This is a genomic window from Bradyrhizobium sp. USDA 4506 (assembly GCF_054058795.1).
In genome coordinates this window covers 7,877,188-7,931,826 of the sequence record NZ_JBSSBM010000002.1, presented here as the reverse complement: position 1 = coordinate 7,931,826, position 54,639 = coordinate 7,877,188, and the positions used below count along the sequence as shown (strand labels likewise).

59 protein-coding genes and 1 riboswitch (1 of these 60 only partly in view) are annotated in these 54,639 nt (G+C 64.9%); of the genes, 17 read left to right on the top strand and 42 right to left on the bottom strand.

Translation table 11 applies throughout. The features are described 5' to 3' along the window. Positions 1–155 precede the first annotated feature (155 nt). A complete protein-coding gene (locus ACVIHF_RS39475) occupies positions 156–533 on the bottom strand; it encodes a CsbD family protein (RefSeq protein ID WP_050387227.1) in 378 nt (125 codons plus the stop codon). A 59-nt stretch (positions 534–592) separates the two neighbouring features. Further along, complete coding sequence (locus ACVIHF_RS39470) at positions 593–1,327, bottom strand: SDR family NAD(P)-dependent oxidoreductase (protein WP_456793619.1); 735 nt, start codon at positions 1,325–1,327, stop codon at positions 593–595. 181 nt (positions 1,328–1,508) lie between these two features. Here ACVIHF_RS39470 and ACVIHF_RS39465 point away from each other — a divergent pair, with 181 nt between their 5' ends. Together ACVIHF_RS39465 and ACVIHF_RS39460 are read left to right on the top strand one after the other, a co-directional pair. Further along, positions 1,509–2,288, top strand: a complete 780-nt coding sequence (locus ACVIHF_RS39465; RefSeq protein ID WP_456777831.1) for an SDR family NAD(P)-dependent oxidoreductase — start codon at positions 1,509–1,511, stop codon at positions 2,286–2,288. A 101-nt stretch (positions 2,289–2,389) separates the two neighbouring features. Beyond that, complete coding sequence (locus ACVIHF_RS39460) at positions 2,390–3,277, top strand: TauD/TfdA dioxygenase family protein (protein WP_229191029.1); 888 nt, start codon at positions 2,390–2,392, stop codon at positions 3,275–3,277. Positions 3,278–3,503: 226 nt separating this feature from the next. Here ACVIHF_RS39460 and ACVIHF_RS39455 read toward each other — a convergent pair whose 3' ends face one another. Next, positions 3,504–4,163: a YqgE/AlgH family protein gene (locus tag ACVIHF_RS39455; protein WP_076824945.1), complete on the bottom strand. Its 660-nt coding sequence runs from the start codon at positions 4,161–4,163 to the stop codon at positions 3,504–3,506. 136 nt (positions 4,164–4,299) lie between these two features. Between ACVIHF_RS39455 and ACVIHF_RS39450 the strand changes: the two genes are divergently transcribed. Next, positions 4,300–5,139 carry a protein-disulfide reductase DsbD domain-containing protein gene (locus tag ACVIHF_RS39450; protein ID WP_456793618.1) on the top strand — a complete coding sequence of 280 codons (840 nt, stop codon included), beginning with the start codon at positions 4,300–4,302 and terminating at the stop codon, positions 5,137–5,139. 181 nt (positions 5,140–5,320) lie between these two features. Further along, positions 5,321–6,712: an oligosaccharide flippase family protein gene (locus ACVIHF_RS39445; RefSeq protein WP_456793617.1), complete on the top strand. Its 1,392-nt coding sequence runs from the start codon at positions 5,321–5,323 to the stop codon at positions 6,710–6,712. 83 nt (positions 6,713–6,795) lie between these two features. Here the strand turns inward: ACVIHF_RS39445 and ACVIHF_RS39440 are convergent, their stop codons facing one another. From ACVIHF_RS39440 to cysG, 14 genes are all read right to left on the bottom strand, one after another. Continuing rightward, positions 6,796–7,977 carry an MFS transporter gene (locus ACVIHF_RS39440; protein WP_456793616.1) on the bottom strand — a complete coding sequence of 394 codons (1,182 nt, stop codon included), beginning with the start codon at positions 7,975–7,977 and terminating at the stop codon, positions 6,796–6,798. A gap of 24 nt (positions 7,978–8,001) precedes the next feature. Further along, positions 8,002–9,393 carry an FAD-binding oxidoreductase gene (locus ACVIHF_RS39435; protein WP_456793615.1) on the bottom strand — a complete coding sequence of 464 codons (1,392 nt, stop codon included), beginning with the start codon at positions 9,391–9,393 and terminating at the stop codon, positions 8,002–8,004. Between the two features lie 202 nt (positions 9,394–9,595). Continuing rightward, positions 9,596–10,384, bottom strand: coding sequence for a 3-hydroxybutyrate dehydrogenase (locus tag ACVIHF_RS39430; protein ID WP_137476689.1), 789 nt, complete (start codon positions 10,382–10,384; stop codon positions 9,596–9,598). A gap of 12 nt (positions 10,385–10,396) precedes the next feature. After that, positions 10,397–11,566, bottom strand: coding sequence for a DUF3734 domain-containing protein (locus ACVIHF_RS39425; RefSeq protein WP_456793614.1), 1,170 nt, complete (start codon positions 11,564–11,566; stop codon positions 10,397–10,399). Positions 11,567–11,731: 165 nt separating this feature from the next. Further along, positions 11,732–12,229, bottom strand: coding sequence for a CAP domain-containing protein (locus tag ACVIHF_RS39420; protein ID WP_456793613.1), 498 nt, complete (start codon positions 12,227–12,229; stop codon positions 11,732–11,734). A gap of 199 nt (positions 12,230–12,428) precedes the next feature. Beyond that, positions 12,429–13,478, bottom strand: coding sequence for a sulfate/molybdate ABC transporter ATP-binding protein (locus ACVIHF_RS39415; RefSeq protein WP_456793612.1), 1,050 nt, complete (start codon positions 13,476–13,478; stop codon positions 12,429–12,431). Continuing rightward, a complete protein-coding gene (cysW, locus tag ACVIHF_RS39410) occupies positions 13,468–14,430 on the bottom strand; it encodes a sulfate ABC transporter permease subunit CysW (RefSeq protein ID WP_456793611.1) in 963 nt (320 codons plus the stop codon). Before cysW ends, ACVIHF_RS39415 begins: the two co-directional genes overlap by 11 nt. Before the next feature lie 9 nt (positions 14,431–14,439). Continuing rightward, complete coding sequence (gene cysT, locus ACVIHF_RS39405; RefSeq protein ID WP_028334726.1) at positions 14,440–15,246, bottom strand: sulfate ABC transporter permease subunit CysT; 807 nt, start codon at positions 15,244–15,246, stop codon at positions 14,440–14,442. A gap of 50 nt (positions 15,247–15,296) precedes the next feature. Next, a complete protein-coding gene (locus tag ACVIHF_RS39400; RefSeq protein ID WP_225161301.1) occupies positions 15,297–16,286 on the bottom strand; it encodes a sulfate ABC transporter substrate-binding protein in 990 nt (329 codons plus the stop codon). Between the two features lie 231 nt (positions 16,287–16,517). Continuing rightward, a complete protein-coding gene (locus ACVIHF_RS39395) occupies positions 16,518–17,246 on the bottom strand; it encodes a phosphoadenylyl-sulfate reductase (protein WP_092086533.1) in 729 nt (242 codons plus the stop codon). Further along, on the bottom strand, positions 17,243–17,758 hold the full coding sequence (locus ACVIHF_RS39390) for a DUF934 domain-containing protein (RefSeq protein ID WP_028334723.1): 516 nt from the start codon (positions 17,756–17,758) through the stop codon (positions 17,243–17,245). Before ACVIHF_RS39390 ends, ACVIHF_RS39395 begins: the two co-directional genes overlap by 4 nt. Continuing rightward, positions 17,745–19,400: a nitrite/sulfite reductase gene (locus ACVIHF_RS39385; RefSeq protein WP_456793610.1), complete on the bottom strand. Its 1,656-nt coding sequence runs from the start codon at positions 19,398–19,400 to the stop codon at positions 17,745–17,747. The genes ACVIHF_RS39390 and ACVIHF_RS39385 overlap by 14 nt, the downstream gene beginning before the upstream one ends. 12 nt (positions 19,401–19,412) lie before the next feature. Further along, positions 19,413–19,730, bottom strand: a complete 318-nt coding sequence (locus tag ACVIHF_RS39380; protein WP_028334721.1) for a DUF2849 domain-containing protein — start codon at positions 19,728–19,730, stop codon at positions 19,413–19,415. Further along, on the bottom strand, positions 19,727–21,178 hold the full coding sequence (gene cysG / locus ACVIHF_RS39375; RefSeq protein WP_456793609.1) for a siroheme synthase CysG: 1,452 nt from the start codon (positions 21,176–21,178) through the stop codon (positions 19,727–19,729). The genes ACVIHF_RS39380 and cysG overlap by 4 nt, the downstream gene beginning before the upstream one ends. Before the next feature lie 247 nt (positions 21,179–21,425). On the opposite strand from cysG, the gene cysD reads away from it, so the two are divergent. Then, positions 21,426–22,220: a sulfate adenylyltransferase subunit CysD gene (cysD, locus tag ACVIHF_RS39370; protein WP_038386140.1), complete on the top strand. Its 795-nt coding sequence runs from the start codon at positions 21,426–21,428 to the stop codon at positions 22,218–22,220. A gap of 41 nt (positions 22,221–22,261) precedes the next feature. Then, a complete protein-coding gene (gene cysC / locus ACVIHF_RS39365; protein ID WP_438077332.1) occupies positions 22,262–24,181 on the top strand; it encodes an adenylyl-sulfate kinase in 1,920 nt (639 codons plus the stop codon). 130 nt (positions 24,182–24,311) lie between these two features. On the opposite strand, the gene ACVIHF_RS39360 is transcribed toward cysC, so the two are convergent. Beyond that, positions 24,312–25,310 (bottom strand): AraC family transcriptional regulator, encoded by a 999-nt coding sequence (locus ACVIHF_RS39360; RefSeq protein WP_253604667.1) that lies wholly within the window; start codon positions 25,308–25,310, stop codon positions 24,312–24,314. A gap of 79 nt (positions 25,311–25,389) precedes the next feature. Here ACVIHF_RS39360 and ACVIHF_RS39355 point away from each other — a divergent pair, with 79 nt between their 5' ends. Both ACVIHF_RS39355 and ACVIHF_RS39350 read left to right on the top strand, forming a co-directional pair. Then, positions 25,390–26,637 (top strand): MFS transporter, encoded by a 1,248-nt coding sequence (locus ACVIHF_RS39355; protein WP_200844478.1) that lies wholly within the window; start codon positions 25,390–25,392, stop codon positions 26,635–26,637. Between the two features lie 205 nt (positions 26,638–26,842). After that, positions 26,843–29,005, top strand: coding sequence for a malate synthase G (locus ACVIHF_RS39350; protein ID WP_456793608.1), 2,163 nt, complete (start codon positions 26,843–26,845; stop codon positions 29,003–29,005). A gap of 397 nt (positions 29,006–29,402) precedes the next feature. Here the strand turns inward: ACVIHF_RS39350 and ACVIHF_RS39345 are convergent, their stop codons facing one another. From ACVIHF_RS39345 to ACVIHF_RS39335, 3 genes are all read right to left on the bottom strand, one after another. Beyond that, positions 29,403–29,558, bottom strand: coding sequence for a Thivi_2564 family membrane protein (locus ACVIHF_RS39345; RefSeq protein WP_016842974.1), 156 nt, complete (start codon positions 29,556–29,558; stop codon positions 29,403–29,405). A 110-nt stretch (positions 29,559–29,668) separates the two neighbouring features. Continuing rightward, positions 29,669–30,298 carry a DUF2865 domain-containing protein gene (locus tag ACVIHF_RS39340; protein WP_310883134.1) on the bottom strand — a complete coding sequence of 210 codons (630 nt, stop codon included), beginning with the start codon at positions 30,296–30,298 and terminating at the stop codon, positions 29,669–29,671. A gap of 27 nt (positions 30,299–30,325) precedes the next feature. Continuing rightward, a complete protein-coding gene (locus ACVIHF_RS39335) occupies positions 30,326–31,138 on the bottom strand; it encodes a L,D-transpeptidase (protein WP_310883135.1) in 813 nt (270 codons plus the stop codon). Between the two features lie 228 nt (positions 31,139–31,366). Here ACVIHF_RS39335 and ACVIHF_RS39330 point away from each other — a divergent pair, with 228 nt between their 5' ends. The 3 genes from ACVIHF_RS39330 (at position 31,367) to ACVIHF_RS39320 (ending at position 33,580) form a co-directional block, all read left to right on the top strand. Continuing rightward, a complete protein-coding gene (locus ACVIHF_RS39330) occupies positions 31,367–32,479 on the top strand; it encodes an AI-2E family transporter (protein WP_310883136.1) in 1,113 nt (370 codons plus the stop codon). Between the two features lie 107 nt (positions 32,480–32,586). Beyond that, entirely contained in the window at positions 32,587–32,958 is a 372-nt protein-coding gene (locus tag ACVIHF_RS39325) for a DUF883 family protein (protein ID WP_310883137.1), read from the top strand. 178 nt (positions 32,959–33,136) lie between these two features. Next, complete coding sequence (locus ACVIHF_RS39320) at positions 33,137–33,580, top strand: hypothetical protein (RefSeq protein WP_310883138.1); 444 nt, start codon at positions 33,137–33,139, stop codon at positions 33,578–33,580. 141 nt (positions 33,581–33,721) lie between these two features. Here the strand turns inward: ACVIHF_RS39320 and ACVIHF_RS39315 are convergent, their stop codons facing one another. From ACVIHF_RS39315 to ACVIHF_RS39290, 6 genes are all read right to left on the bottom strand, one after another. Continuing rightward, complete coding sequence (locus tag ACVIHF_RS39315) at positions 33,722–34,114, bottom strand: hypothetical protein (RefSeq protein WP_092086566.1); 393 nt, start codon at positions 34,112–34,114, stop codon at positions 33,722–33,724. A gap of 352 nt (positions 34,115–34,466) precedes the next feature. After that, positions 34,467–34,640: a hypothetical protein gene (locus ACVIHF_RS39310; RefSeq protein WP_310883139.1), complete on the bottom strand. Its 174-nt coding sequence runs from the start codon at positions 34,638–34,640 to the stop codon at positions 34,467–34,469. Positions 34,641–34,776: 136 nt separating this feature from the next. Further along, complete coding sequence (locus tag ACVIHF_RS39305; RefSeq protein ID WP_310883140.1) at positions 34,777–34,959, bottom strand: hypothetical protein; 183 nt, start codon at positions 34,957–34,959, stop codon at positions 34,777–34,779. An 83-nt stretch (positions 34,960–35,042) separates the two neighbouring features. Then, entirely contained in the window at positions 35,043–35,969 is a 927-nt protein-coding gene (locus ACVIHF_RS39300) for a DMT family transporter (protein ID WP_310883141.1), read from the bottom strand. Between the two features lie 43 nt (positions 35,970–36,012). Then, positions 36,013–36,693 (bottom strand): transglutaminase-like domain-containing protein, encoded by a 681-nt coding sequence (locus ACVIHF_RS39295; protein WP_310883142.1) that lies wholly within the window; start codon positions 36,691–36,693, stop codon positions 36,013–36,015. Between the two features lie 72 nt (positions 36,694–36,765). After that, positions 36,766–36,987, bottom strand: a complete 222-nt coding sequence (locus ACVIHF_RS39290) for a hypothetical protein (protein WP_092086575.1) — start codon at positions 36,985–36,987, stop codon at positions 36,766–36,768. A gap of 203 nt (positions 36,988–37,190) precedes the next feature. Here ACVIHF_RS39290 and ACVIHF_RS39285 point away from each other — a divergent pair, with 203 nt between their 5' ends. After that, entirely contained in the window at positions 37,191–37,445 is a 255-nt protein-coding gene (locus ACVIHF_RS39285; protein WP_310883143.1) for a hypothetical protein, read from the top strand. A gap of 187 nt (positions 37,446–37,632) precedes the next feature. On the opposite strand, the gene crcB is transcribed toward ACVIHF_RS39285, so the two are convergent. From crcB to ACVIHF_RS39265, 4 genes are all read right to left on the bottom strand, one after another. Beyond that, the gene (crcB, locus tag ACVIHF_RS39280; protein ID WP_310882002.1) at positions 37,633–38,019 is read right to left on the bottom strand and encodes a fluoride efflux transporter CrcB; all 387 of its coding nucleotides are present in this window, start codon (positions 38,017–38,019) and stop codon (positions 37,633–37,635) included. Then, complete coding sequence (locus tag ACVIHF_RS39275; protein ID WP_225161321.1) at positions 38,016–38,189, bottom strand: hypothetical protein; 174 nt, start codon at positions 38,187–38,189, stop codon at positions 38,016–38,018. The genes crcB and ACVIHF_RS39275 overlap by 4 nt, the downstream gene beginning before the upstream one ends. Before the next feature lie 68 nt (positions 38,190–38,257). Beyond that, positions 38,258–38,318: riboswitch (Fluoride riboswitch) on the bottom strand. A 62-nt stretch (positions 38,319–38,380) separates the two neighbouring features. Further along, positions 38,381–38,503, bottom strand: a complete 123-nt coding sequence (locus ACVIHF_RS39270; protein WP_256521238.1) for a hypothetical protein — start codon at positions 38,501–38,503, stop codon at positions 38,381–38,383. Between the two features lie 37 nt (positions 38,504–38,540). Next, the gene (locus tag ACVIHF_RS39265; protein WP_194295308.1) at positions 38,541–38,717 is read right to left on the bottom strand and encodes a hypothetical protein; all 177 of its coding nucleotides are present in this window, start codon (positions 38,715–38,717) and stop codon (positions 38,541–38,543) included. Between the two features lie 193 nt (positions 38,718–38,910). On the opposite strand from ACVIHF_RS39265, the gene ACVIHF_RS39260 reads away from it, so the two are divergent. Beyond that, on the top strand, positions 38,911–39,153 hold the full coding sequence (locus tag ACVIHF_RS39260) for a hypothetical protein (RefSeq protein WP_310882003.1): 243 nt from the start codon (positions 38,911–38,913) through the stop codon (positions 39,151–39,153). A 28-nt stretch (positions 39,154–39,181) separates the two neighbouring features. On the opposite strand, the gene ACVIHF_RS39255 is transcribed toward ACVIHF_RS39260, so the two are convergent. From ACVIHF_RS39255 to ACVIHF_RS39245, 3 genes are all read right to left on the bottom strand, one after another. Beyond that, positions 39,182–39,319: a hypothetical protein gene (locus tag ACVIHF_RS39255; protein ID WP_310882004.1), complete on the bottom strand. Its 138-nt coding sequence runs from the start codon at positions 39,317–39,319 to the stop codon at positions 39,182–39,184. Positions 39,320–39,376: 57 nt separating this feature from the next. After that, entirely contained in the window at positions 39,377–40,258 is an 882-nt protein-coding gene (locus ACVIHF_RS39250) for a DMT family transporter (protein WP_310882005.1), read from the bottom strand. 102 nt (positions 40,259–40,360) lie between these two features. Then, positions 40,361–41,083, bottom strand: coding sequence for a TetR/AcrR family transcriptional regulator (locus tag ACVIHF_RS39245; protein WP_253609809.1), 723 nt, complete (start codon positions 41,081–41,083; stop codon positions 40,361–40,363). A gap of 115 nt (positions 41,084–41,198) precedes the next feature. Here ACVIHF_RS39245 and ACVIHF_RS39240 point away from each other — a divergent pair, with 115 nt between their 5' ends. Beyond that, a complete protein-coding gene (locus ACVIHF_RS39240) occupies positions 41,199–42,410 on the top strand; it encodes a cytochrome P450 (protein ID WP_456793607.1) in 1,212 nt (403 codons plus the stop codon). Positions 42,411–42,491: 81 nt separating this feature from the next. Here the strand turns inward: ACVIHF_RS39240 and ACVIHF_RS39235 are convergent, their stop codons facing one another. Further along, positions 42,492–43,304, bottom strand: coding sequence for a response regulator (locus ACVIHF_RS39235; protein ID WP_016847263.1), 813 nt, complete (start codon positions 43,302–43,304; stop codon positions 42,492–42,494). Between the two features lie 270 nt (positions 43,305–43,574). Between ACVIHF_RS39235 and ACVIHF_RS39230 the strand changes: the two genes are divergently transcribed. Beyond that, positions 43,575–43,778, top strand: coding sequence for a NepR family anti-sigma factor (locus tag ACVIHF_RS39230; RefSeq protein ID WP_018269610.1), 204 nt, complete (start codon positions 43,575–43,577; stop codon positions 43,776–43,778). Continuing rightward, positions 43,778–44,326, top strand: coding sequence for a sigma-70 family RNA polymerase sigma factor (locus ACVIHF_RS39225; protein WP_016847265.1), 549 nt, complete (start codon positions 43,778–43,780; stop codon positions 44,324–44,326). Before ACVIHF_RS39230 ends, ACVIHF_RS39225 begins: the two co-directional genes overlap by 1 nt. Before the next feature lie 88 nt (positions 44,327–44,414). Here the strand turns inward: ACVIHF_RS39225 and ACVIHF_RS39220 are convergent, their stop codons facing one another. Continuing rightward, complete coding sequence (locus ACVIHF_RS39220; protein ID WP_141342493.1) at positions 44,415–47,321, bottom strand: EAL domain-containing protein; 2,907 nt, start codon at positions 47,319–47,321, stop codon at positions 44,415–44,417. A 216-nt stretch (positions 47,322–47,537) separates the two neighbouring features. On the opposite strand from ACVIHF_RS39220, the gene ACVIHF_RS39215 reads away from it, so the two are divergent. After that, positions 47,538–47,903 carry a methylamine utilization protein gene (locus ACVIHF_RS39215; RefSeq protein WP_076824951.1) on the top strand — a complete coding sequence of 122 codons (366 nt, stop codon included), beginning with the start codon at positions 47,538–47,540 and terminating at the stop codon, positions 47,901–47,903. A 20-nt stretch (positions 47,904–47,923) separates the two neighbouring features. Here ACVIHF_RS39215 and ACVIHF_RS39210 read toward each other — a convergent pair whose 3' ends face one another. The 6 genes from ACVIHF_RS39210 to ACVIHF_RS39185 form a co-directional block, all read right to left on the bottom strand. Beyond that, a complete protein-coding gene (locus ACVIHF_RS39210) occupies positions 47,924–48,907 on the bottom strand; it encodes a hypothetical protein (protein WP_310882066.1) in 984 nt (327 codons plus the stop codon). A 503-nt stretch (positions 48,908–49,410) separates the two neighbouring features. Further along, on the bottom strand, positions 49,411–50,439 hold the full coding sequence (locus ACVIHF_RS39205; protein ID WP_456793606.1) for a cytochrome-c peroxidase: 1,029 nt from the start codon (positions 50,437–50,439) through the stop codon (positions 49,411–49,413). Between the two features lie 179 nt (positions 50,440–50,618). Further along, positions 50,619–52,280: a CHASE domain-containing protein gene (locus ACVIHF_RS39200; RefSeq protein ID WP_225161328.1), complete on the bottom strand. Its 1,662-nt coding sequence runs from the start codon at positions 52,278–52,280 to the stop codon at positions 50,619–50,621. 441 nt (positions 52,281–52,721) lie between these two features. Continuing rightward, the gene (gene ureG / locus ACVIHF_RS39195; RefSeq protein ID WP_028334695.1) at positions 52,722–53,360 is read right to left on the bottom strand and encodes an urease accessory protein UreG; all 639 of its coding nucleotides are present in this window, start codon (positions 53,358–53,360) and stop codon (positions 52,722–52,724) included. A gap of 200 nt (positions 53,361–53,560) precedes the next feature. Next, positions 53,561–54,298, bottom strand: coding sequence for an urease accessory protein UreF (locus ACVIHF_RS39190; protein ID WP_456794167.1), 738 nt, complete (start codon positions 54,296–54,298; stop codon positions 53,561–53,563). Next, positions 54,279–54,639: the 3' portion of an urease accessory protein UreE gene (locus ACVIHF_RS39185; protein WP_456793605.1), read on the bottom strand. It continues 257 nt past the right edge of the window; only the last 361 of its 618 coding nucleotides appear in the window; its start codon lies beyond the right edge, outside the window; it ends in the stop codon at positions 54,279–54,281. Before ACVIHF_RS39185 ends, ACVIHF_RS39190 begins: the two co-directional genes overlap by 20 nt.

The following is a 54,639-nucleotide window of genomic DNA, read 5'->3' as shown; positions in this document are numbered from 1 at the left end:
AGCCAACGGGTCGCGCGAACGCGCGCCCGATGACAGGCTCCGCGAAGCAATCCATCGATCCGCACGCGCGGACGGCTGGATTGCTTCGTCGCTTCAGCGCAAAATTGCTTTGCAATTTTGTCGCGAGCTCCTCGCAATGACGGTGGGCGAGATGGTCAACCGTAATAGCGCCAGCGCGACGGCGGCGGGCGGCGCGGCTGGCGCGTCATCAAGAGCGCGAGCGCAAAGCCGATGCCGCCGGCGATCAGCAGCGATCCAAGCGGGTTCTCCTGCACCGCATGCGCCATCGCCTTCTGTCCGCTGCGAACGGTCTCGCCGCGATGCTCATAGGCATCCTTGGCGTAGTTGACCGCGGTGTCGGCGGCGTCGCGCGCGGCGTCCTTGGCCTGGCCGTAAAGATCCTGCACCGAGCCCGCGGCTTCGCGCGCGCGGCCCGAGGCCTGGGTCTGCGCATCGCCGGTCGCGTCGCCGACAGCACCTTCGGCCTTGCCCGCGAACTCCTTCGCCGTTCCGAAAATCCGATCCTTGTCCATCGTCACGCTCCCTGATCTGTCCGGGAGCTAACCGGGAAACGGCGCGCAGGTTCCTGCGGTTACAGGATCAGGCCGCCGTCGACGACAATGGTCTGGCCGACGATGTAGGAGGCGAGCGGCGAGGCCAGGAACAGCGCGGCTCCGGCCATGTCGGCGGGCGTGCCGAGACGCTTCAGCGGAATGCGCTCGAGCGCGCCTTCGAGACGCTTCGGATTGGCCGTCGTCGCCTTGGTCATCTTGGTGTCGACGAGGCCAGGCGCGATGCCGTTGACGCGGATGCCGTTCTCCGCCCAGGCCTCGCCGAGCGTGCGCGTCAGTCCGACGGCGCCGGTCTTCGAGGCGTTGTAGGCCGGATTGCCCATGGTGGAATGATAGGCCGCGGTCGAGCTCACGATGATCAGCGAGCCTTTGCTCGCGCTCAGCATCGGCTGGAATTTGGTCGCGCAGGCCATCAGGCTCATCAGGTTGACCTCGAGCACCTTGCGAAAACCCTCCATCTCGAATTCCCCGCGGCGGTAAATCACCGCGCCCTGCGCCAGCACCAGCACATCGAGCCGATCGAACGACGGCCTGAAGGCCTCGATCGCCTGCGGGTTGCTGACATCGAGCTGCGCGTAGGCGAGGCCCTCGAGATGCGAGCCCTCTTCGGTGGAATAGTCGCTCGCCTGCGCACGGGTGCCGCAGATCGAGACGCGCGCGCCCCTGGCGCGGAACGCCTGCGCGATGCCGTTGCCGATGCCGCTGGAGCCGCCGACCACCAATATCTGCTTGCCGCCGAAATCGAGCTCGTTCATCGCGCGTTCCTCTCTCGTGCTGTTGTCTTGATTGAGCATGATCCTTTTCGGAAAGCCAACCAGGAAACTTGCGTTAACGCGCTGCGCGCATGCCGATATGGAATCAGTGGTTTGACGTATCTTGCGATCGGTGCCAGCGTTGCCGTCTCTCACAACGCAGAAAATCAACGGGGGGTCCGTCATGTCCGAATACAAGCAGCTCAGCCGTTCGGTGAAGGGCCTCACCGTTCTGGTCACCGGCGCCGCCAGCGGCATGGGCCGCGCCACCGCGCGGGTGTTTGCCGATGAAGGTGCCAACGTCGCGGTCACCGACCTCACCGAAGAAGGCACGCAGACGGTGGCGAAGGAGATTTCAGCAAGCGGCGGCTCGGCGAAGGCCTGGACGCTCGACGTCGGCGATCGCGACGCCATCACCAAAGTCGTCAACGACGTCGCCACGCATTTCGGCGGGCTCGACATCATCGTCAACAATGCCGGCATCTCGGTGCGGGTGCCGATCGACGATCCCGCGTACGAGGACGCTTGGGCCAAGGGCATCGCGGTGATGCTGACGGCGCATCCGCGCATCATCCGCGCGGCACTGCCATACCTGCGCAAGTCGCACTCGCCGCGCATCGTCAACATCGCCTCGACCGAGGCGCTCGGCGCGACCGCGCTGCACAGCCCCTACTCCGCGGCCAAGGGCGGCGTCACCAGCCTGACCCGCTCGCTCGCGGTGGAGCTGGGACGCGAAGGCATCACCGTGAACTGCATCTGCCCGGGCCCGATCCGCACCGCCATCACCGACCGCATCTCCGAGGAGCACAAGACGCTCTACGCCAAGCGCCGCACCGCGCTCGCCCGTTACGGCGATCCGGAAGAGGTCGCGCACATGACGCTGAGCCTGTGCCTGCCCGCCGCATCGTTCCTGACCGGCGCGGTGATTCCGGTCGACGGCGGGTTGATGGCGCGGAATGCCTGACCCGCGCACGGCCCGCGAGCGTTGACAGCGCGCGCGCGGCGAGTAGCCTTCCCGTCAAACGAAGCGGGAAAACCGCCCGCGACAGACGGGGAGATACGCCAATGACGGTCCTGATCCGGCAGCTTCACAAGCATTTCGTCGGCGAGGTTTCCGGCGTCGATCTGCGCAAGCCGCTGACGAAGCAGGAAGCGATCGACATCGAGGCCGGCATGGACAAATACGCCGTGCTCGTGTTCCACGGCCAGGACATCTCCGACGAGCAGCAGATGGCGTTCGCGCTGAATTTCGGCGAGCGCGAAGATGCGCGCGGCGGCACGGTGACGAAGAAGCAGGACTACCGCCTCGCCTCCGGGCTGAACGACGTCAGCAATCTCGGCAAGGACGGCAAGCCGCTGCCGAAGGACCACCGCACCCATCTGTTCAACCTCGGCAACTGCCTGTGGCATTCCGACAGCTCGTTCCGGCCGATCCCGGCGAAATTCTCGCTGCTGTCGGCGCGCGTGGTGAACCCGAAGGGCGGCAACACCGAATTCGCCGACATGCGCGCCGCCTATGACGCGCTCGACGACGAGACCAAGGCCGAGATCGAGGACATGATCTGCGAGCACTCGCTGATGTATTCGCGCGGCTCGCTCGGCTTCCTCGACTACACCGACGAGGAGAAGCAGATGTTCAAGCCGGTGCTGCAGCGCCTGGTGCGCACGCATCCGGTGCACGGCCGCAAGTCGCTGTATCTGTCCTCTCACGCCGGCGCCATCAGGGGCATGAGCATGCCGGAGGCGCGGCTGCTGCTGCGCGATCTGACCGAGCACGCGACGCAGCCCGAATTCGTCTATGTGCACAAATGGACAGTGCATGACCTCGTGATGTGGGACAACCGCCAGACCGTGCACCGCGTCCGCCGCTACGACCAGTCGCAGCCCCGCGACATGCGCCGCGCCACGGTGGCCGGCACCCAGCCGACGGTCGCGCAGGAAGCGGCGGAGTAGCGGTCGCGAAGGCTGTCGTAGCCAAACCACCGCTGTCGTAGTCGAACCCACAGCTGTCGTCCTGGGCAAGCGAAGCGCGACCCGGGACCATAACCACAGGGCGCTGTTGTTGCACGACGCTGTGGCCCGAGCGCGGTGCCGCAATTGCATACGGTGGTTATGGGTCTCTGCTTTCGCAGGGACGACACCGTGAATGTGGACAAATCGTCGACGACGTCAGCGCGGCCTACGCGTGGCCCGCGTCGTTCGACAGCATGCCGGCCTCGATGCCGATCTTGCGCAAGGCGCGCGCGTATTTCTCGTCGACGTCGGTACCGAAGATCAATTCCGGATCGGCGTCGCAATGCAGCCAGCCATTGTGCTGGATCTCGTTCTCGAGTTGGCCCGGCGCCCAGCCGGCATAGCCGAGCGCGAGGATCGCGTGCTTCGGCCCGGCGCCCTTTGCGATCGCTTTCAGGATATCGACGGTCGCGGTGAGCGAGATGCCGTCGTCGATGTTCAGCGTCGCATCCTGAATGTAGAAGTCGCTGGAATGCAGGACGAAGCCGCGGCCGGTGTCGACCGGCCCGCCCTTCATCACCTTCATCATCTCGGCATTCTCGGGCAGCTGGATCTGGTCCGACTTCTCGATGATGTCGAGCTGCACCAGCAGCCCGGGGAAATCGATGCTGCCGGCGGGACGGTTGACGATGATGCCCATCGCGCCCTCGGAGGAATGCGCACACATGTAGATCACGGAGCGTTCGAAGCGCGGGTCGTTCATGACAGGCATCGCGATCAGCATCTGGCCGTCGAGATAGCCGCCTTCGGCGGCATGGGCACCGACGGCCGGGCTTCTGCCGGCGGCGGTTTTGCGAGTCTTGCCTGTTTTGCCTTCAGGGCGCATCCGCAAAGGCCTTTCCTGCTGATTTGGCATCCTGATATCGGGTGGCGGTTCTGTCAATCAACCATCGACCGCCGTGCGGCGATGCATCACAAGCAATTCAATGGTTTGCACCGAAAGTTGCGGGTAAAGACGTCTCATGATCGTCATAGTTCCCTTGCGTGCCGCATTTGGCGTTGCCGCCCTGTTTTCCGTCGCATCTATGGCAACGGAGGTCCGCGCCGACGACGCCTCGCCGTGGCAACAGGACACGCATTCGGCGGTGCGGCTGCTCGCCGGATCGCGCAGCGGCGCGGTGCTGCTTGGCGGCATTGCGTTCCAATTGCAGGACGGCTGGAAGACCTATTGGCGGACGCCCGGCGATTCCGGTGTGCCGCCGCGGTTCGATTTCTCCAGGTCGGACAACGTTGAGGCGGTCACCGTGATGTGGCCCGCCCCGCGGCAATTCGACGACGGCGCCGGCGGCACCTCGCTCGGCTACAAGCACCAGGTGGTGCTGCCGCTGCGCATCGTGGCGAAGAATCCCGACAAGCCGCTGGTGCTGCGCGCCGACATCAACTACGCGGTGTGCGAGAAGCTGTGCGTGCCGGTGGAGGCGAAGGCCGAGCTGGCGTTCGCGAGCGTCGCCTCGACCGAGGACGCCGCGCTTTCGGAAGCGCTCAACGCGGTGCCGAAGCCCGCCAATATCGGCGACCCCATCCCGTTCTCGATCCGCGACGTCAAGCGCGACGGCAAGAACAACGTGCTGGTCGATGTCAGCGCGCCCGAGAGCCGCGACCTCAGCCTGTTCGTCGAGGGGCCGACGCCCGACTGGGCGCTGCCGGTGCCCAAGCTCGTTGCGCAGGCGCCGCCGGGCGTGAAGCGCTTCACCTTCGAGCTCGACGGCCTGCCGCCCGGCGCCAAGGCCGACGGCGCCGCGCTGAAGCTGACGCTGGTCGGCGGCGACAAAAGCTACGAATTCAATATCAATTTGAATTGAGCCGTAGGGTCATTCCGGGGCGATGCAGCGCATCGAACCCGGAATCTCGAGCCCCCGGGTTCAGTGCTTCGCACTGCCCCGGGACGACCCCGAAGGGGTGCGTCACCGAACCCAATCTTAACGTTTCGTTGATAGATCGGAGGCCATTGCCGCCACGCGGCGCTTTAGGAATTTTTCCGCCTTGGCTGTGATGGAGACACAATCCGCAACCTCTGCGCCGTCGGGCCGGGCCGCACGCCTGCGTGGGCTCGCCGCGCGCGCGCTCGGCGGCACCAACGAGGCGTCGGTCACCAAGCGCCTCGCCGGCATGATCTTCGTCATCCGCGTCATCAGCGCCGGCATCGCCTATCTCGCGCAGATCCTGCTGGCGCGCTGGATGAGCGGCTCGGACTACGGCATCTATGTCTATGTCTGGACCTGGGTGCTGCTGCTCGGCAGCACCATGGATTTCGGCATCGCGCCCTCCGCGCAGAAGATCATTCCGGAATACCGCGCACGCGGCGACCTCGCGGCGCTGCGCGGCTTCCTCTCCGGCGGCCGCTGGGTGGTGCTGGCGACGTCCAGCATGGTCGCGCTGCTGCTCGCCGGCGTGATCCACCTCGCCTCCCCCTGGATCGATCCCAACGCGGTGCTGCCGCTCTATATCGGCTGCCTGACGTTGCCGCCCTTCGTCGTCGCCAACACCCAGGACGGCATCTCCCGCGCGCATGACTGGATGCAGCTCGGCCTGATGCCGCAGTTCATCGTGCGGCAGGGGCTGATCATCGCACTGACCGCCGGCGCGCTGGCGCTCGGCCTCAATCTCGGCGCCACCGCGGCGATGATCGCGAGCGCGGCCGCGGTGTACATCGCGGCGATCGGCCAGATGGTCGTGCTCAATCGCCGCCTCACCGCCCATCTCGGGGTGGGCGAGAAGACCTACGACGTCAAGGGCTGGTTCGCGATCTCGCTGCCGATCATGCTGGTCGAGAGCTTCTATCTGCTGCTCGGCTACACCGACGTGCTGATGCTGCAGCAGTTCCGCTCGTCGGAGGAGGTCGGCATCTATTTCGCCGTGGTGAAGACGCTGGCGCTGGTGTCGTTCGTGCACTACGCGATGGCGGCGACGACGGCGCACCGCTTCGCCGAATACAACGCGCTCGGCGACAAGGACCGGCTGTCGGCCTATGTCGCACACGCCATCAGCTGGACGTTCTGGCCCTCGCTGCTCGCGACCATCGCCCTGCTGGCGTTCGGCAAGCCGCTGCTGTGGCTGTTCGGCCCGAAATTCGTCGACGGCTACAGCATCATGTTCGTTGCCGCGATCGGGCTCGTGGTGCGCTCGGCGATCGGGCCGGTCGAGCGCCTGTTGAACATGCTCGGCCACCAGAGCATCTGCGCGACCGCCTATGCGGTGTCATTCCTGATGAATGTCGGGCTCTGCATCGCCCTCGTCCCGCGTTACGGCGGCATGGGCGCCGCCGCCTCGACCTCGCTGTCGCTGACCTTCGAGACGATCCTCTTGTTCTATGTCGTGCGCTCGCGCCTCGGGCTGCACGTGCTGGCGTTCGGGAAGCGACGGACGGCGCCGTAGCATTCCGCCAGCGCGGCATCATGCGATGGCATGACCGCCGCCGGACTGGAAAACCTGCCTGGCCGCGTTCAGCCTTGCGCCTGTCAGGCGCGCCTGATGTCCGCCCGCTCCCAATGGTGGCCGGCAACCATACGGCGGAAGAACCACAGAACGGCCGGGCAAGCCAGGAGCATGGCGGCGCCGAAGTCGAGCGCCGCGCTCGCGGAGCCGACCGCGGTGGAGAGCTTTCCTCCGATCGCAGGTCCAGCCAGCATGCCGGCGTAAAAGACGGTGTAGAATATTCCCATTCCGATCGGCCGCGTCTTCTGCTCGAGCACGCGCGCAGGCAGGCTCATGATCGGACCGGCAGGCAGGCCGCAGAGGATTCCAAGAGCAATGACGACGGGAAGCACCGTGCCGCTGCGCGACAGAAGCAGTGTCAGGAGCGCGAAGGCGATGCAGCCCGTGACCAGGATGACCTCGCCGCGCCTGGTCCGATCGGCGAGGAAGCCGCCCAACGGCACCGAAAGGGCGGCGAGCCAGAGCACGATACTGATGGTTGATCCGGCTGCGGCACCGGACCAGCCCTGCTCGACAAGCATCGATGGACCGAAACTGAAGATCATCGCAAAGCCGATGTTGTAGAGACACCAGATCAGCCCGGCGGCAATCACGGCGCAGATCGTGTCGGCGGTCAGGTTGCTAGGCTCGCCTTCAACCGCGACGGCCGCATCCGGCGCGCGATAAACCAGAGCGATGAGGCCGAGACCGATCAGGATCACCCCGGCGACGGCAAGATTGACGGCATGGAGCCCGAGCGTGGCTCCGATTGCCGGCAACAGCATGAGAGCGACTGCGATGCCGGCCGGCCATGAGTTGATGAAAATGGCCATCGCGGTGGCGATTTCCCGGCCGGCAAACCAGTCCGCGACCATCTTGGTCATCAGAACGTTCAGGAGCACGCCGCCGATGCCGGCAGTCAGCCGGCCCGCGATCTGCACGCTCCACGACGTCGACGTGGTCATCAGCAGTTCGCCTGCCAGCATCATCAGGAGACCGGCAAGGACCACCACCTTGTCGCCATAGCGGCGGCCGATCGCGCCGCCAGGCAAGGCAAGCAAGGCGCCCGGCGCAAAGTAGAGCCCGATCAGAACGCCGATATCGGCCAGGCTCGCGCCCAGACCCTGGCTGAGCTGTGGCGCGATGGCCGCGACGCTCTGAAACTGAAAGGCGATGGTGGCACGAGCGACGAACAGAGCGGCAAGAATGGTCCAGCGGCTTCGCATTTGGATTTTCTCCGATGCCGTGAACTATGCCGTCGGCCTGATATTCTGGTTCAGGCGGAAGAAATTCGTCGGATCGTATTTGTTTTTGAGCGCGACGAGGCGTGCGTAATTTTCGCCGTAGGCGTCGCGCACGCGGTCTTCGCCCTCATCCCCCAGGTTGTTGGCATAGACGCCGCCGGTCGAATAGGGCCTGACGGCACTCCACAGCTCGCGCGCCCAACGCATGTTCGCTTCGTCACCGGCCGGATCGTCCCAGATCGCGACCGGAAAGCAGTCGAACGCCGCATCACGGTTTGCGTAAGGCGAGCTCGATACCGGAACCCGTGCAATTGCGCCGCCGACATGCTGGAGAACCAGCAAGGACGAGGTGTTGGGGGCTCTCGCATAGGCGTCGAGCAGCGCGTCGATCGCGCCGGCACCGATCTCGCGCAGGAATTGCGCCTTCCAGTAATAGCGACGTCCCCGCGGAAACAGGGCATCGCCGCCTGACTGAATCTCGAGATAGGGAACGGTTGCGAGGCGCGTCTCGACGGGCGAGCCGAACTTGACGATCGGCGAAAGGGCGCGCTCACCGTCATGATGCGAGCCGACATAACAACCGGAGATGTTGAAGAACCGGTCGCCCGACGGCAGCGTCACAAGGGCCGCATCGACGTTGACCTCATCGGCAGCGTTGCGGGCGAATTCATCGTAGAACTGCATGGCCTCGCGCGCCTGATCGTAAGGATAGAGCGTTGACGCGACGGGCAACGACGTGCCGATCGCGTGCAACTGGTATTCGAACGCAGTCACGATGCCGAAATTGCCGCCGCCGCCTCTCAAGCCCCAGAGCAGGTCGGGGTGTTCGGTCGCGCTGGCCCTTAGAACCTGTCCCTCGGCTGTCACCACCTCGGCGGCAATCAGGTTGTCGCAGGTCAACCCGTATTTTCGCCCGAGCTTGCCGAAGCCGCCGCCAAGCGTGAGCCCGGCGATGCCGGTGTCGCTATTGACCCCCATGGTGGTCGCCAGGCCGTGCGCCTGCGTGGCACGATCGAATTCGCCGAGATCGAGGCCGGCCTCCGCGCGCGCGGTGCACCTGACCGGATCGACATCGATGCGCTTCATCCGCGACAGGTCGATGACCATGCCGCCGTCACAGACCGAGAGGCCGGCGACATTGTGGCCTCCGCTGCGAACGGCCACCGGGAACGTGCGGGACCTCGCGAACGTCACCGCCTCGACCACATCCTGGGTATCCGCGCAGTAGGCGATCATGGCCGGCCGCCTGTCGACGGCGCCGTTCCAGACCTTGCGCGCCTCGTCATAACCGGCGCTCCCGGCGAGGACCACCTTGCCCTTGAGCCGTAGCTGGGGGCTGGGCCGAAGCTCGGAATGCGGTTCGCCCATCACCTCGTTATATGCCTGCCGCTGCTCCATCCGATTTACTCCTCGCCAGGAATGCCCATGCCATCATCCCACGGCGCGCCAAATCGTCCTGAATCCGATCGGAAAAAGTTGCAAAATTTCGCCAAAAGGGATGGCTCCAGGCGATGGCGACGCTTGCAACCTCAAAACAAAAGCCGGCCCTGATCCAATCAGGGCCGGTTTGTTTCTTAGGCCGCCAAGTCCCGCCGGAAAATTACTCCGCGGTCCAGCCGCCGTCGATCGAGTAGTTGGAGCCGGTGATCTGCGCGGCATCGTCGCTGCACAGGAACAGCGCAAGCGCCGCGACCTGGTCGGAGGTCACGAACTCCTTGGTGGGCTGCGCGGCGAGCAGCACGTCCTTGATGACCTGCTCCTTGGTCATGTTGCGCGCCTTCATGGTCTCCGGGATCTGGTGCTCGACCAGCGGGGTCCAGACGTAGCCCGGGCTGATGCAGTTGCAGGTGATCTTGTGCTGCGCGAGCTCCAGCGCCACCGTTTTGGTGAGGCCGGCAATGCCGTGCTTGGCCGAGACATAGGCCGACTTGAACGGCGAAGCGACCAGCGAGTGCGCCGAGGCGGTGTTGATGATGCGGCCCCAGCCGCGCTTCTTCATGCCGGGCACCGCGGCGCGGATGCCGTAGAACGCGGACGACAGATTGATCGCGATGATCGCTTCCCACTTCTCCGGCGGGAATTCCTCGATCGGCGCAACGAACTGAATGCCGGCATTGTTGACCAGGATATCGACCGAACCAAAGGTCTTCTCGCCGAGCGCAATCATGTCAGCGATCTCGGCCGGCTTGGTCATGTCGGCCGGCGAATGCACGGCCTTGACCTTGAAGTCGGTCTCGATGCCGGAACGCTCCTTCTCGATATCGGCCGGAACGCCCATGCCGTTGAGAACGATATTGGCGCCGGCACCGGCGAAGGCGCGCGCGATCGCCAATCCGATGCCGCTGGTCGAGCCGGTCACAACGGCGGTCTTGCCTGTCAACGTACCCATTATCGGTCGCTCCTATTTGCTTGCGGGGGGTGTGGGTTCATCCCCCGTGAGGTCGTAAGTCACCATGGTCTCCCCGGACTGCGGCCGTTCTAGCCATTCTTTGTGACGCATCGACAAATGCACGTCGCGGACGCCCGCGCCCCAGTGCTCGACCATCGCAACATGGGAGAAGTCGTAGTCCTTCGAGGAGCTCTCGTAGTTCTTGCTCTTGTAGATCAGGTGAACCACCGTGACGGTGTTCTCCTTGGACGCCTTGCGCAGCAGCTCGACCGACGGATCGTTCTTCAGGTAATCGGGCAGCTTGCCGATCAGGTCGCGTACCGCCATGCGGGCGTTGTGGATCTGCCGGTTCTTGTCGGTGTTCATCCGCGTCCGGCTGGAATAGCGGATGTCCTTCTCGCGCTCGGCGGCCTCCAGCAACGTCTCCGGCAACGGCCCGCGCGCGCTGAACAGGTCGACCTGGAAAATCAGCAGATCGCGGTTGATCTCCTCGTCGAGCACGAAGTCGAGCGGGGTGTTGGAGGCGATGCCGCCGTCCCAGTAGTGCTCGCCCTCGATCACCACGGACGGAAAGCCCGGCGGCAGCGCGCCCGAGGCCATGATGTGCTCGGGGCCTATCTTCTTGCCGAGCTTCCTGAACTCGTAATTGTCGAAATAGCGGAAATTGCCCGAGGTGACGCTGACCGCGCCGACCGACAGGCGCGTCTTCAGATCGTTGATGCGATCGAAATCAACCAGGCGCTCCAGCGTCTTCTTCAGGGGCCCGGTGTCGTAATAGCTCAGCGATTGCGAGCTGCCGGGCGGCCACAGCGGCGCCGGCGGAATCCGCGGCGTGAAGAAGCCGGGCACGCCGAAGGTCGCGATGATGGCGGCACTGGTCTCGTTGAACAGCGAGCGGGCGCGCTCATGGTTGGAGACCGGATTCCACGGCACCGGCGCCGACACCATCTCCCAGAATTCCTTCAGCCGCGGCACGCGCTCGGCCGGCTCGTTGCCGGCGATGATCGCGGCGTTGATGGCGCCGATCGAGATGCCGGCGATCCATTCCGGCTCGAAGCCTGCGTGGCAGAGCGCCTGAAAGGCGCCGGCCTGATAAGAGCCGAGCGCGCCGCCGCCCTGAAGAACCAGCACGCGCTGCGCTTGCGCCGGCGTCGAGGCAGGCGCGGAATCCGAAGTGTCCATTCGTAACCGTTGGGGCTGCAAACAACGAGAACGGCGCACCGTGGCGGCTGTTCGCCGCCGCGTCAATCAACGAGATGAAGGGCTCTCTGTTTGAGCATGATCTTCCCGGAAAACCGCCTCACACTTTTCCGGATCATGCTCTGGATCACGCGGAATTTATCGAGATCAGGTTGCCGCCAAAATGAGCGTCCAGAACACCTTGTACTTGGTGTTGGGAGCATAGACCGCCGCGATGCCCATTTTTGTGACACCGCTCTTCAGCATATTGGCCTTGTGCGGCGGTGAATCACGCCAGCCCGAAAAGGCTTCCGCCAGCGTGTGATAGCCGGCCGAGATGTTCTCGACCGCCACCGTCGCAGGATAGCCCCCGGCCTGCAGCCGCTTGCCGAGCGGGGCCTTCACGTCATGGTCCATCTTGTTGCGCGCGGCCATCGCCTGCGACTGCTGCTCGGCGAGCTTGGTCAGGTCCGGATCCACCGCGACGGTGCCAAGGCCATTGTTCTGGCGATACTGCGAAAACATGATCGCGGCCGCCTGGCTATCCAGGACAGCGCCGGGTTGGGCCATGTTGAGATACATGGTCGGTTCTTCCGGGATTTTGGTGTCCGTGCCGCAGCCGGCAAGCAGCAGAAGCCCGAACAGGGCGACCGTCGTCCGTTTCACTGTAAGAAAACCCCCAAAGATTGGCCCGCCGTTGTTGCATACCAACCGTGGCTGAATGGTGAACAGGGGCTAACTTTTGGCTGCGAAATGCCGTCATTCCGTGGCGCGAAGCGAGCCCGGAATCTCGAGATTCCGGCCTCGGTCCTACGGACCGCCCCGGAATGACGGTGGATGTGGTCAGGAACCGTCGCCCGGATGCCTACTCCTGGGCGGCAAAGATCCGGTAGCGGCGGGGCTGCAGCGAGACGATTTCGCCGGCCTGGAGCTCGCGGTCGCGGGGGGCGTCGATCTCGATCACGGTCTTGCCCTCGCTCCCCGACAGGGCCACCTCGGCGCGCTGGATCGGACCGAACGAGCGGACATGCCGGATGGCGCCGTCCAGGGCGCCGGTTCCAGCCGGGCCGACCGCCATGTCGTGGCGGCGGACGAACAGCTTGGCCGCGCCGGACGCCGCGCCCAAGGCCGGAATGTTCAGGGAACGACCGTCCAGCCGCACCGCATCGCCGGCGACGTCGACCGGCAGCACGATGGATTCGCCGATGAAGCCGTGCACGAAGGCGGTCGCCGGATTGTCATAGACCTCGTCGGGCGAGCCGATCTGCTCGATCTTGCCCTTGTCCATCACCACGACGCGGTTGGCGACCTCGAGCGCTTCTTCCTGGTCATGGGTGACGAAGATCGAGGTGACGTGGATTTCGTTGTGCAGCGAGCGCAGCCATTGCCTGAGCTCCTTGCGCACCTTGGCATCGAGCGCGCCGAACGGCTCGTCGAGCAACAGGATCCGCGGCTCGATCGCGAGCGCGCGCGCCAGCGCGATGCGCTGGCGCTGGCCGCCGGACAATTGGCTGGGATAGCGGTTGGCCAGCCAATCGAGCTGTACCAGGTCGAGCAGGTTCTTGACGCGGGCGCGGATCGTCGCTTCGTCCTTGCGGATCGCGCGCGGCTGCACGCGCAGGCCGAAGGCGACGTTCTCGAACACCGTCATGTGGCGGAACAGCGCGTAGTGCTGGAACACGAAACCGACCTGGCGCTCGCTGGCGCCGCGCGAGAGCGCGTTCTCGCCGTCGATCGCGACCTCGCCCGAGTCGGGCCAGTCCAGGCCTGCGATGATGCGCAGCAGCGTCGTCTTGCCGGAACCGGACGGACCGAGCAGGGCCAGCAACTCGCCATCGGCGACCTTGAGGTCGACATTGTCGAGCGCGGCAAAGCTGCCGAACGTCTTTACGATATTCTTGACTTCAATCGCCATCGGGCACCTCTGCCTCGTCGAGCCGCCGCTCGAGAACGGTTTTCGCCACCAGGGTGATCAGCGCCAGCATCGCGAGCAGCGATGCGATCGCGAACGAGGCGACGAACTGGTATTCGTTGTAGAGAATTTCGACCAGCAGCGGCATCGTGTTGGTCTCGCCACGGATGTGGCCGGAGACGACCGACACCGCGCCGAACTCGCCCATCGCGCGCGCGTTGCAGAGCAGGACGCCGTACAGCAGGCCCCATTTGATGTTGGGCAGCGTGACGCGGAAGAAGGTCTGCAGGCCGGAGGCGCCGAGCGAGATCGCCGCCTCCTCTTCCTGGGTGCCCTGCTCCTGCATCAGCGGGATCAGCGCGCGCGCCACGAAGGGGAAGGTGACGAAGATCGTCGCCAGCGCGATGCCGGGTACCGCGAACAGGATGTGGACATTGTGCGCCTGCAGCCACGGCCCGAAATAGCCCTGCGCGCCGAACAGCAGCACGAAGACCAGGCCCGAAATCACCGGCGAGACCGAGAACGGCAGGTCGATCAGCGTGATAAGGAAGGTCTTGCCGGTGAACTCGAACTTCGAGATCGCCCAGGCCGCGATCACCCCGAACACGAGGTTGAGCGTGACCGAGATCGCGGCGATCAAGAGCGTCAGCTTGATGGCGGCGAGTGCCTCAGGCTCCGCCAGCGCCGCGAGATACGCGCCGACACCTTTCGAGAACGCCGACGCAAACACCACGACCAGCGGCAGCACGACGAAGACGCTGAGGAAGGTGATCGCGAGTGCGATGATGATGAAGCGGATCGGCCCGGGCTCGGTGCGCAGATTGCGCTGCGCCGTCCCCGGCTCCGCGCGCGCGATCTCGAGTCGCGGCGCCGGCGCCGCGACGCTGACATCGGTCGCGGGTGCGTAGGTCCGCAGTTGCGTGGTCGAGGTCACCAATCCCGTCTGCATCGACATCGCAAGACCTCAATGCACGGGGATGCGGGCTTGCGCCCAGCGCTGCAGCCGGTTGATCAGGAAGATGATCAGGAACGAGGCCACCAGCATCACGACCGCGATCGCGGTGGCATCGGCGTAGCGGAATTCGGACAGCCGGATCACGATCAACAGCGGCGCGATCTCGGAGACATTGGGCAGATTGCCGGCGATGAAGATCACCGAGCCGTATTCACCGATGGCGCGGGCGAAGGCGAGCGCGAAGCCGGTGAGCAGCGCCGGAATCAAGCTCGGCAGGATGACGCGAAACACCGTGTGCCAGCGATTGGCGCCCAGGCTCGCCGCCGCCTCCTCGATCTCGGGATCGAGATCGATCAGCACCGGCTGCACCGTGCGCACCACGAACGGAATGCCGATGAAGATCATCGCGATGAAGATCCCGATCGGCGTGAACGCGACCTTGATGCCGAGCTCGGCGAGCGGCGCGCCGAGCCAGCCCTTCTGCGCGAACAGCTGCGTCAGCGCGACGCCCGCGACCGCCGTCGGCAAGGCAAACGGAATATCGACGATGGCGTCGAACAGCCGCCGGCCCGGAAAGCGGTAGCGCACCAGCGCCCAGACGATGACGGTGCCCATCACCAGATTGACGCAGGCGGCCGCAAACGAAAGCCCAAACGAAATCTTCAGGGCATTCAGGGTGCGCCGGCTGGTGATGATGCCCCAGAACTGGTCGAGGCTGAGCTCGAACGTCTTGAGGAACAGCGCGGCCAGCGGAATCAGGATGATAACGGAGAGCCATGTCAGGGTCAGTCCCATGGTGAGACCGAACCCCGGCAGGGTACTGCGCCGTGCAACCGCTGTGCTCACATATCCCCCTGATAATCCGATCAGTTCTTGTAGATCTGATCGAAGATGCCGCCCTCGGCGAAGTGCTCCTTCTGGGCCTTGGTCCAACCACCGAAAACGTCGTCGATGGTGAAAAGTTCAACCTTGGCGAAGGATTTTTCGTACTCCTTGGCGATCTCGGGATCGCGCGGCCGGTAGGAATTGCGCGCGGCGATCTCCTGGCCTTCCTTGGTGTACCAGTACTTCAGATAGGCCTCGGCCACGGCGCGGGTGCCCTTCTTGTCGGCGACCTTGTCGACCACGGCGACCGGCGGCTCGGCCAGGATCGACTGCGGCGGGGCCACGATCTCGAACTTGTCCGCGCCGAATTCGCGAAGCGCCAGAAAGGCTTCGTTCTCCCACGCAAGCAGCACGTCGCCGACGCCGCGCTCGACGAAGGTCACGGTCGAGCCGCGCGCGCCGGTGTCGAGCACCGGCACGTTCTGATAGAGATCGGCGACGAACTTCTTCGCCTTGTCCGCGGAGCCGAACTTCTTCTGCGCGTAGCCCCAGGCGGCGAGATAATTCCAGCGCGCGCCGCCCGAGGTCTTCGGGTTCGGCGTGATGACGCTGACGCCGGGTTTAATCAAATCGTCCCAATCCTTGATGCCCTTGGGATTGCCCTTGCGCACCAGGAACACGATGGTCGAGGTGTAGGGCGAGGCGTTGAGCGGCAGCCGCTTCTGCCAGTCGGCCGCGATCAGGCCCTTGCCCGCGATCGCATCGATGTCATAGGCGAGCGCCAGCGTGACGACATCGGCCTGCAATCCGTCGATCACCGAGCGCGCCTGCGAGCCGGAGCCGCCATGCGACTGCTTGATCTCGACGCTCTTGCCGGTTTCCTTCTGATAGGCCGCGGCGAACGCCTTGTTGAAATCGACATAGAGCTCGCGGGTCGGATCATACGACACGTTCAACAGCGAATAGTCGGCCGCGAAGGCCGAGCTCGCCCACAACAGTCCCGCGACCAGCGGCAGGATACGACGGATCATTTCGCTCTCCATTCAACCTGAGAAATGTCAGGGAACACGCAAGACATAACTCACGGCGAAGTGGTCTTAAGTCAACGAAACCGGTTTTCTTTGTTTTCGGCGGCGCAGCGCGCTTGTGCTACGAAGTCGCGGCACTGCGAAGGCTTTGTCGCGTCGCCAAACCGCAATGAACCGTCATCGCGATTGGGCGCCCCCGCGCAAACGCCTCGCGTTTGTCGCCAGGGATCATGCTTACGACATTTTCATCGTATGGATGCCGCATTCCGTCTTGGCCCGGCCGCGCCAGCGGCCGTCGCGCGCATCCTCGCCGGCAGCGGACCGGCTGCTGCAAGGCATACACCCGACCGACTGATATCCCGATGCGACAAGTGGATGCGGCGGCAGCTTGCCGAGCGTGTAGATCGCCTCGATCTCCTCGCGCGAGACGTTGGCGAACGGATTGAATTTCAGCCTGACGCCGTCATCCTCGACAACCGGGATGTCGGCGCGGGCACCGCCCTGGAAACGCTTGCGGCCGTTGATCCAGCCGGCGAACGGTTTCAGCGCGCGCGCCAAGGGCTCGACCTTGCGGATACGGCAGCAGGCGTCGGGATCGGTGAACCACAGCTCGCGGTCCGGATCCTGGCGCGACAGCGCTTCCTCATCGGGTTTGATCGAGCGCACATCGGTGAGGCCGAGCGACTTGATCAGCGTGTCACGATAAGCCAGCGTCTCCTCGAACAGCCAGCCGGTATCGAGAAACACCACCGGGATCGCCGGATCGACATCCGCCATCACCTTGAGCAGCGCGGCGGACTCGGTGCCGAACGACGACACCAGCGCCACCTTCTCGCGGCCGAGCGTCTTGACCGCGGCCGCGATCACCTCGGCGGGCGAGGCCGTGCGCAGCGCGCGATCGAGCGCATCGGCCGCGGGCAATGCGGCCGGCGCCACTGCGAGCTCTGGTGCAAGCGTGCTCACTGGCCGGCGCTCTCCGAGTGACGCAGCTGCATGCGGCGGTTGAGTGCGGTGACGCGGCCGTCGCCGGTCGGCTGGTAGAACACCGAATAGCGCTTCATGGTCGCGGCAAAGGCGTCGGCGTCAGCATCCTTCTTCACCTCGAAGGCGTCGAAGCCGGCGCGCGTCATGAACACGAACTGGTCGCGCAGGATCTGCCCGGTGGCGCGCAGCTCGCCGTCATAGCCGTAACGCTCGCGCAGCAGACGCGCCTGGCTGTAGGCGCGGCCGTCGCGGAAGGTCGGAAACACCAGCGCGACCGAGGCCAGCCGATCGAGATGCGGCACGAGATCGTCGAGGTTGCGGTTGTTCGGCCAGATCACGCCCGTCTTGCCGGGACGGCGCAGCAGCGCCTCCGGATCGGCGAGAAAGCGCTCGGCGCTCACCAGCACCGCGCCGTCGCCCGGCAGTTCGGCGCCGTCGGCGACATGCACGAACAGATCGGTGGTGATTCTTCCCTGCTTAACGAGTGGCATAGACCCGCTCCCTGATAGGCTCGACGCCCAGACGCTTCACCGTATCGACGAACAATTCCTCGGGACGGTCGCGCAGCGCGAGATAGGCTTCGACAATGTCTTCGATCACGTCGGCGACTTCCGCATAGGGAACGGCCGGGCCGATCAGCGTGCCCAACTGCGCGTTCTCGTCGGCGCGGCCGCCGATCGTGATCTGGTAGAATTCCTCGCCGTTCTTCTCGACGCCGAGAATGCCGATGTGGCCGACATGGTGATGGCCGCAGGCATTGATGCAGCCGGAGATGTTGATGTGCAGCCGCCCGATCAGGTCGGCGGTGTCGTGGTTGGCGAAGCGCCGCGTCAGCTCCTGCGCGATCGGGATCGAGCGCGCATTGGCCAGCGAGCAGTAGTCCAGCCCCGGGCACGCGATGATATCGGTGACGAGGTTGACGTTCGGCGTCGCGAGGCCGAGGCGATCGAGCGCCTTGAACAGCTGCGGCAGGTCGCGCTTGGCGACGTGCGGCAGCGCCAGGTTCTGCTCGTGGCCGACGCGGATCTCGCCGAACGAATATTTGTCGGCGAGGTCGGCGACCGCGTCCATCTGCTCGGCGGTGGCGTCGCCCGGAGGGCCACCGACCGGCTTCAGCGACAGCGTCACGATCGAATAGCCCTGCACCTTGTGCGGCGCGACCGAGTTCTTGCGCCAGCGCTCGAACAGCGGATCATGCGCGGCCTGCTTCAGCTCGTCCGGCATGTGTGGCAGCTTCTCGTAAGGCGGATAGGAGAAGCGCGAGCGGACCTCCTCGATGGCGGCGTGATCGAGCGTCAGCCCGACATCGCCCATCGCCTTCCACTCCTCCTCGACTTCCTTGGCGAACTTCTCGATGCCGAGCTCGTGCACCAGGATCTTGATGCGCGCCTTGTAGATGTTGTCGCGGCGGCCGTACTGGTTGTAGACGCGCAGGATCGCCTCGACATAGCTCAGGATGTCGCGGCCGTGCACGAACGGCTTGATGGTCTTGGCGATGAACGGCGTGCGGCCGAGGCCGCCGCCGACCAGTACCTCGAAACCGGTCTCGCCGTCGGCGTTCTTGTGCAGCCGCAGCCCGATGTCGTGGATCTTGATCGCGGCGCGATCGTGCTCGGAAGCGGTGATCGCGATCTTGAACTTGCGCGGCAGGAACGAGAATTCCGGATGCAGCGTGGTGTGCTGGCGCAGGATCTCCGACCAGATCCGCGGATCCTCGATCTCGCCGGGCGCTACCCCTGCCCACTGGTCCGAGGTGACGTTGCGCATGTTGTTGCCGGAGGTCTGCATCGCATGGATGCCGACTTCGGCGAGATCGGACAGCGCGTCAGGCAGCTCGGCGAGCTTGATCCAGTTGAACTGGATGTTCTGCCGCGTGGTGAAATGGCCGTAGCCGCGATCGTAGCGGCGCGCCACATGGGCGAGCCGGCGCAGCTGCTTCGACGACAGCGTGCCGTAGGGGATCGCGACGCGGAACATGTAGGCGTGCAGCTGCAAATACACGCCGTTCTGCAAGCGCAGGATCTTGAATTCGTCCTCGGTGAGCTCGCCGGAAAGGCGGCGCTTCACCTGGTCGCGGAATTCCGAAACACGCTCGTTGATCAGCGTGCGGTCGAGTTCGTCATATGCATACATGATGGATGAGCCTTACGCCGGCACCTGGAGATCGATCGTGACGCCCTTGGCGCGGATATGTTCGCGAAGATTGCCCGGCTTGAGCTTGCCGCCGTCCTTGAGCTCGACCGGCGCGATGTAGGGGCCGACCGCGCCGACATCGTCGGCGGTGGCTTCGGCCAAGAGAGCGCGCGCGTCGTCGGAGGTACTGACGACAGCGGAATCGGACAGTTCGGTGGACCAGCCTTGCTTGGCGGTCCGGTACACCACGGCACCATCCCAAGTGCGGTTGGCGGTCACCACCGAGGGGCCCGTGATCCTGATTTTCTTCTGTTCAAGCGGAGAGGTCATTCGGCAGCTTTCAGCAGTTCGGAGAACATCTGGTTGGAGAAGAGTTGGGTGACGTTGGACCGGCTCCACGGCGCGGAATGCGCGACCACGTCGCCGATGATGAGAATGGCGGGACCGCCACCGACCTGTTTGACCAGTTCGGGCAGCCGCGCCAGCGTGCCGACCGCGGCCTTGGCATCCGGCCGCGTCACGCGCGCGAACACGCCGACCGGCGTCTCCGGCGAGCGGCCCGCGGCAAGCATGCCTTCGCGGATCGAGGGCGCCGCGGTCATGCCCATATAGACGACGACGGTCATCTTCTTGTCGGTCAGCACCGACCAGTCGACGACCTCGGCATCGCGCGCCTTGTGAGCGGTGAGGAAGGTGATACGCAGCGCCTCGTGCCTGAAGGTCAGCGGCACTTCGAATTGCGCGGCCGCGCCCAGACCGGCAGAGACGCCCGGAATGATGGAGTAAGCGACGCCGGCGTCACGCAGCGCCTCGATTTCCTCGCCGCCGCGACCGAAGATAAAGGGATCGCCGCCCTTCAGCCGCACCGCGCGCTGGCCGGACTGGGCCGCCTCGATCATCAATGCATTGATGGCGTCCTGGCCGATGCCGGGCTTGCCGACACGGCGGCCGACCGGGATCCGCGTCGCATCGCGACGGATGCGGTCGAGAATTTCGGACGACACCAATTCGTCATAGAACACGACGTCGGCATCCTGCAGCGCGCGCAACGCCTTCACCGTGAGCAGATCCGGATCGCCGGGACCGGCGCCGACCAGCGTCACGTGGCCGATGGCTTTGCCTTCCGCGCTCGCGCCGGCGAATGCGGCGGGATCGGTGATCGCGTTCAGCGCCTGCTCGGCCTCGTCCTTGCGGCCGGCCAGCACCAGCGCGCCGATCGAGCCGTCGACGATGCGCTCCCAGAAGCGGCGGCGCAGCGGAAACTCCTCGATGCGGGCGTGGATCGATTTGCGGACGCCGCCGATGAAGCCGGCGAGATCGCCGATCCGCGCCGGCAGCACCGCCTCGATCTTCTCGCGGATGCGGCGCGCGACCACCGGCGACGTGCCGCCGGTGCCGACCGCGACCACGACATCGCCGCGATCGACGATCGCCGGCATGATGAAGGTGGAATGTACGAGGTCGTCCATCACGTTGACCGGCAGGCCGATCGCCTTGGCGCGCACCGACATCGCAACACCGATCTCGCCTGCGCCGGCACAGAGGACGGCGATGACATCGGAGAGATCGGAGGCGAGCGGATCGCCTTCGGCGCGCCCGATCCGCGCGGCGTCCTCCGCCGCAAGACCGGCAATGTCATAATCGCCGTCGGTCGCGTACCAGCGCACTGCGGCGCCGGCGGCTGCGAGCAGCCGCAGCTTGGCGCGCGCGAGGTCGCCCGCTCCAACGAGCAGCACCTTGCCGCTTTGCAGATCCAGAAACACCGGCAGATATCGCATCAGACACTCGCTTCCCCAACTTGGGGGTTGACTGAAATTATTTTCTATTTATCTCTCGATCAAGGCCAGCAAAGAGAAAATTATTTCTTCTCTATTGCAGCGCAACTTTAGAATTTTCAACTCCACAGGCCAAGGCCAAGAGATGCATCTTCTCGACAACGAATCCGTCGCCGCCAGGACGCGGTCCGCAGCGCTTAGCAATGCATCTTCCGTGCCGGGGATTCCCGCCAATCAGGCGCCTCCGTCGATGGATCATCTCGACGAGCTGGAGGCGCAGAGCATCTACATTCTGCGCGAAGCGTTCGCCCGGCTGAAAAAGCTCGCGTTGCTGTGGTCGCTCGGCAAGGATTCCAACGTGATGATCTGGCTGGCGCGCAAGGCGTTCTTCGGCCGCGTCCCGTTCCCGGCATTGCACGTCGACACCGGCAAGAAATTTCCGGAGATGTACGCGTTCCGCGACCGCTTCGGAAAGGAATGGGATCTCGACCTGCGCGTCGAGCCCTGCCCGCCGATCGACAGCGTCGACCCGACCCTGCCGCCGGCCGCGCGTTCTGCCGCGCGCAAGACCGAGGGGCTGAAGCTCGCGCTCAACAAGTTCGGCTTTGACGGATTGATCGCCGGCATCCGCCGCGACGAGGAGGCCACCCGCGCCAAGGAGCGCGTGTTCTCGCCGCGCGGCCTCGAGGGCGAATGGGATGTCCGCGACCAGCCGCCGGAGTTCTGGGACCAGTTCAACGCCTCGCCGCCGCAGGGCGCGCATTTGCGCATCCATCCGATCCTGCATTGGACCGAGGCCGACATCTGGGCCTACACCAAGCGCGAAGGCATTCCGATCATCCCGCTCTATCTCGCCAAGGACGGCAAGCGCTACCGCTCGCTGGGTGATGCCGACATCACCTTCCCGGTCGCCTCCACCGCCTCCAACATAGACGAGATCCTCACCGAGCTCGACGGCACCAAGGTCCCGGAGCGCGCCGGCCGCGCGCTCGACCACGAGACCGAGGATGCGTTCGAGCGGCTGCGCGTCGCCGGCTATCTCTGATCAACACTTCAAGCAACACCAAGCTTCGTGCGAGCGTTCCGATGAACATGATCCTTCCCACTGCCTCGATCTCGGCAACGCCCAACGGCACGACGCGGCCGCAGGTGCGCATCGTCATCGTCGGCCACGTCGATCACGGCAAGTCGACGCTGGTCGGGCGCCTGCTGCATGAGACCGGCAGCCTGCCGGACGGCAAGCTGGAAATGCTGAAGGCGGTGAGCGCGCGGCGCGGCATGCCGTTCGAGTGGTCGTTCCTGCTCGATGCGCTGCAGACCGAGCGCGACCAGGGCATCACCATCGACACCACCCAGATCCGCTTCCGCACCCGCTCGCGCGACGTCGTGCTGATCGACGCGCCCGGCCACGCAGAGTTCTTGCGCAACATGATCACCGGCGCCTCGCAGGCCGACGGCGCGGTGCTGATCATCGATGCGCTGGAAGGCGTGCGCGACCAGACCAGGCGGCACGGCTATCTCCTGCATCTGCTCGGCGTGAAGCAGGTCGCGGTCGTGGTCAACAAGATGGACCGCGTCGAGTTCAGCGCCGACCGCTTCAAGGAGATCAGCGACGAGATTTCCGCGCATCTGATCGGCCTCGGCGTGACCCCCACAGCCGTGATCCCGATCTCGGCGCGCGACGGCGACGGCGTCGCCGAGCGCACGGCGCGGATCGACTGGTACAAGGGACCGACCGTGGTCGAGGCGCTCGATGCGCTCGAGCCGGCACGCCCGCTGGCCGAGCTGCCGCTGCGGCTGCCGGTGCAGGCGATCTACAAGTTCGACGACCGCCGCATCGTGGCGGGCCGCATCGAATCCGGCAGCCTGAAGGCCGGCGACGAGATCGTGATCATGCCGACCGGCAAGATCGCGCAGATCAAGACCGTCGAGAGCTGGCCGGTGACGCCGGTGAACGCCCCACAGGGCGCCGGACGCTCGGTCGGCATCACGCTCGACCGCGAGCTATTCCTCGAGCGCGGCGACATCATCGGACATTCCGGGCAGAGCCCGCGCGACACTCGCCGCATCCGCGCCCGGATCTTCTGGCTGCACGACAAGCCGCTGACCAAGGGCGAGCAGATCCTGATCCGGCTCGGCACCAAGGAAAGCCGCGCCACCGTGGTCGCGATCGAGAAGGCGGTCGATCCCGGCGCGCTGTCCAACGAAGAGAACACCGCGATCGCGCGCAACCATGTCGGCGAGATCGACATCTCGCTGGCGCAGCCGGTTGCAACCGATCCCTACACCGACAATCCGCGCACCGGCCGCCTCGTGATCGAGGTCAACGGCCGTATCGCCGGCGGCGGTCTCGTGCTGTCGGTCGACGCCGGCCGGCCGGCGGTGCCGGTCGATATCGTGCCGGTGGAGTCCGCGCTGCGGCCGGACGAGCGCTCGGCGCGCTACCACCACAACGGCGCGGTGATCTGGCTAACCGGCCTGCCCGGCTCGGGCAAGTCGACCCTGGCGCGGGCGCTGGAACGGCGCCTGTTCGGCAATGGCGGCTCGCCGATCCTGCTCGATGGCGACACGCTGCGTGCCGGGCTGAACGGCGATCTCGGCTTCTCGCCGCAGGACCGCGCCGAAAACATCCGCCGCCTCGCCGAAGTCGCGACCCACCTGGCGCGCAACGGCCATATCGCCATCGTCGCCGCGGTGTCGCCATCGACCTCCGACCGTGCGGCAGCTCGCCGCATCGCCGACAGCGCGTTCCGCGAAATCTATGTCGCGACGCCGGCCGAAGTCTGCGAGACCCGCGACCCCAAGGGCCATTACGCCAAGGCGCGCTCCGGCGGATTGCCGTCTTTCACCGGCATCACCAATGACTACCAGCCGCCGACCGGCAACGAACTGACCATCGACACCTCAAACCGCTCGGTCAGCGATGCCACCGACGAGATCGAGCGGATGCTGGCCACGACCGGCATCCTGTTCGACGAACTGACCGACCTGGCGGCGAATATTTAGCTTCTCTTGCTGTCATCGCGCGGCTTGTTGTCCAGGCGATCCAGTATTCGAGAGACAGCAATTATCGAGCCGATAGGCCGCGGCGTACCGGATGCCCCGCTTGCAGCGGGGCATCCGGCGGTGTTGAGGCCTATTCCGCCGCGCGGCTTTCGGCCCCGTGCCGTACCATCCCCGGCGATTGCCCGGTGACACGCTTGAACGCGCGGCTGAACGCCGCCTGTGACGCATAGCCAAGCCGCTGCGCGATCACATCGATCGGCTGGCGTTCATGCTTGATCCACTGTGTCGCGAGACGCATGCGCAACTCGGCAAGATAGCGCAGCGGCGATTGCCCGGTCATGGCCTGGAAGCGCTCGGCGAACAGCGAACGCGAGCAACCCGCCTCCGCCGCCAATTCAGCAACAGTCCAGTTGCGGCCGGGCTCACGATGCAGCGCGCCGATCGCGCGGCCGAGACGCGGATCACGCAAGGCCTCGAACCAGCCCATGGCGTTGTCGCCGCCGCATTCGACCCAGCCACGCACGATCGACGCGGCGAGCACATCGGCGAGCCGCGCCATCACGCCGACGGAGCCGGCCCGCGGCGTGCAGGTCTCCCGCTCCATGGCCTTCAGCATCGGTTCGATTTCCGGCTGGCGCGCAAGCAAGGTGTCGGCCCGCATCACTTCCGGCATCAGCGCGATCAGCGGGCGCATGCCGCCAAGATCGAAATTCATGCAGGCGCTGAAGACCAGGACCGACTCGTCCTGCGGGCATCCTTCAGGGCAGGCCGATGTCACATCGACATTGCCGCATAGCGTCTCGGTCTTGAAACGCTCGACGTCGCAACTCGGCTCATCCGGGGCCGAGACAAGATCATGCGCGCCGCCGCGCGGCAGGAAAATCGCGTCACCGCATCCAAGGGGAAGCAGCGTCGCATCGGCGTAGCGCAGAAGTGCCGTGCCATGTGCAACGAAGTGGAATTGCGCGCGTCCGTACGGCGTTTCGAACCGAAACCCGAAGGGCGCCCGCGTCTCGACCCGACGGTAGTGAACGCCCTCAAGCCGCATGCCGAGCAGCAACTCGCTCACCAGATCGACGGCGGCGTCGGTCGTATCGGCGGTGGACGATCTGGACGAATGATCAAACATTGGAGCGTTTATGGCATAGATCGTCCAAAACCTCCAGCCTATGTCTGCGGCGGTGCAACATAGATGGAAGGTTCGGCCAATGGATCAAGAAGTGGACCCCGCTCTGGCGCACGCCGATGCCGTTGCGCTGATGCCGGGCGACGCCGCGCTCAAGGTTGGTGACAAGCCGGCCTCACCGGAAAGGCCCGCCTGGGGCGCCGTCGCGGCCATGATGCTGGGCGTCACCGCACTTCTGACGGCCGAGTTCCTGCCGTCCGGTCTGTTGACGCCGATGGCGCGCGATCTCGGTGTGAGTCCGGGCCTCGCCGGTCAGGCCGTGACCGCGACCTCGCTGGCCGGGCTGGTCGGAGCATTGTTCACGCCGACACTGACGCGCAGGTTCAATCGAAAGCCGGTGCTGCTCAGCTTTTCGATTCTCCTGGTGATCTCCAATCTGCTGGTGGCGCTGGCGCCGAGCATCACGTTCCTGCTGGCCGCGCGGATCGTGCTCGGCCTTGCCATCGGCGGGTTTTGGGCGATGGCGGCAGCGACGACGATCAGGCTGGTACCGCCGTCGCTGGTTGCCCGGGCCTTGTCGATCGTGATGAGCGGCATTCCCGCCGCGATGATCATTGCCGTTCCGCTCGGCAGCTATCTCGGCGAGGTGGCGAGCTGGCGCTCCGTGTTCCTGCTCGCGACGGCATTGGGCGCAGCGGTATTCGTCATCCAGGCACTCGCTCTGCCGCGTTTGGCCCCAAGGGGAGAAGCCGGGCTCGACACCCTGATCGACATCCTGACACGGCCGGGGATCGGCGCCGGCATCTTGGCGGCAACGTTGGTCTTCACCGGACACTTCGGCTATTTCGGCTATATCCGTCCATTCCTCGAGAGCGTGACCGGGCTGGGCGCCGCCGGAGTTGCGGCGACCTTGCTTGCCTTCGGCGTCGCGAACTACCTCGGCTCGTTCGCGAGCGGGCTGATGGCCGAGCGCAAACTCAAGCTCACGCTGATCGCGATGCCGCTGGCGATCAGCGTGATCGGTCTGTTGCTCTCGGTCTTTGGCAAGGACGTCATTCCGGCTCTGGTGCTGGTCGCACTCTGGGGATTTGCCTTTAGCGGCGTACCGGTCGCGACCACGACCTGGATCACCCGCATGGTGCCCGACGAGACCGAGAGCGGGACCGGACTGACCGTGGCCTCGATCTTCCTCGGCATCACCATGGGCGCGGCCGGCGGCGGGCTGGTGCTTGATCTGATGGGCGCAGCCGCTGTGTTCGTAGCGGGCGCAATTCCCCTGGTGCTCGCTGCATTGCTGATCGCCAGCAAGGTACGCACCGGGGCGCCCTGACGGGTCTTTCCGGGAGCGAACCCCGGCGTTTGGAAAATTCAGGGTGACCGCCCGCGTGACGGTGCGCGTGGGGCCGGAAAGGGGGCCTTCTCAGAACCGGGACTTTAGGGCTAAAAGGGCCGTGAACGCGGCCCTTTGGCGCGTTTTTTGCTGATTTCTTCTGAAAACAGCCCCTAAACGCCCCATTTCTTTGAGAAAGCCCATCATGACTCGTGTCGATGCCCATGGATTGAAGATCGCCCCTGTCCTGTTCGATTTCATCGCCAAGGAGGCGACGCCGAAAACCGGGATCGCCCCGGATGCGTTCTGGGCCGGACTTGCCGCCATCATCCAGAAGCTCGGACCGAAGAACCGCGAGTTGCTCGCGGTCCGCGACACGCTGCAGGCCAAGATCGACGACTGGCATCGCGCCAACAAGGGCAAGGCGTTCGACATCAACGCCTACACCGCGTTCCTCAAGGACATCGACTACCTGCTGCCCGAGCCCGCGACCCACAAGGTCGAGACATCAAATGTCGATGAGGAAATCGGCAAGATCTGCGGGCCGCAGCTGGTGGTGCCGCTCACCAACGCCCGCTACGCGCTGAACGCCGCCAACGCGCGCTGGGGTTCGCTGTACGACGCGTTCTACGGCACCGACGCGATCCCGCACGATCCGAGCGAGGCTGGCCGTGGTTACAACAAGGCCCGCGGCGACAAGGTGATCGCGAAGGCGAAGGCCTTCCTCGACGCCGCCGTGCCGCTCGCGACCGGAAGCCACACCGACGTGACCTCCTACGCCGTGATCGCGGGCCAGCTCTCGGTCAAGCTGAAGAGCGGCAACTCGACCGCGCTGAAGAATGCCGCCCAGTTCGCCGGCTATCAGGGCGACGCCGCCCAGCCTTCCGCGATCCTGCTCGTCAACAACGGCATGCATGTCGAGGTCAAGATCGACCGCAACAACGTGATCGGCAAGGATGACCCGGCCGGCGTCGCCGACATGATCCTGGAATCGGCGGTCTCCACCATTCTCGACATGGAAGACTCGGTCGCCGCCGTCGACGCCGAGGACAAGGTGCTGGTCTATCGCAACACGCTCGGCCTGATGAACGGCACGCTGTCGGCCGATTTCGAGAAGGGCGGCAAGACGCTGACCCGCTCGCTCAATGCCGACCGCGTCTACAAGAGGCCCGACGGCAGCGAGCTGAAGCTGCACGGCCGCAGCCTGCTATTGATGCGCAATGTCGGCCACCACATGTTCACCGACGCCGTGCTCGACGCCAAGGGTGAGGAAATCCCGGAAGGCATCCTGGATGCCGCGGTCGCCGGCCTGCTCGCGATCCACGACCTCAAGGGCAATTCCAAGGTCAGGAACAGCCGCACCGGCTCGGCCTATATCGTCAAGCCGAAGATGCACGGCCCCGACGAGGTGACGCTGACCTGCGACCTGTTCGCCGAGGTCGAAAGGATGCTCGGCCTGCCGGAGAACACGCTGAAGGTCGGCATCATGGACGAGGAGCGCCGCACCACGGTCAACCTCAAGGCCTGCATCCAGCGCGCCTCCAAGCGCATCATGTTCATCAACACCGGCTTCCTCGACCGTACCGGCGACGAGATCCACACCTCGATGGAAGCGGGTCCGATGATCCGCAAGAACGACATGAAGGCGCAGCCGTGGATCAAGGCCTATGAGGACTGGAACGTCGACAACGGCCTGATCGACGGCCTGCCCGGCCATGCCCAGATCGGCAAGGGCATGTGGGCCGCGCCCGACAAGATGGCCGACATGCTGGCGCAGAAGATCGGCCACCCGCAGGCCGGCGCCACCACCGCCTGGGTGCCGTCGCCGACCGCGGCCACGCTGCACGCACTGCACTATCACCAGGTCAACGTGATCGCCCGCCAGCAGGAGCTCGCCAAGGGCGGGCCGCGCGCAAAGCTCTCCGACATCCTCACCATTCCGGTGTCGCAGTCGAACTGGGCGCCCGACGACGTGAAGCAGGAGATCGACAACAACTGCCAGGGCATCCTGGGCTACGTCGTGCGCTGGATCGACCAGGGCGTCGGCTGCTCCAAGGTGCCCGACATCCACGATGTCGGCCTGATGGAGGACCGCGCCACGCTGCGCATCTCGAGCCAGCACCTCGCGAACTGGCTGCATCAGGGCGTCATCACCAGGGACCAGGTGATGGAGTCGCTGAAGCGCATGGCCGTCGTCGTCGACAAGCAGAACGCCGGCGATTCGCTCTACAAGCCGATGGCGCCCGCGTTCGATGGCGTGGCCTTCAAGGCCGCCTGCGACCTGATCTTCGAGGGCCGCACGCAGCCGAACGGCTACACCGAATACATCCTCACCGCGCGCCGCCGCGAGGCCAAGGCCGCGGGCTGATCTGCAAGCGATCGCAACGACAAGCAAAAGCCCCGGCGATAAGCCGGGGCTTTTTTGTTGGCGCCGCAAGTAACGCCGGGAAGAGCCGGACGCGATCACCTGCCGTCGCAAGGGCGCACTGCCAAATTATCGAAAACAACCCCATGCAAAGGTGCCGGCGGATACGGCGACTTGACTCGTCGGGCAAATCAGCTCTACATTTCCATTATCCCGAAATCGTGCAGACGCCCTCGCCGTGTCACCCCCCGCTCATGCATGCGCGGGTGACGACACCGAGAAGCTGTTTGACAACTTGAATCACGACCGCCGCCATTGTCGTCCCTGCCTAGTGCGCAATTGCGCACCAGGCAGGGACGACGATGAGGATGGTTGCGCTTCGCTCCTCGCAATGACGGATCTAGAACACCGCCAGATACTTCAGCAGCGAGACGATGCCGATGATGATGACGACGGCGCGCGCGATCTGCTTGGCGCGGCCGTCGAGCGGCAGCATGTTGATGAGATAAAGAACGAGAATAACGACAAGGAAGGTGACGAGTACGCCGACGAGCATGCGGAGCCCCCTGATGGCATCGGTGAATGTGCTGTTCGCCCTTTGCTAACGTGCAGGAGGCAGGCCGGTTCCGCGCCAGGAACAAAGCGGCCGCCGAGGTGTGATCGACGCTACTCGCGCGCCACCACTGCCGGCCGGCCATATTTGGCGCGGATGCGATCCGGCGCCGGCGTGAAGTTGAGCTGCGCGCCGCGCCGGTCCGGACGGCTCACCGACATCAGCCCGTCCTTGCCGGCAACGATGTCGCCCTTGCGCAAGGTCGGATCGTCCTCGATTTTCACCGCGGCGAGGCCGACAGAGTCCTTGCCGTTGCAGGTGCAGCCCGAGACCAGCTCGTCGCGATAGCGGAACGCGTTCGGCAGCTCGGAATACGGCTTGCCGTCTTCCGTCGCGGCGTTGTCGATATTGCCGCCATAGACCACTTCGGTCGCACTCGCCGGACAGAAGCTGTTGCAGCTTTCCGCCTTGCTCTGGTTGCCGGTCGCAGCGAGCGGGAAATAGCGGCCGTCGCAGGTCCGCACGCAATAGGCCTGGCCGACGTCATAGCGCGGACGGCGCTCGACCCGCGGCATCATAGGCGGCCCATCGTCGAACGGCATCCGAATCATCGGCGGGCGGCCATGCATCAAGCCGCCGAACAGTTGCGAGAAGAAATCCTGGGCTTGCGCCGCAGGCGCAAGGGACAGGCCAAGCACTGCCGCGGTCCCGAACGCCCACCGCCTGGAGTATCGCGTCACCATCACCGGCCCTCAGTACAATATCGATCGTCAGTACAACGAGGAAGCCGTCGGGATGTTCATTGCTTGACGGCCGGACGGCAGCGTCGTCACCGCAGGCCGCGGTTGTGCCGGGCGGACCGAGATCTGGGTCGTGGTCGGGCCGAGCGCACGCGCGGCGAGGTGCGGCGCGGTCTTCGGCAGCACCACGACCCTGGTGCCGACATCGACCCGGCTGAACAGGTCGGAAACGTCTTCATTGGTCAGGCGGATGCAACCGGACGACACGAACTTGCCGATCGTCGAGGGATCGTTGGTGCCGTGGATGCGGTATTCGCTGGAGCCGAGATACATCGCGCGCGCACCGAGCGGGTTGCCCGGGCCGCCGGCCATGAAGCGCGGCAGATAGGGCTGGCGCCTGATCATCTCGGCCGGCGGATGCCAGTCCGGCCATTCGGCCTTGCGGCTGATGGTCTGTGTGCCGGCCCAGGTGAACCCCTCGCGGCCGACGCCGACGCCGTAGCGGATCGCCCGGCCGCCGCCGAGCACGTAATAGAGCGCGGTGTTGCCGGTATCGATGATGATGGTACCGGGCGCCTCGGTCGTGTTGAGCGCGACGGTGGTCCGGCGCAGCCGCTCCGGCAGCGCGCCGTCCTCGCCGGTCCCACTCGAGGGGTCGTTCATCACCTCGTCGGCGGGAAATGCGCCCGGCTGCGTCGACGCATAGCCGAGCGCGGAAGAACGGACCTGGGCGCTGGCCGACGTGGTGACGACAAACGGCGTCGCAAACAGGACGCTGGCGAGGGCAAGGGTGCGCGCGGCGCGCGACGCAAGCCGGCGGCTGGAAACAGACTGCTGTGTCATGTGCTGCCCCCTGGACGGGATGCGCATCGTGGTGATGCGATGCCCGGCCAACGCGGATGGTCGCGAGTCGGTTCCGCCGCGAATCGTCGCGAAGCCGCGATTGTCAACCCGTCACGTCTCACGAACGCGCGACGGAACTTTCCGGGGAGCGGCCCGTTGTCATCGCGCCATTCGACGCGCGGGGCGACCACGCGACGGGCTTGTTCGTCCTCACGCGGGAGGAGTTCGGTGCGCGCCTTTCCAAGTGAAGACCTGCTTGGCAAAGCGCCCGAAGGCACGCCAGTCCCCGACAGCAAGATCGAACTGCCGCCGGTTGTCAGCCGCGCCGAGGCCGTCGCTTTCGCATTGATGGCCCTGCTGGTTATTGTCATTGTCGCGGTGCTTTATTTCGCACGCGCCTTCTTCCTCCCGATCACCATGGCCTTCATCGTCGGCACCATGCTGTCGCCGGCGGCGAGCATGCTCGAACGCTATCGGATTCCGCGCGCGCTCGGCGCGGTCGTCATCGTGATCACGGTCGGCGCCGCCGTCAGCTTCATGGTCGGGCTGATTGCCTCGCCGGTGATGGAGTGGAGCTCGCGGCTGCCCGAGCTCGGCGCGATCCTGAAGGAGAAGCTGCACGTGTTCGACCGGCCGCTCGCGCTGTGGCAGGAATTGCAGACCATGGTCGGCGGCTCCGATACGCTGGCCACGCTCCAACTGCCGAAATTCGAATGGGTGCAGCCGACGCTGGAATTCCTGTCGCCGACCTTCGCCGAATTCCTGCTGTTCATCGCGACCCTGATCCTGTTCATCGCAAGCTGGAAGGATCTGCGCCGCGCACTGGTGATGGCATTCAGCGAACGCACGGCGCGGCTGCGTACGCTGCGCATCCTCAACGAGGTCGAGACCCATCTCGGCAATTATCTCCTGATGGTGACCATGATCAATGTCGGCGTCGGCATCATCACCGGCGCGATCTGCGCGGCAACGGGCATGCCAAACCCGGCCGGGCTCGGAGCGCTCGCCGCGACGCTGAACTTCGTTCCGATCATCGGGCCGATTGCGATGTTCGTCGTGCTGGTCGCGGTCGGCATCATCGCCTCGCCGACCATCGGCGCCGGGCTGATCGCGCCGGCGTGTTTTACCGTCGTGACCTTCATGGAAGGACATTTCGTCACGCCGACGATCGTCGGCCGCAGGCTGTCGCTGAACGCGCTGGCAGTTTTCCTGGCGCTGGCGTTCTGGACCTGGCTGTGGGGCCCGATGGGCGCCTTCCTGTCGTCGCCGCTCCTGATCGTGGCGCTGATCGTCAAGGAGCATTTGATGCCGGTCAATTCGCCGCAGCTGCCGGAAGACTAGCAAGGCGTTCTCAAGCGAAGCCGGCACCGCTGAAAGTTTCACGGCTGGAACCATGCACCGCGCGGCGCGTTTTTGTTCCAGCACGCAAGTTCTCCGGGAGCTTTTCGATGTCGAGCACGGACAGCGCATTTGGGATCAAGAACATGACGGACAAAGCGACCTACGAACGCCTTGAAAAGGATGTCATCGCCGTGAAGAACGATATCGCCGCCCTCACCGAACAGATCACCGACGCGCTGAACTCGTTTGCCAACAACGCGGGCAAGCAGGCCCGCCGCCGCTACAAGGATGCGCGCGCCAGTGCGGAAGATACACTCGACGACATGTCGGAGCGCGGCAGCGCGATGATGGGCGCGGCGCAGGATGCCGCATCCTCGATCGAGGAATCGCTGGAAGATATGATCACCCAGCGGCCGCTGGCGACGGTCGGCCTTGCGCTCGGTCTTGGCTTCCTGATCGGCGTCACCTGGCGCCGCTAGGCAATCTGCGGTCTCCGGGGGATGAGCCCCATAGTGGCGATCACGCGGAAACCACCCCTCTGGATGCGATGGCGGCGCTGGCGCGCCGCCGCCGCGTTTGTCGATGCGCTTTTCAAGGCAAGGCTCAAGGCAAGGCTCAAGGCAAGATTCAAGGCAAGGTTCAGGGCAGGGCTGGTCGATGCTTCAGCGGCTGATCAATGACGTCAAGGATTCCACCGGCAACGCGCTGCGGCTGACGTCGCTGGCCGCGGCCGCCGCGATCGCGCTGTTCATCACCATCGCCTTTCTTTGCGCGGCCGCCTTCGTCTACGTGCTGCAGCATTACGGGCCGGTGGAAGCGTGCCTCGCCGGCGCCGCGCTGTTCCTTGTCGTCACGCTGATCGCCGCCAGCGTCTACATCGTGCGCAAGCGCGAGATGCGCCGCCGCGCCGAGAAGGCGGCAAAGGCCGCCGCGGCCAATGTGTTCGCCGATCCGGTGGTGGTCGCCACTGGCCTGCAGATCGTGCGGGCCATCGGCGTGAAGCGGCTGATCCCGATCCTGGCGATCGGCGGCCTCGCACTCGGCCTGATGGCAAGCCGCAGCGCCGCCAGCAGCGGCGAGGCGGACGAGGAGGAGAAGTAGGCTACCGGGCCAGCTACCAAGCTCCGCCGTCATCGCCCGCGACGGCGATCCGGTACGCCGCGCCCTATCGGCTCAATAACGGCTGTCTCTGGAATACTGGATCGCCCGGACAAACCAAACAAGCCGGGCGATGACACCTACTCAGGTCACGCAGCGGCCGGGCTGCAGCAGCTTGGCCACTTCGGTCAGCACGCTGACCACGGGCTCGCAGGCCACCTTGCGGGTGTCGCCGGGCCGGGCCCGAGCCGGCACTGCGGGGCGATGGCGCGCCTCTTCCTTGGCCACGGGGACGCGGACCAGCACCGACGTATCGGGAAGCCGCTCGACCTTCAGCGCAACGGTCCGGCTCGGCAGGCCGGTGACTGGAACCGTGGCACGGTCGGTCTTGGCGGCGCGATTGACGGCGCTCTCCGGCGCCAGTGCGGTGGTGACCTGCTGGCGGCCGATGAGATCGTGGCCAGATGCCAGCTGGACGGCGCCAAGCGTCAGCCCAGCCGCCAGCGCAGCGAAAATTCCCATCTGAATCTTTGACATGGTGATGTCCCTCGCCCCATGGAAATTCGCTCGACGATCCCTTGGCGATCCCGGACACAACGCGAACGAAACCCGCGGGGTTCTCGCGTCCGGCCATCACTTAACCGTGTACGAAAATATTTTCGCTTGTGCGGAACGACTCAGGGGGTGTGCGAGTCATTGGAAGAGCCGGTTATTCCCCCTGCCCCATTGACCGGCGACGTAGGGCGCGACCGTGGTGATGCCGGTCGCGCCCTGCTCTTTTTCTGGTGTGCCGCGAACGATGCGTCAGCCGGCCTGTCGCTCACCGGTCGCGATCGAAAAATCTGAAACCAAAGGCCCGGTCCTCCCACTCGCGAGAGGACCGTCCGCGTCAGGCATTGTCGTTCGATGGCATGTCCTGGGATCGAACAACCGTCACTTCATGGCATGACGGGCAACGACCGACGTGAAACTTGATTCCGGTTGTCTGGTCGTCGACGAGCATCAATTCGCTCAAGGGCTCACCGCATTTGCAGGTGACCGTTTTCTGATCGGCAAAGTACATCTGACGTCCTCCACAAGCCTGGAGATTTCTCGTCTTCGGGGCGAGCTCGTTTGCGCCGTGCTCGCCCCCTCGCTTCCGCTCCTTCTCGTTCGGTCAGATCCGGGCCATCCGGATTGGTTGGTGTGGCTCCAAGCGCTTATTTCGAATCAGATTTCGCCTTCCGTGACTCCGCCGCTTCGCGCGCCTGCCGCTCGGCCTTGAGGCGCTGGAAGTTGTCGTAGAACGCCTTCTCGCTGGCGCGATGCTCCTTCATCGCCTGCGATGCGTCTTGCTGGCGCTGCGCATCACGGTCCTTGCGCTGCTGGGGAGTAAGATTCATGCGACCTCCGACTAAGCTCTTGAATCAACGCCGGATTCAACGCACGAGGCCGGAAATGGTTGCACCTTGGGAGGGAACTGGATCTATTTGCGCAGGCTGGCCCAGACGCCGCCGAGGATCAAAAGGCCGCCGACCAGATGGATCAGCTTCGGCGGCTCGCCAAGGATGATCCAGGACAGCAGCGCGCTCGCGATTGGTGCGACGTAGAGCACCAGCGAGCTCCGCACCGAGCCGAATCTCGCGCCGAGCCAGGCGAAGCCCGCATAGGCGATCAGGCCGGGCACGAGGCCGGCGAAAACATAGGCCTCGAGCGCCCGGGTGTTGAACACCTCCGCCGGCGTAGCCCACATCTCCTGGAGCGCCGGCGGCAGCGAGCACAGCGCGCCGGCCGCCGAGAACAGGCTGACCCGAGCCAGCAGCGAGGCGCGCGGCGCGACGCGCGACTGCAGCAGCGTGTAGCCGGACCAGCCGAGCATCGCGCATACCACCAGGAGATCGCCCCAGGCCGCGCTCGATTGCGTCAGCGTTTCCAGATGACCGCCCGAGACGATCAGGAGCGCGCCGCCGAGCGCCAGCGCCGTGCCGAGCCATTGCAGCGGACCGATATGCTCGATGCCAAGCGCCGCCGAGATCAGCAGCACCATGATCGGCGACAGCGCGAAGATCAGCGCGATGTGGATCGCCGTGGTCGTGATGCCGGCGATGTAGACCGGGCCGCCGCACAGGAACATGCCGAGGAAACCGGCGGCGAAGATCGGCCAGAGGTTCTGCGCCAGCGGGATCTTGCCGTCGCGGATCGCTGCGATCGCAAACGGGGCGAGGCCGATGGCGATGATGCTCCAGCGGAAGAAGGCGAGCGAAAACGGCGGCACCGAGCCGGCAAGGCCGCGCGCCAGAACCTGGTTGGAGGCCTGCCCGACCGCGACCAGGATGAAGCCCGTCAGCGCGACCGCGTCCTCCCAGCCCTTGGCGGGGCGGCTGACCTGCGCCTTCGGCAGCTCCGCATCCATGACACCGCCCCCTCAGCCGGCGCGCGATCGGCTCAGACGTCCGCTACTGCTCGGCCGCCTCGCGCTCCATGTCGCGGCCGGCGAGATCCTCGCCCTGCATGTTGGCGTATTCGCGCGCCATCTCGCGCATCAGGAATTTGGCGGGGACGTCGTGATAGCTGCCGTGGTCGTTGACATACTGCATGTAGGCGCGCCCTTCGCCGTCGAAGGGATGCAGCAGCGCGTCGGCGTGGCCGTCGAAATCGAGCGGCTTGACGCCAAGCTTGGCGCACAGCGTGTCGTTGAAGGTCGGGGTCGCCTTGCGCCAGGCGCCATCGACGAACACGTCGGTGAAGCCGTGCCAGGTGAACAGGTCCGAGCCCATGCTCTGGCGCAGCTTCTCGGTGGTGAGATGGTTGCGCACATCGGCGAAGCCGACACGCGCCGGGATGCCGTGGACCCGGCAGGCCGCGGCATAGAGCGCCGCCTTGCCGACGCAGTAGCCGTTGCCGGCGGCGAGCACGCTGGAGGCCCGGTAGCTCTCGGGCGAGCGCATGCTGACATAGGGGTTGTAGCGGATGCCGTCGCGCACCGCGGTGTAGAGCCGGCGCGCCTTGTCGCGCGCGCTGGCGTCAGACGGAACGGCGGCGCGGGCGAACGCCTCGACGGCGGGATGGTCGCTGTCGACATATTCGCCAGGGTCGGTGTAGAGGCGGCTGATCGTATCGGGGAGCTGCTCGGTCATGGCACAAGCTTAGCAAGCCATCTGCGCAGTTCAATGCAGCACGTGCAGCCCCCTTCCGCAGCCCTGCCCCGCTCAGTTCTTGAAGTGTTCGTCCAACTGCGGCGGCGGGTAGCTGCGCCGCCTCGCCTTGAAATACTCACGTGCGAAATGAATGCCGATCCCGATCAGAAACGGCGGCGCCAGCGCGGCGGCGATCATGAGCGCGGTGATCGACTTCGGCGTCAGGATGTCCAGCACCATCGACGCCAGCAGCCACAGCGTGGCAGCAATCACCGCGACGTCGACGTGCTTCATTCCCCGGTCTTTCCTTTGGTTCCTGGCTTCCATCCGGGTTCCATCCTACCGGCTGGTCCCGGACGCGCCAAGGATTCCGGGCGGCAGACGGTACCTCCGGCCCTTCACTTTTTTGGAACGGCGCTTGCGCCGGCCACGTTGGTGCAGAAGTCCTGGATCCAGGATCAAATCCTGATCCGGATCCGCCGAGCACGGAGGCCGCGATGGGCAACTCCAGTGACATCCACAGCGGCGTCGACCATCCCGCCAGCCGGAACGGCGTCAACGATCCCGTCGACGGCGTCGATGTGAAGCGAAGCTTCAACGACAACCAGACGCCGCACGAACGTGCGCAATGGGCCGCCGATGTGCGCGCCGACGCCACGCCGAAGCGCGGCGAGCCGTTCCTGCCCGAGGCGCTGAGACGGCCGCCGACCGCACCGCTCAATCCACGCACCGGCCGCCGCGCGACTGATTAGCGCCTAGCGAGACTGGTATATCCATTCGTCAATTTCGCCCCGTCATCCTGAGGTGCGAGCCTTGCGGCGCAATTGCGCCGCTGGGCGAGCCTCGAAGGATGTACGGCCACTAGCCTGGCCGTGCATCCCTCGAGACGCGCGTTCCGCGCTCCTCAGGATGACGGAAAAGCGACCGCTTAGCTGACCATCAAGTCGTGAACGCCCGCACCAGCAGCAGGCCGCCGAACAGCGCGAGAATCGAAAGCGCAACGGAGGCTGCCATGTAGGCGCCGGCCGACCATAGCTCGCCGCGCTGCATCAGCACGATCGCATCGAGCGAGAAGGTCGAGAAGGTGGTGAAGCCGCCGCAAATGCCGACGGTGAGAAACACCCGCATCGCCTGGCTGGCATTCCAGCTCAGCGCGAACGCCTCCGCGAAGGCGCCGATCAGGAATGAACCCACGATGTTGATCACCAGCGTGCCCCAGGGAAATTCCGTGCCGACAAGGCGCCCCGCGCCGATCGCCACCAGATAGCGCGCGACCGATCCCAGCGAACCGCCGATCGCGACCGCCGCCAACAACTGAACGTTCAATGCTCCACCTTTCCGGCTCGCCATTCGACGAAGCCCGCCACCAACCCAAGCACGAAGGTCGCCGCGACCAGCTCGCCCGGCGCGCCGACCAGCAGGGCGACGACACCGACGAGCCAGATCGACCCGACCAGCGACAATGCGATTGAGAGTGAACCAGGAAGACCCGTCATGCGCTGTCCCTTCTCATTCGCGGGACACGGCGGGTCGGCGGTGGCGCATGCTCCTACCGACGCTGTCGCGCCCGGTAGGAGTCATCAGCCTTGCGGCGGTTATCGGGGGACTCCATCCCCATCAACATGGGAATGGTAGGCGGGTGGAGCGGCGGGAGCAAGTGGGCCGTTCCGCCGTTTCGCTTCTCGGCTCAGCCGGCCGTCGACAGCATCGCGTTCAATTCGACGGCTGTCCGCAGTTGCTCGATGCGCGCGACGATCTGCTCGCGTTCGGCACCGCGCGGCAGTTGCGCGAGCCGGCTTTCAAGTCGCACGCGGTGTTCCTCGAGGCGCTGCTCGAATGTGTGGGGTTCAGATCGCTTCCGCTTTTGAATCGTCCTCTGCATTATCGACCTTTGGCGGTTGAAGACCGGGGCTGTTGGCCCAGCGGTCCAGTTGCTCGATGACTTTCGCGTGGCTCGGACGCCGCGGTTTCGGGGCTTCCGGCTCCTCGGATAGCTTGCGGGGAAGCTTGACGTGGTTGGTCATGGCATCTCTCCAGCAGCATATCTCCAGCAGCATAACGAGATGGGTGGCCGGACCGTTCCTTTATTTTTTATCTAAGCTATTGATTTCATTTGATAAATTTACTCAATCAGCGTTTTTGTCTCAACCGATGGAACCACACGCGAGTTTGGCGGTTTAGCAAATTACTCAACAAGCTAAGTCTGGGTGTTTTGCGATGAATGAGCTTCGCGCTGAGCGTCTTCAGGTCATGCTATCGCCGGAGGAGTTGGCAGCCCTCGACGATTTCCGCTTCAAGCACCGCATGCCGACCCGCGCCGCGGCGGTCCGCGAGCTGCTCAAGCTCGGTCTGGCCGGCATTGGCGTCGATGGGGGGGCAGGAGTGAAATCGAGCGATTATGGGGTGTTCAACCGAGGCCCTGAGGGGCACACCCAAGGGGACGCGCCGCAAGAGGATTGAGGGCGCGTTGGCGCAAGGGTTGGCAGTTTCAACTCGCGAACAGGTCGACAATCGCCTTCAGGCTGCACACCACGAGGGCCGACGTGAACATCGCCGTGCCGAGATCTGCGAGATAAAGCAGTTGCGCCCTCTGCTCCGCATCAAGCCGCGCGATCGCCTTGCGCATGGCCAAGCTCCCTTTTCGGGAGAACGCGATGCGCCGATGTCCGTTCCCTCCTTTGCGTCAGGCCCGCTGCAGCGCCAGCGTCACGCCGCCGAGCGTCAGTGCCATGGCGCCGATCTCGCGCAGGCCCAGCGGCTCACCAAGAATGATCGCGGCCGACACCACGCCGATGACAGGCACCAGCAGCATGCCCGTTGACGCCGATGTCGGCGGCAGGCGGCGCAGCGTCTCGAACCAGGTGAGATAGCAGATCCCCATCGGCATCAGCGTCATATAGGCAAAGCAGCCGAGTCCGAGCGGCGTGATCGCAGCATAGTTCGGATGCTCGAAAAGGATGCCGAGCAGGAGCATCACGAGGCAGCCGATGCCGACCTGCCAGGCGACCACCGCGAGCGGCGGCATCGGCAGCGGCTTGCGATTCAGCACGTTGCCGAGCGCGAACAGGATGGCGCAGGCGAGCGCCAGCGCGATACCGGTGAGCTTGTCGGCGCTGAACGCAAAGCCATTGCTGCCGAGCAGGAGCGCAACGCCGGCGACGCCGAGCACCAGCGCCGCAAGATCCCGCAGCGTCGGGCGGCTGTGCAGCACCGGCCAGGCGAACAGCATCGCCCAGATCGGCATGGTGTAGGCGAGCAGCGCGCCCTCTCCGACCGTGACGAATTTCATCGCGATGGTGCCAAAGCCCATCCAGGCGAAGACGTTGGTGAAGGAGGCAAACAGCAGCCGCGGGATCGCCTCGCGCGGCACGGCGAGCGATTGTCCGCGGGCCAGCGCCAGCGTACCCAGGATCACCGCCGCGCAGGTGCCGGCAAGCCCGCGGGCGAACAGCGGCGGCCATTGCTGCAGCAACAGCTTCATCAGCGGCCAGTTCAGGGCCCAGCCGAAGGCCGTCACCACCAGGCAGAGAAAGCCCACCGTTCTATCGCGCTGCGTCGTATCCATGGGCGGCGCTTAGCAGGCGAACGCCCGGGATTCCACATCGCTTCGCGTATGAGGGGGACGTGGCCTATGCAGGGACGCGCGGCACGTGCGGACACCGCTCCGTCAGGCGAAGGTGCCGATCGTGATCCGCGGCCAGCCGTCGTTTTTCCGAGCGGCGGCAAGCCTGGCCGTCCAGGCATCGATCAGGCTTGCGATGAGCAGGCGGCCGGTGCCGCGCATGTCGGGCAGTTTCATGGTCGGCGTGCCGAGCGCGAGCGCGACCACGCCGTGGGTCGCCGCCAGCAGCGCGGTTGCGAGCCGCTGCGGCAGGCCAGGCGCCGGCTCGGCGCCATGTGCCGCCAGAAATTCCCGCACCGAGATCACGAACATTTCGTAGCTGCGGCGCGCAATCTCGGTCTCGCCGAAATAGACGCCGTCGGGAAAACGGCGGTCCTCGATCGTACCGGACATCGAGAACAGTGAGCGGAAGTGATCGGGATTGTCGGCCCAGTAATCGAGATAGGTTTCCATCACGCGCCGCAGCCGCAGATCGCTGTCGGCCGTCTCCGCGCGGACCCGCTCGAGGCGTTCGGCGACCGCCTCGAGATTCTGCTGCTTCACCGCGAGCAGCAGCAACAGCTTGGTCGGGTAATATTTGAGGACGGTGCCCTTGGAGTAGCCGATCGCGTCGGCGATCTTCTGGATCGATACGGTCTCCAGCGTGCCGGCGGCGAACTCCTTGCGCGCGGTCTTAAGGATCAGCGCCTTCAGCGCCTCCTTGTCGGCCTCCTGGCGCGCCCTGCGCTGAAAGCGCCGTGCGCCTTTGGCTCGCTCCACGATCGACATCCCCATCTGCCTCGCGCCTCCATGCCGCGCACCCGCCCCAATGGCAACCCCGCCCTTGCACTATGCGAGTTAATTGACTATGGTCAATTAACTAATGACAAGACGGGAGGACCCGATGAGCAGCCAAGCGAGCTCCCTTGCAGGCGAAATGGCCCGCAGCGATTTCGATCCGTTCAGCGCGTCGACGCGGGCCGATCCCTACGGCACCTATGCGGAGCTGCGTGCCGCGGCGCCGGTCGTCCGCCTGACCAAATATGACATCTGGGCGGTGCCGCGCTTTGCCGAGGTCAAGACGATCTTCGGAGACCATGTCAATTTCAGCAACGCCGGCGGCGCGGGACTTGCGAACCACTTCACGGAAAAGCCGTGGCGGCCGCCAAGCATCGTGCTGGAAGCCGATCCGCCGCTGCACACCCGAACCCGTGCGGTGCTGGCGCGGATCCTCTCGCCCGGCGCGATGCGGCGGCTCGCGGATGATTTCAAGGCGAAGGCCGCAACGCTGATCGACGGGCTGGTCGAGCGCGGATCGTTTGACGCTATCAAGGACATCGCGGAGGTGTTTCCGGTCAGCGTGTTTCCCGACGCGCTCGGCATCGACCAGGAGGGCCGCGAGAACTTCCTGACCTATGGCGCGATGGTGTTCGCCGGCTTCGGGCCCGAGAACGACTATTTTCGCGATTTGATGCAGCAGGCGCCCCGCGTGCTGCCCTGGGTCACGGCGCGCTGCCGGCGCGAGGCGCTGCGCCCGGGCAGTTTTGGCGCGCAGGTCTATGAGGCAGCCGACGCCGGCGAGATCAGCGCGGAGGAAGCACCATTGCTGGTGCGTTCGCTGCTCTCGGCCGGGCTTGACACCACGATCAGCGCGATCGGCATGGCGCTGTACACGCTTGCGCGCCATCCCGAGCAATGGTCGCTGCTTGCGGAAGATCCGTCGTTGTCGCGCGCGGCATTCGACGAGACGCTGCGCTTCGATTCACCGGCGCCGTTCGTGTTCCGCACCACGCCGCATGACACCGAGATTGCAGGCGTCAGGATCGGCAAGCACGAGAAGGTGCTGCTGCTGCTCGCCTCCGCCAACCGCGACGAGACGCGCTGGGAGCATGCCGACCAATTCGACGTCAGACGGCGGCTCTCCGGACACATGGGCTTCGGCGTCGGCATCCACGGCTGCGTCGGGCAGATGGTGGCGCGGCTGGAAGCCGAGGCCGTGATCACAGCGCTCGCCAGCCGCGTCAAACGGCTCGAGATCGCAGGCCCCACAGCCTTCCGCGACAGCTCGGGCCTGCGGGCACTCAGCACGATGCCGGTCCGCGTGACGCCGAAGTAACGTCGCTATCGAAGGCTTGAAAAAGACCGGCGTACCTTTCGGCACGCCGGTCTGGATTTTACTCCCTTGCGTAAATTCAGATCATGCCGACGCCGCGCGCGGCGTGCGGTTGCGCGAGTTGCGCTGGAAGAACAGCGCCTGGCTCGCCACCGCCGACACCATCGCCGGCTGGAACGGCTTTGAGATCAGGAATGCCGGCTCCGGCCGCTCGCCGGTCAGGAAGCGCTCGGGATAGGCGGTGATGAACACCACCGGCACCTCGAAGGTCCGCAGCAACTCGTTCACGGCATCGAGGCCCGACGAGCCGTCGGCGAGCTGGATATCGGCGAGGATCAGGCCGGGCTTCTTGTTCTTGGCGAGCGCCACCGCGTCGGAATGCGTGCGCGCAACGCCGATGACGTTGTGGCCGAGATTCTTCACCAGGCTCTCGAGGTCCATGGCGATGAAGGTCTCGTCCTCAATGATCAGGACGTCGGTGGCGATCTCGGCGGCCATCTCGCGGCCGGCGGCATCGGTGAGCTTGCGCGTCTCGGCGATATCGGTGCCGAGAATGTAGCCGACCTCCTCCTCCGAGAAGCCCTCGAGCGACAGCAGCAGGAAGGCCTGGCGAGGCAGCGGCGTGATGTTGGACAGCCGCCGCTCCGGCGGCAGCGACAGCGTCGCCACGTCGGCATTGTCGTTGTTGTTCACCGACACCGAATTCCAGATCTGGGTGAACAGCCGAAACAGGCCGGCGCGCGGCCCGTGGGTCTGATCCAGCAACGATCCATCCTGCAACAGGGCCTCGAGCATGGCCCCGACATAGGCGTCCCCCGACGCCTGATTTCCGGTCAGTGCGCGAGCGTAACGGCGCAACAGCGGAAGGTGTTCGGCAACGATCTGCGATCGGGACATTCCCACTCCATCCTTGTTCGTGAGGCCTGGCGGCCTGAAACCCGTTGTCTGGGGGCGGCAGAATCCAGTTCTGGGACGACCCCGGTTCCCCTGCATCGCCGACTACGCGCGAAAGCCGAAAAAGTTCCACGAAATAGTTCCAGCATTCCGGAACTTTCTGCGCAACTTTGCATTAGCTCCAGACCGACGAGGCAACGCGGCCAGCCTCTTTTTTCGAGGAAACGACTTGGAAATCAGAGACTTAACTCCCGGGGAAGCGTGGATCACATCATGAAGGAAGTAAAGAAGCAGGGCGGTCTCAACGCCGAGATTCAATCGAGAATCGGCCACCAGCTTCGCGCCATGTACGATGACGTGGTGCGACAGGGCGTACCCGACCGCTTTGCGGAGCTGATCCGCAAACTCGACGGGCCGGAGGCTGCGGCGGCGGCCGTCGCCGGGGGCGATACCGACAAGAACAATGGAGGGGACTAATGCCTCTCACGAATGAACTTCGCGACGATATCCTTGCGTCGGTCCCGAGCCTGCGCGCGTTCGCGATCTCGCTGTCCGGTAATGGTGACCGCGCCGACGATCTGGTGCAGGAGACCCTGCTGCGCGCGATCGCCAACATCGACTCGTTCCAGCCCGGCTCGAACCTCCCCGCGTGGCTGTTCACCATCCTGCGCAACCTGTTTCGCTCCGACTACCGGAAGCGGCGGCGCGAGGTCGAGGATGCCGAGGGCAATTATGCCAAGACGCTGAAGAGCCAGCCTTCGCAGGCGGCGCATCTGGAATTCGAGGAATTCCGCGCCGCGCTTGAAAAGCTGCCGCAGGACCAGCGCGAGGCGCTGATTTTGGTCGGCGCGTCCGGCTTCTCCTACGAGGATGCCGCGGCAATCTGCGGCTGCGCGGTCGGCACCATCAAGAGCCGCGTCAACCGCGCGCGATCGAAGCTCTCCGCGCTGCTCTATGTCGACAGCGCCGAGGATTTCGGCCCCGACAACACCGTGCGTGCCGTGATCGGCGGCAATGGCGGCTAAGCGAGACCACGGCGATAGATGAGAAAAGGCGGCCCGAGGGCCGCCTTTTTATATTGGCCTGCAAGGCCCGGTGACGCTGAGCGCGCCGTCAGCTGGCCATCGCCTTGACGGACGCCGGCTTGAAGCCGTTTCTCAATTCGAGGATCTTGGCTGCGATTTCGGTCACCGGGACCGGGTGACTGAACAGGAAGCCCTGCGCCTCGTTGCAGCCTTCGGCCCGCATATGATCCAGCTGCTCGACGGTCTCGATGCCCTCCGCGATCGTGGTCATGCCCAGGCTTCTGCCGAGGCTGATGACGGCGCGGACGATCGACTTCGATCCATGCGTCGCGGTCGCATCGCGCACGAAGGATTTGTCGATCTTGAGCTTGTCGAACGGGAAGCTGCGCAGATAGCTCAGCGAGGAATAGCCGGTACCGAAATCATCCAGCGCGATGCGCACTCCCTGCGCCTTCAGCTTGTGCAGTGTTGCAAGCGTCTCGTTGCTGTTCGCGAGGAACACGGACTCGGTGATTTCGAGCTCCAGCCGGCGCGGCGACAATTTTGACGTCGCGAGCGCGCCGACGACGACGTCGGTGAAGTCGGCATCGCGAAACTGGACCGCGGATACGTTGACCGCGAGCTTCATCTCGCTGGGCCAGGTCGTCGCCTGTTCGCAGGCGCGATTGAGCACCCATTCTCCCAGCGGGCCGATCAGGCCGATCTCTTCCGCGATCGGGATGAACTGGTCCGGCGGCACCAGCCCGCGCTTGGGGTGATGCCAGCGCAGCAGCGCCTCGAAGCCGCAGATGCGGTCGAGATGGAGATCGTAGAGCGGCTGGTAGAACAACGAGAACTCGTCCTTGACCATCGCCTCGCGAAGGTCGAGCTCGATCGCCCGACGCCGCTGCAGGCTGGCGTCCATCGCAGGCTCGAAGAAGCGCCAGGTGCCGCGGCCTTCCATCTTGGCGCGGTACAAGGCGACGTCGGCGTTCTTCAGCAGCTTCTCGCCGGTGGTGCCGTCGCCCGGCGACATCGAGATGCCGACGCTGCATCCGACGACGACGCGATGCCCGTTCAGCTCGTACGGCGCACCCACGCATTCCACGATGCGGCGCGCGAGGCGTTCGGCCTCGTCGCCGCCCTGGACGCCACACTGGATGACCGCGAACTCGTCGCCGCCCAAACGCGCGACGGTGTCGACCTCGCGGACGCAGGCGTTGAGCCGGTCCGCGACCGCGCACAGCAGTTCGTCGCCGACCGGATGCCCGAGCGTGTCGTTGACCTGCTTGAAATTATCGAGATCGAGGCAGAACACCGCGAAGCCGAGCCCGCGGCCGACCTGCGCAACCGCCAGCTCGATCCGCTCGGCCAACAACGTCCGGTTCGGCAGCTTGGTCAGGGCATCGTGCCGGGCCATGAACGCGATCTGCGATTCCGCCCGTTGCTGTTCGGTGACGTCCTCGCAGGTGACGAGCCAGCCGCCATCGGATGTCGGCCGTTGCGCGATCGCAATGATCCGTCCATCGCTGAGATGCTGCAGATAATTGCCGTCGTGCAGGGCCATCGAGCGCTCGCGCTCCGCCAGCAGGTCGGTGACGGTCCGCTCGCCGTGATTGCCCGCGGCGATGCTCAGGTCGAGCACCTCCTCCATGGTCATTCCGGGAACGACAAGCTCCGGCGATATATCGAAGATCTCGCAGAACCGGCGGTTGGCGACTTGCAGCCGCGCCTCGCTGTTATAGAGGCACAATCCTTGCGACATGTGCGTGAGCGCCGCGTCGAGCCGCAGATTGGTTTCATGCAGCTCGGCCTTCTGCTGCTTCAGCGCGGAGATGTCGCTGTAGACGAGGACGACGCCGCCCTCCTGCGTCTCGCTGCGGCTGACGCGCAGCCAGCGTCCATCCGCAAGCTGCGCCTCGCTCGCAAAGCCATCGATGTCACCGTCGGCAGGCGCCAGCCTGGCGGCATCGAGCGGATTCGACTGCAGGAGCTGCGGCGAGAGACGGATGAATTCACTCGCGCGCGAGTTGGCCAGCGCGACCTGGCCATCCGCGTCGAGCAGCACGACGCCCTCACGCGACGTTTCGAGCGCATCGGAAAGCCGTGCCTGCGCCGAGCGGCGTTGCGATACTTCTTGATTGACCATCCGCCGGATGTTGTCGCGCATCGTTTCCATTGCGGTCAGAAGCGTGCCAAGCTCGTCGGTCCCGCCCTTGGGGATGGTCGCGTCGAGGTCGCCGCCGGCGATGCTTCGCGCGGCCCGCGATGCGATCGCGACCGGCCCGATAATGCGGCGCGCCAGCAGCCACGAAAACAGCGCCGACAGAAACAGCGCGACGGTCAGCCCGGCCACGTTGAGCTGCAGGTCCCGCTTGATCGTCGAGAGCGCCTTTTGCCTGAACAGGAAGCCATCGCCGGCCGTATAATTGACCAGCAGCTCGACCTGCTGACTGACAATCTTGGAGTAGCGATCGACATCGCCGACCGTCGCACCCGGTGCGCGCGGATCGGCCGCCGCGCTGCCCTCCGTGGACGATCCGATCGCGCGCCGGTGCAGCGCCATCCAGGCGTCGGCGGCTTCCTGAACCTTAGCGGCGGCTTGCGCAGCGCGCGAGGATTGCGACCGATCGGCAGCAATCGCCAGGTCTTCCGAGAGCGTCTTCGCGAGCTTTTCAATCTGGCCATCGAGATTGGCGCGAATCTCCGGATCCGTGGTCAGCAGGCGTTGCGACGAGGCGACCCGCATCGCGGCGAAATCCGCACCGGCCGCGCGTGCATAGTTGATCGACATAAGGGATTCGTCGAACGTCTTGGCCACCAGATCGCCGGCATGGCGGATGCCGAGGATGGAGTACCCGCCGAGGGCGACCGCAACGGCGCTCATCGCAAGGCAAAAAATCAGAATCTGGCTGCGGATCGAACCCTTGGTCAGGGCAAGACGCGAAAGGCGGACGGTTGCGAACCGAAAGGCCGCACCGCTCTTTACCTTGAGGTTGCCAAATAGGCTGTCCATGCCCGCGTTTCGCCGTAGTGCTCGATACTCAAGCTACGCAGAAACGCGCAGCACTGCGGAAAATAACTGTCTGCTCAAAATTGCTTTAGTAGTGACTGGAACTCATGCTGAAATCGTTAAGATCAGCTGGCGATAATCACCCTTACAGGTGATCCGGGAGCCACATTTGCAGCCGGGATAGCCGATATTTGGTGTTCGAGGTTCAGCGGGGGTCTCATGCAGTCAGGCTTGTTGCGCGCCTTGCGCCTGGGCCAGTTCGGCCGCCTGCCGTTTGCGGCGGCGATCGTCACTGGAGCGCTTATTGGAGCAGCTTTGGGCGCAGCCCCTTATGTCATTTCGCAGAAGGATCGTGAATTCAAACCCGCGCAGATCTCGATCAAGCGGGGTGAGGTTTTACGGTTCGTTAACGATGACGGCGAACTGCTGCATCACGCTTATTTGAGCACTGATACGTTCAGCTTCGACTCGGGTGACCAGCAGCCGGGCAGCAAGTTCGACGTCACCTTCTCGGTGCCCGGCGACTACACCGTGCTGTGCGGCATTCACCCGAAGATGAAGCTCGCCGTCCACGTCGCCAAATAGCCGCCCCAGGCGGCGGCGATCTACAGGACCGACGTCTTGAAGATCGCAGCGTGGCCGAAATAATAGACAAACAAGGTCACCGACAGCGCGGCACAGAGCGCGACCGGGGCGAGCCACGGCGCACGACGGTCGCGCGACAACACCTTGTTGTCAGCGACAATCGCTAGCAGGACAGCGATGATTGCCGAGTGTCCGACCGTGTCGATCTTGCCGAATTCGAAGCACGCGCTGATGAACATCCCCGTCAGCACGGTTGCGGCGCAGCGCCGGATCAGCGGCGTCCAGATCAAGGCAAAGGCAAGCGTGAATTCCACCATGCCGGCGGCGCGCATGTAGAACTCGTTGTCGAAGCCCAGCGTCATCGCGGAATGCTCGATCAGCAGCGGGAAGCTCCACTCCGGATAGGCCCATTTTTCAACCGAGGCCCACATCAACGTCACCGCGGCGGCGTAGCGCATCACATCGATCGGCCGAACTCCGAACAAATCCTTGTTCAACCCAACCAGTGCAAAATAGGCGGCAACACCGAGAAAGATCGGGTAATCGGCGAGGTGAAAGACACCGTAGTCGCGCACACCGATCCCGAACAGGACCACCATCCCCGCCGCCGACAGCGGCAGCGTGCGGCGTGACAGCATCCCGGCAGCGATCGCAAGCTGCAGCGCGCCGACATACGGCGACGTCGTCTTCAACTCGGGCGTCAGCAGGATGCCGCCCACGGCCCAGATCGAGATGAAGAAGAACCCGCACACGGCGCGCATCATCAATTCGGTGCGCAGCCGCAGCCCCTCGGTGACGCGGTCCATCACCCGGATCGTGGCGTCACCCAGTGAGGTGGGCTCGATCAGGCAACCCGCAAACAGCCAGAAGATGGCGACGCCGAGCAGCAGCTCGAAATCCAGGCAAAGGACATTCTCGAGTCCGCGGGGCTGGCCGGCGACATCGTAGGCACAAAACCATTTGACATGTGCCTCGGCACTGCGCGCGGCGACGACACAAAACAGAACCGCTGCAAGGCACGTGGCGAAAAAGGAGCGCACCGCCGAGACGGTATCTCGCGCCCATCCACTAAACATTGAACCAACCGCCCACACACTTAAGGACTTGTTTAACTTATATCAAATTTTAGGCTTTGCGCCTGCCGGGACACCCCGTGGTTGCATTGTGGTTAATCGTGGCGGGCGAGCCCCCGGCCTGTCCCTTAGTGCAGTCTTTACAGCCGGTTGCCTCAAATTTTAGCTAATTCCGGCACGGGAGCTCAATTCAACTGTCGTAGTGAAATCCGGACAAATCGGATCGGGAGGCCGGTACAGTGTTCGGAGCGTTGAGCGTCGTAAGTATCGGGGTGGGGTCGGCCCTCGCCTGTTTGACAAGATCGTCCGCCGCGCGCGCAGCGACCCTCGAGACCTGCGCGGGCGCATTCGTGATCGTGGGGCTCGGCCTCCTGGGCGCGGCGCTGCCGCACCTGTCCTGAACGAACCTCGTTCTGAACCGCGTTGAGCCGAGGTCAGCGCGGCAGTTTGGGGACGCCTGCCACCGGCGGGGCCGTTGCGGTCAGGGTTTGCAGGAAGGCGATGAGGTCGTTCTTCTCCTCTGCCGTCAGGGACAGCGGCTTGATGTCGGGCGATCGGCTGGGCCGATCGATCCCACCCTTGTTGTAAAGCTCGATGACATCTTCCAGCGTTGCCACCGATCCGTCGTGCATATAGGGCGCGCGGCGCGCGACGTCGCGCAATGTCGGCGTCTTGAACGCATATTTCAGCTTCGCCGAGGTCGGAAAGAAACGGCCGCGCCCGATGTCATGGCCCTTGGCGGTGCCGATATCCTGGAAGGATCCGTCGGAAAACGACGGGCCGCTGTGGCAAGCCGAGCAACGTGCCTTGCCGTTGAAAAGCTCAAAGCCGTGCTGGGCTGATTTGCTGATGGCGGTGTCGTCGCCCTTGATCCAACGGTCGAACGGAGCCTCGCCTGCGACGATGGAGCGCTCGAAGGTCGCCAATGACGCCTCGATCCTCGGCCGCGTGATCGCGCCGTCTCCGAATGCGTGGGCGAAGGCATCGACATAGCCGGGGATCGCCGAAAGTCGCGCAATCAATTCCGGCTCGGTCATGTTCAGGTTCGCCGGACTGAGGATCGGCCCGAACGCAACGGATTCCAGATCCCTGAACTTACCGTCCCATCCCAGCGGCTCGAAGAAGGCCACATCGATCAATGTCGGCGAGCGGATCGGCAGGCCCTTGGGATCCTCACCGATGGCGCGCGGAAGGCCATCGGCCCATGAAAGGGATGGCCTGTGGCAACTCGCGCAGGAGTGTGTCTTTGACCTCGACAGCAGCGGATCGAAGAACAGCAGTTGCCCAAGCGCGGATTTCGCCTCCGAATAGGGATTGCTGCTCGGGAACGGAACGACGTCCGGCCGCCGATAGCTGGCACGGATTGTCGCAGGGTCGCCGGGCGGCGCTGCCGGAGTCAAGGCAAGCGACAGCCCTACCGGCAAAACTGCCGCGAGCAAGGTCAGGCTGACCCAAAGCCTCATCGGGGTCCTCAGACGGTATCCTGCTCGGTATATGCCCAAGCATGTTCAACGAAGTTTTAACAATCGGTTGCGGTCTATTACTGATAGTGGGCATTGGTCACGATGACGCCGGCGCATGCTTGCGCGCGTGATTTCGATCAATCCGCGCGTCGATCCGATCACACAACCTGAGGCAGCCGCTACTTCTTCACCGGGCGCAGCGGCGCGGAGAACTGCTCGGTGCGGTCGCGCTCGGTCATGTCGACGACGGTGTCCATCGGCGCGGTCAGTTCATAGACATAGGAGACGTCGGTGAAGTAGCGCTTCGCGGTGCCGCCGAGCGCCTCGGGCGCGACGCGGTCGAGCAGGATCAGGCCGAAATCACTGTCGGCTCGCCGCGTCGCCTGGCTGGTGTTGAACTCTTCCCAGCGGAAATGAAAGACCAAGTCCGCATCCTCGCCGACGACCTCCCAATTGGCGACGATGTGCGGGTGCTTGCCGACCAGTGACAGCCCTTCGTCGGAATGCGAGGCGAGCTCGAAGAACAGCAGCGACAGCGATTGGGCGGCGCGGGCGCTGACCGTGATGTCGGGACCGTTCACCGCGATCCGGTCGGCATGCGGGATCGCGCGCGATTCGAACAGGCCCTTCAGCTTGACGCCCTGCCACTGGCTCTCGCTGAGCAGCGTGACGACGTTCGACATCGCGTGGATGCGCCCGATCAAGAGCTCGCGCGCGACATCGATATCGGCGCCGTGCCGCAGCGTGCGGGTCACGATCGACTGGATCACCGCGAGGATGTTCTTGACGCGATGGTTGAGCTCGTCGATCACGGCGGTCAACCGGCGCTCGAATCCGATGCGGACCTCGATCTCGCGGCTGAGGCGCAAATTGTTATAGGCGACATAGCCGAACAGGCCGCAGACGATGCCGGTCAGCGCGAGGCCGATCGCCGCGACGATGGTCGCGGTCTGCTGCGCACGCACCGTGGCGTTGCTCTTGGCGTAATAGTCGAGCGACCAGTCACGGCCGCCGAACGTCACCGTGCGCACCATCGACGGCAGCGGGCCGTCCTGGCGCACCGCGCGCGAGGTGACGATGCCCTGCTCGTTGGCGGTGAACTCGTCGTTGGAGTCGCGCGGATCCTTCAACGCCACCGCGAACAGCGAGCTGTCATCGTTGGTCAGCATCAGCGACGACAGCTCATAGGAGAAGGTGATGAAGCCGGCCGGCTCGGACGCGCCCTCCTGGAACACCGGCGCGGCGAGCACGACCCCGACCGGGCCGTTCTGCCGCAACAGCGGCACCGGATCGGAGGCTACCGGCTTGGCGTTGGCCATCGCCCGCGCCAGCATCGGGCCCACCACCGAGTGGCGGTCGAAGGCGCGGCCCGGAATGCTCAAGGTCTCCGGATTGCGCGGCTCGACGTCCATCAGCACGTTGATCGGCTTGTCGAGCGCCTTGAGGTCGAGCGCCTGGTCGTCGAAATCCCGGATCGTCGGATTGGTGAAGCCGTTGGCCTTCAGCTCGGCCTCCGCCGCGGCGAGCTCGTCCGGCTTGAGCCGCGCGATCCAGGCGGCGACGACGAAATCGGTCTTGAAGGCGTAGATCGCCGAGCGCAGCGGCTGCAGCATGTTGGCCTTCACCATCGACGGCGCCCGGAACAGCCCGGAGGCGACCCGCGCCAGTAGCTCGCGCTCGGTCAGGCGGTCCTGCACCAGGCTGGCATGGACGTCGATCGCCCGCGCCAGCGCGATGCCGTCGATCGCGAGCTCCTGATCGTGCACCCGATAGGCGGCAAGACCGGAGAGCAGAACTCCGATCAGCGCAATCAAGGCAACGATGAAGCCCAGTCGAACCACACGCTTACTCGGCAATCAGGGGGTGGCGAAAGGGGACGGAAGTCATCTGGCTTCTGCAAGGGCGGCGACAAATCAGGATGCGATGAAGGCCCGCCGCAAAGGAATATGGAATAGCGATCATCGGTCCGCAACAGGAGCCGGTCGGCAGCATTAACGACGACGCCACCCGGCGGTCTTTGGCGGCGCCAAAGGTTGCTAATCGGCAAAGTTGGAAATTGTTCCGGCGATTGCGCAGCTTTTTTGCGGCGGGTGCGCGCACTCGCTCGTTCACCGTCACCCTGAGGAGCGCGGCACGCGCGTCTCGAAGGGTGAACGGCCCCACCCGTGGCCGTACATCCTTCGAGGCTCGCTCCGCTCGCACCTCCAGCGACAAAGGCGAAGCCTTTGCGCGGGGATGACGGGACTGGCCGACCCTGCCACAATGATTAACGTCTAGCTGGCCTAACCCGCCTTGACCTTGCCCTGCGACCGAAGGCCGCCCTTGGTCTCGATGAAGCTGATGATGCGATCGAGGCCGTCGCTCTTCTTCAGGTTGGTCATCACGAAGGGCCGCTCGCCGCGCATCCGCCTGGCGTCGGTGTCCATCTTCTCGAGTGACGCACCGACATGGGGTGCGAGATCGATCTTGTTGATCACCAGGAGGTCGGATCGCGTGATGCCGGGGCCGCCCTTGGAGGGGATCTTGTCGCCGGCGGCAACGTCGATGACGTAGATCGTCAGATCGGCCAATTCCGGCGAGAAGGTCGCCGCCAGATTGTCGCCGCCGGATTCGATCAGCACCAGATCGAGGTCGGGGAATTTTGCCCGCATGTCGGCGACCGCGGCGAGATTCATCGAAGCGTCCTCGCGGATCGCAGTATGCGGACAGCCGCCGGTCTCGACACCGGCGATGCGGTCCGGCGTCAGCGAACCGGAGCGCACCAGAAACTCGGCATCCCATTTGGTGTAGATGTCGTTGGTGATCGCGGCGATGTCGTAGCGCTCGCGCATCGACTTGCAGAGCAGGTCCATCAGCGCGGTCTTGCCGGAGCCCACCGGGCCGCCGACGCCGACACGAAGTGGGCCGTGGGAAGTGGGCATGTGACACGCTCTCCGTTATCGTCGTCCCGGCCGAGTGCGCAGTTGCGCACGGAGCCGGGACCCATTACCACCGAATTGAATTGTTGCGCGGAGCTGGGGCCGCAGGCTTGCATAACCACAGAGGCCGGTGGTTATGGGTCCCGGCCTTCGCCGGGACGACGGTTGAGGACGCGGACGCAGGGACGACAGCGGACGGTGCATCATGACCGGAACAGCCTCGTGTATTGCGTCTCGTGACGCAGGCTTGCGAGATCGGCGCGAAAGGTCGCGCCGCCGAGATCGTCGAGCGAGGCCGCATTGGCCCGCGCCGCGGTCGCAGCAACGACCAGCTCGAGACCGGCCAACACCCGCTGACTGTCGGTCTGCCCGAGCGGGATCAGCCGGCTGCCCGCGGAAATCCAGTTCGAGGTCACTGCATGCAGGAAGGCGTGCAGCGCCGGCGCAAGCCGAATACCGTGTGCAGCGCTGACGATGCCGACCGCGACGGGGTAGACGACAGGGCCGTTGCAAGCCGCAATCATCGCGTCGAGGCCGGGCGAATTCCACGCGGCACGGGCGATCTCGATGAAGGCGCGCCCCTGCGTCGTGGTCTCGAGCTGCCGCTCGCGCGACGGCACGAAGGCCGCGGCAAGCTCGGCGACCTGCTCCAGCCCGGCATGATTGGGCTGCAACGCCGCACGAAAACTCTGCGCGAGAAACACAGCGTCGCAAAATCCGCTGCCGTCGGAAAGCATCGCGGCGAGCCAGCCGCGCAGCGACGCGGCATCCGTGATGTCGCCGGCCTCGACCGCCCATTCGATGCCGCTGGAATAGGCGAATGCCCCCACCGGAAAGGACGGCGACAGCCATGTCATCAGCCGGTACAGCGCGGCCGCCTCGTCCTCCGCCATCCCGCCGCGCAGCACGGCGGGATCAGGCTCATTTGTGGTCATGAGCATGGGAGTGGTCGTGGTGATGATGAGCATGCTCGCAATGCTCATCATGATGATGGTGGTGGTCATGGTCAGGCCCATGATCATGGTCATGGTGGTGACCGTGATCATGCGCATGGCTGTGGGCATGATCGTGCCCGGTGTGACCATGCGCGTGCTCGTCGGCATGCGCATGCTCGGCATAGGCGCCGCCCTCGGGATCGAACGGCGCCTCGATCTCGATGACACGGGCCCCTAACCCCTTCACCATCGCCTCGATCACGTGATCCCTGCGAATGCGCAATCCCTTCGGCATGATCTGCGTCGGCAGATGACGGTTGCCGAGATGCCAGGCGACCCGGATCAGA

What these genes read in the sequence shown, in the direction of transcription:
- ACVIHF_RS39475 (WP_050387227.1), bottom strand. Translation starts at nt 533, where the DNA reads ATGGACAAGGATCGGATTTTCGGAACGGCGAAGGAGTTCGCGGGCAAG.
- ACVIHF_RS39470 (WP_456793619.1), bottom strand. Translation starts at nt 1,327, where the DNA reads ATGAACGAGCTCGATTTCGGCGGCAAGCAGATATTGGTGGTCGGCGGC.
- ACVIHF_RS39465 (WP_456777831.1), top strand. Translation starts at nt 1,509, where the DNA reads ATGTCCGAATACAAGCAGCTCAGCCGTTCGGTGAAGGGCCTCACCGTT.
- ACVIHF_RS39460 (WP_229191029.1), top strand. Translation starts at nt 2,390, where the DNA reads ATGACGGTCCTGATCCGGCAGCTTCACAAGCATTTCGTCGGCGAGGTT.
- ACVIHF_RS39455 (WP_076824945.1), bottom strand. Translation starts at nt 4,163, where the DNA reads ATGCGCCCTGAAGGCAAAACAGGCAAGACTCGCAAAACCGCCGCCGGC.
- ACVIHF_RS39450 (WP_456793618.1), top strand. Translation starts at nt 4,300, where the DNA reads ATGATCGTCATAGTTCCCTTGCGTGCCGCATTTGGCGTTGCCGCCCTG.
- ACVIHF_RS39440 (WP_456793616.1), bottom strand. Translation starts at nt 7,977, where the DNA reads ATGCGAAGCCGCTGGACCATTCTTGCCGCTCTGTTCGTCGCTCGTGCC.
- ACVIHF_RS39435 (WP_456793615.1), bottom strand. Translation starts at nt 9,393, where the DNA reads ATGGAGCAGCGGCAGGCATATAACGAGGTGATGGGCGAACCGCATTCC.
- ACVIHF_RS39430 (WP_137476689.1), bottom strand. Translation starts at nt 10,384, where the DNA reads ATGGGTACGTTGACAGGCAAGACCGCCGTTGTGACCGGCTCGACCAGC.
- ACVIHF_RS39425 (WP_456793614.1), bottom strand. Translation starts at nt 11,566, where the DNA reads ATGGACACTTCGGATTCCGCGCCTGCCTCGACGCCGGCGCAAGCGCAG.
- ACVIHF_RS39415 (WP_456793612.1), bottom strand. Translation starts at nt 13,478, where the DNA reads ATGGCGATTGAAGTCAAGAATATCGTAAAGACGTTCGGCAGCTTTGCC.
- cysW (WP_456793611.1), bottom strand. Translation starts at nt 14,430, where the DNA reads ATGTCGATGCAGACGGGATTGGTGACCTCGACCACGCAACTGCGGACC.
- ACVIHF_RS39400 (WP_225161301.1), bottom strand. Translation starts at nt 16,286, where the DNA reads ATGATCCGTCGTATCCTGCCGCTGGTCGCGGGACTGTTGTGGGCGAGC.
- ACVIHF_RS39390 (WP_028334723.1), bottom strand. Translation starts at nt 17,758, where the DNA reads ATGCCACTCGTTAAGCAGGGAAGAATCACCACCGATCTGTTCGTGCAT.
- ACVIHF_RS39385 (WP_456793610.1), bottom strand. Translation starts at nt 19,400, where the DNA reads ATGTATGCATATGACGAACTCGACCGCACGCTGATCAACGAGCGTGTT.
- ACVIHF_RS39380 (WP_028334721.1), bottom strand. Translation starts at nt 19,730, where the DNA reads ATGACCTCTCCGCTTGAACAGAAGAAAATCAGGATCACGGGCCCCTCG.
- cysG (WP_456793609.1), bottom strand. Translation starts at nt 21,178, where the DNA reads ATGCGATATCTGCCGGTGTTTCTGGATCTGCAAAGCGGCAAGGTGCTG.
- cysD (WP_038386140.1), top strand. Translation starts at nt 21,426, where the DNA reads ATGGATCATCTCGACGAGCTGGAGGCGCAGAGCATCTACATTCTGCGC.
- cysC (WP_438077332.1), top strand. Translation starts at nt 22,262, where the DNA reads ATGAACATGATCCTTCCCACTGCCTCGATCTCGGCAACGCCCAACGGC.
- ACVIHF_RS39360 (WP_253604667.1), bottom strand. Translation starts at nt 25,310, where the DNA reads ATGTTTGATCATTCGTCCAGATCGTCCACCGCCGATACGACCGACGCC.
- ACVIHF_RS39355 (WP_200844478.1), top strand. Translation starts at nt 25,390, where the DNA reads ATGGATCAAGAAGTGGACCCCGCTCTGGCGCACGCCGATGCCGTTGCG.
- ACVIHF_RS39350 (WP_456793608.1), top strand. Translation starts at nt 26,843, where the DNA reads ATGACTCGTGTCGATGCCCATGGATTGAAGATCGCCCCTGTCCTGTTC.
- ACVIHF_RS39345 (WP_016842974.1), bottom strand. Translation starts at nt 29,558, where the DNA reads ATGCTCGTCGGCGTACTCGTCACCTTCCTTGTCGTTATTCTCGTTCTT.
- ACVIHF_RS39340 (WP_310883134.1), bottom strand. Translation starts at nt 30,298, where the DNA reads ATGGTGACGCGATACTCCAGGCGGTGGGCGTTCGGGACCGCGGCAGTG.
- ACVIHF_RS39335 (WP_310883135.1), bottom strand. Translation starts at nt 31,138, where the DNA reads ATGACACAGCAGTCTGTTTCCAGCCGCCGGCTTGCGTCGCGCGCCGCG.
- ACVIHF_RS39325 (WP_310883137.1), top strand. Translation starts at nt 32,587, where the DNA reads ATGTCGAGCACGGACAGCGCATTTGGGATCAAGAACATGACGGACAAA.
- ACVIHF_RS39320 (WP_310883138.1), top strand. Translation starts at nt 33,137, where the DNA reads ATGCTTCAGCGGCTGATCAATGACGTCAAGGATTCCACCGGCAACGCG.
- ACVIHF_RS39315 (WP_092086566.1), bottom strand. Translation starts at nt 34,114, where the DNA reads ATGTCAAAGATTCAGATGGGAATTTTCGCTGCGCTGGCGGCTGGGCTG.
- ACVIHF_RS39310 (WP_310883139.1), bottom strand. Translation starts at nt 34,640, where the DNA reads ATGTACTTTGCCGATCAGAAAACGGTCACCTGCAAATGCGGTGAGCCC.
- ACVIHF_RS39305 (WP_310883140.1), bottom strand. Translation starts at nt 34,959, where the DNA reads ATGAATCTTACTCCCCAGCAGCGCAAGGACCGTGATGCGCAGCGCCAG.
- ACVIHF_RS39300 (WP_310883141.1), bottom strand. Translation starts at nt 35,969, where the DNA reads ATGGATGCGGAGCTGCCGAAGGCGCAGGTCAGCCGCCCCGCCAAGGGC.
- ACVIHF_RS39295 (WP_310883142.1), bottom strand. Translation starts at nt 36,693, where the DNA reads ATGACCGAGCAGCTCCCCGATACGATCAGCCGCCTCTACACCGACCCT.
- ACVIHF_RS39290 (WP_092086575.1), bottom strand. Translation starts at nt 36,987, where the DNA reads ATGAAGCACGTCGACGTCGCGGTGATTGCTGCCACGCTGTGGCTGCTG.
- ACVIHF_RS39285 (WP_310883143.1), top strand. Translation starts at nt 37,191, where the DNA reads ATGGGCAACTCCAGTGACATCCACAGCGGCGTCGACCATCCCGCCAGC.
- ACVIHF_RS39275 (WP_225161321.1), bottom strand. Translation starts at nt 38,189, where the DNA reads ATGACGGGTCTTCCTGGTTCACTCTCAATCGCATTGTCGCTGGTCGGG.
- ACVIHF_RS39265 (WP_194295308.1), bottom strand. Translation starts at nt 38,717, where the DNA reads ATGACCAACCACGTCAAGCTTCCCCGCAAGCTATCCGAGGAGCCGGAA.
- ACVIHF_RS39260 (WP_310882003.1), top strand. Translation starts at nt 38,911, where the DNA reads ATGAATGAGCTTCGCGCTGAGCGTCTTCAGGTCATGCTATCGCCGGAG.
- ACVIHF_RS39255 (WP_310882004.1), bottom strand. Translation starts at nt 39,319, where the DNA reads ATGCGCAAGGCGATCGCGCGGCTTGATGCGGAGCAGAGGGCGCAACTG.
- ACVIHF_RS39250 (WP_310882005.1), bottom strand. Translation starts at nt 40,258, where the DNA reads ATGGATACGACGCAGCGCGATAGAACGGTGGGCTTTCTCTGCCTGGTG.
- ACVIHF_RS39245 (WP_253609809.1), bottom strand. Translation starts at nt 41,083, where the DNA reads ATGTCGATCGTGGAGCGAGCCAAAGGCGCACGGCGCTTTCAGCGCAGG.
- ACVIHF_RS39240 (WP_456793607.1), top strand. Translation starts at nt 41,199, where the DNA reads ATGAGCAGCCAAGCGAGCTCCCTTGCAGGCGAAATGGCCCGCAGCGAT.
- ACVIHF_RS39235 (WP_016847263.1), bottom strand. Translation starts at nt 43,304, where the DNA reads ATGTCCCGATCGCAGATCGTTGCCGAACACCTTCCGCTGTTGCGCCGT.
- ACVIHF_RS39230 (WP_018269610.1), top strand. Translation starts at nt 43,575, where the DNA reads ATGAAGGAAGTAAAGAAGCAGGGCGGTCTCAACGCCGAGATTCAATCG.
- ACVIHF_RS39225 (WP_016847265.1), top strand. Translation starts at nt 43,778, where the DNA reads ATGCCTCTCACGAATGAACTTCGCGACGATATCCTTGCGTCGGTCCCG.
- ACVIHF_RS39220 (WP_141342493.1), bottom strand. Translation starts at nt 47,321, where the DNA reads ATGGACAGCCTATTTGGCAACCTCAAGGTAAAGAGCGGTGCGGCCTTT.
- ACVIHF_RS39215 (WP_076824951.1), top strand. Translation starts at nt 47,538, where the DNA reads ATGCAGTCAGGCTTGTTGCGCGCCTTGCGCCTGGGCCAGTTCGGCCGC.
- ACVIHF_RS39205 (WP_456793606.1), bottom strand. Translation starts at nt 50,439, where the DNA reads ATGAGGCTTTGGGTCAGCCTGACCTTGCTCGCGGCAGTTTTGCCGGTA.
- ureG (WP_028334695.1), bottom strand. Translation starts at nt 53,360, where the DNA reads ATGCCCACTTCCCACGGCCCACTTCGTGTCGGCGTCGGCGGCCCGGTG.
- ACVIHF_RS39190 (WP_456794167.1), bottom strand. Translation starts at nt 54,298, where the DNA reads ATGCTCATGACCACAAATGAGCCTGATCCCGCCGTGCTGCGCGGCGGG.